Annotated in this window: 56 protein-coding genes (1 of these 56 only partly in view); 11 read left to right on the top strand and 45 right to left on the bottom strand. The window is 41.2% G+C overall.

Features of this window, described 5'->3' with window-relative positions; genetic code table 11:
* Positions 1-26 precede the first annotated feature (26 nt).
* Positions 27-1,778 (top strand): helix-turn-helix transcriptional regulator, encoded by a 1,752-nt coding sequence (locus I6J02_RS18575; RefSeq protein ID WP_201679268.1) that lies wholly within the window; start codon positions 27-29, stop codon positions 1,776-1,778.
* 57 nt (positions 1,779-1,835) lie between these two features.
* On the opposite strand, the gene I6J02_RS18570 is transcribed toward I6J02_RS18575, so the two are convergent.
* Both I6J02_RS18570 and I6J02_RS18565 read right to left on the bottom strand, forming a co-directional pair.
* Entirely contained in the window at positions 1,836-2,936 is a 1,101-nt protein-coding gene (locus tag I6J02_RS18570) for an NADH:flavin oxidoreductase (protein WP_201679267.1), read from the bottom strand.
* A 20-nt stretch (positions 2,937-2,956) separates the two neighbouring features.
* Positions 2,957-3,259, bottom strand: a complete 303-nt coding sequence (locus I6J02_RS18565; RefSeq protein ID WP_201679266.1) for an ArsR/SmtB family transcription factor — start codon at positions 3,257-3,259, stop codon at positions 2,957-2,959.
* Positions 3,260-3,983: 724 nt separating this feature from the next.
* Between I6J02_RS18565 and I6J02_RS18560 the strand changes: the two genes are divergently transcribed.
* The gene (locus I6J02_RS18560; RefSeq protein WP_201679265.1) at positions 3,984-4,832 is read left to right on the top strand and encodes an EamA family transporter; all 849 of its coding nucleotides are present in this window, start codon (positions 3,984-3,986) and stop codon (positions 4,830-4,832) included.
* A 111-nt stretch (positions 4,833-4,943) separates the two neighbouring features.
* Here the strand turns inward: I6J02_RS18560 and I6J02_RS18555 are convergent, their stop codons facing one another.
* On the bottom strand, positions 4,944-5,234 hold the full coding sequence (locus I6J02_RS18555; protein ID WP_201679264.1) for a putative quinol monooxygenase: 291 nt from the start codon (positions 5,232-5,234) through the stop codon (positions 4,944-4,946).
* A gap of 16 nt (positions 5,235-5,250) precedes the next feature.
* Positions 5,251-5,865 (bottom strand): NAD(P)H-dependent oxidoreductase, encoded by a 615-nt coding sequence (locus I6J02_RS18550; protein WP_201679263.1) that lies wholly within the window; start codon positions 5,863-5,865, stop codon positions 5,251-5,253.
* Between the two features lie 97 nt (positions 5,866-5,962).
* Here I6J02_RS18550 and I6J02_RS18545 point away from each other — a divergent pair, with 97 nt between their 5' ends.
* From I6J02_RS18545 to I6J02_RS18525, 5 genes are all read left to right on the top strand, one after another.
* Positions 5,963-6,883, top strand: a complete 921-nt coding sequence (locus tag I6J02_RS18545; RefSeq protein WP_201679262.1) for a LysR family transcriptional regulator — start codon at positions 5,963-5,965, stop codon at positions 6,881-6,883.
* A 165-nt stretch (positions 6,884-7,048) separates the two neighbouring features.
* On the top strand, positions 7,049-7,657 hold the full coding sequence (locus tag I6J02_RS18540) for a hypothetical protein (protein WP_201679261.1): 609 nt from the start codon (positions 7,049-7,051) through the stop codon (positions 7,655-7,657).
* An 8-nt stretch (positions 7,658-7,665) separates the two neighbouring features.
* Positions 7,666-9,537, top strand: coding sequence for a DKNYY domain-containing protein (locus tag I6J02_RS18535; RefSeq protein ID WP_201679260.1), 1,872 nt, complete (start codon positions 7,666-7,668; stop codon positions 9,535-9,537).
* An 18-nt stretch (positions 9,538-9,555) separates the two neighbouring features.
* Entirely contained in the window at positions 9,556-10,455 is a 900-nt protein-coding gene (locus I6J02_RS18530) for a hypothetical protein (protein ID WP_201679259.1), read from the top strand.
* Between the two features lie 12 nt (positions 10,456-10,467).
* On the top strand, positions 10,468-11,454 hold the full coding sequence (locus tag I6J02_RS18525) for a hypothetical protein (protein ID WP_201679258.1): 987 nt from the start codon (positions 10,468-10,470) through the stop codon (positions 11,452-11,454).
* 97 nt (positions 11,455-11,551) lie between these two features.
* Here I6J02_RS18525 and I6J02_RS18520 read toward each other — a convergent pair whose 3' ends face one another.
* On the bottom strand, positions 11,552-13,324 hold the full coding sequence (locus I6J02_RS18520) for an alpha-L-fucosidase (protein ID WP_201679257.1): 1,773 nt from the start codon (positions 13,322-13,324) through the stop codon (positions 11,552-11,554).
* Between the two features lie 24 nt (positions 13,325-13,348).
* Positions 13,349-14,692 carry an alpha-L-fucosidase gene (locus I6J02_RS18515; RefSeq protein WP_201679256.1) on the bottom strand — a complete coding sequence of 448 codons (1,344 nt, stop codon included), beginning with the start codon at positions 14,690-14,692 and terminating at the stop codon, positions 13,349-13,351.
* Between the two features lie 328 nt (positions 14,693-15,020).
* On the opposite strand from I6J02_RS18515, the gene I6J02_RS18510 reads away from it, so the two are divergent.
* The gene (locus I6J02_RS18510; protein WP_201679255.1) at positions 15,021-15,899 is read left to right on the top strand and encodes an AraC family transcriptional regulator; all 879 of its coding nucleotides are present in this window, start codon (positions 15,021-15,023) and stop codon (positions 15,897-15,899) included.
* 291 nt (positions 15,900-16,190) lie between these two features.
* Here the strand turns inward: I6J02_RS18510 and I6J02_RS18505 are convergent, their stop codons facing one another.
* From I6J02_RS18505 to I6J02_RS18490, 4 genes are read right to left on the bottom strand one after another with little or no spacing between them, the layout of a single operon-like run.
* Complete coding sequence (locus tag I6J02_RS18505; protein ID WP_003013192.1) at positions 16,191-17,351, bottom strand: DNA cytosine methyltransferase; 1,161 nt, start codon at positions 17,349-17,351, stop codon at positions 16,191-16,193.
* Entirely contained in the window at positions 17,338-18,417 is a 1,080-nt protein-coding gene (locus I6J02_RS18500) for a PD-(D/E)XK nuclease family protein (protein ID WP_003013188.1), read from the bottom strand. Before I6J02_RS18500 ends, I6J02_RS18505 begins: the two co-directional genes overlap by 14 nt.
* Positions 18,414-24,455, bottom strand: a complete 6,042-nt coding sequence (locus tag I6J02_RS18495; RefSeq protein WP_201679254.1) for a DEAD/DEAH box helicase — start codon at positions 24,453-24,455, stop codon at positions 18,414-18,416. Before I6J02_RS18495 ends, I6J02_RS18500 begins: the two co-directional genes overlap by 4 nt.
* Entirely contained in the window at positions 24,452-27,280 is a 2,829-nt protein-coding gene (locus I6J02_RS18490) for a hypothetical protein (protein ID WP_201679253.1), read from the bottom strand. Before I6J02_RS18490 ends, I6J02_RS18495 begins: the two co-directional genes overlap by 4 nt.
* A gap of 337 nt (positions 27,281-27,617) precedes the next feature.
* Between I6J02_RS18490 and I6J02_RS18485 the strand changes: the two genes are divergently transcribed.
* Entirely contained in the window at positions 27,618-28,121 is a 504-nt protein-coding gene (locus tag I6J02_RS18485; RefSeq protein ID WP_003005483.1) for a hypothetical protein, read from the top strand.
* A gap of 84 nt (positions 28,122-28,205) precedes the next feature.
* Here the strand turns inward: I6J02_RS18485 and I6J02_RS18480 are convergent, their stop codons facing one another.
* The 28 genes from I6J02_RS18480 to I6J02_RS18345 all read right to left on the bottom strand — a co-directional run bounded on the left by I6J02_RS18480 (position 28,206) and on the right by I6J02_RS18345 (position 51,081).
* Entirely contained in the window at positions 28,206-28,826 is a 621-nt protein-coding gene (locus I6J02_RS18480) for a hypothetical protein (RefSeq protein ID WP_003005486.1), read from the bottom strand.
* Positions 28,826-29,611 carry a DUF4099 domain-containing protein gene (locus tag I6J02_RS18475; protein WP_201679252.1) on the bottom strand — a complete coding sequence of 262 codons (786 nt, stop codon included), beginning with the start codon at positions 29,609-29,611 and terminating at the stop codon, positions 28,826-28,828. Before I6J02_RS18475 ends, I6J02_RS18480 begins: the two co-directional genes overlap by 1 nt.
* A 57-nt stretch (positions 29,612-29,668) precedes the next feature.
* Positions 29,669-30,895 carry an ArdC family protein gene (locus I6J02_RS18470; RefSeq protein WP_157600423.1) on the bottom strand — a complete coding sequence of 409 codons (1,227 nt, stop codon included), beginning with the start codon at positions 30,893-30,895 and terminating at the stop codon, positions 29,669-29,671.
* Positions 30,885-31,043 (bottom strand): hypothetical protein, encoded by a 159-nt coding sequence (locus I6J02_RS18465; RefSeq protein ID WP_003005492.1) that lies wholly within the window; start codon positions 31,041-31,043, stop codon positions 30,885-30,887. Before I6J02_RS18465 ends, I6J02_RS18470 begins: the two co-directional genes overlap by 11 nt.
* 1 nt (position 31,044) lies before the next feature.
* A complete protein-coding gene (locus I6J02_RS18460) occupies positions 31,045-31,482 on the bottom strand; it encodes a M23 family metallopeptidase (protein ID WP_201679251.1) in 438 nt (145 codons plus the stop codon).
* Between the two features lie 117 nt (positions 31,483-31,599).
* Entirely contained in the window at positions 31,600-33,636 is a 2,037-nt protein-coding gene (locus tag I6J02_RS18455; RefSeq protein ID WP_003005498.1) for a type IV secretion system DNA-binding domain-containing protein, read from the bottom strand.
* 34 nt (positions 33,637-33,670) lie between these two features.
* Positions 33,671-34,519 carry a conjugative transposon protein TraN gene (gene traN, locus I6J02_RS18450; RefSeq protein ID WP_003005502.1) on the bottom strand — a complete coding sequence of 283 codons (849 nt, stop codon included), beginning with the start codon at positions 34,517-34,519 and terminating at the stop codon, positions 33,671-33,673.
* A 19-nt stretch (positions 34,520-34,538) separates the two neighbouring features.
* Positions 34,539-35,702: a conjugative transposon protein TraM gene (gene traM, locus I6J02_RS18445; RefSeq protein ID WP_003005505.1), complete on the bottom strand. Its 1,164-nt coding sequence runs from the start codon at positions 35,700-35,702 to the stop codon at positions 34,539-34,541.
* Positions 35,703-35,717: 15 nt separating this feature from the next.
* Positions 35,718-36,158 carry a hypothetical protein gene (locus I6J02_RS18440; RefSeq protein WP_003005509.1) on the bottom strand — a complete coding sequence of 147 codons (441 nt, stop codon included), beginning with the start codon at positions 36,156-36,158 and terminating at the stop codon, positions 35,718-35,720.
* On the bottom strand, positions 36,136-36,756 hold the full coding sequence (gene traK / locus I6J02_RS18435) for a conjugative transposon protein TraK (RefSeq protein ID WP_003005512.1): 621 nt from the start codon (positions 36,754-36,756) through the stop codon (positions 36,136-36,138). Before traK ends, I6J02_RS18440 begins: the two co-directional genes overlap by 23 nt.
* Positions 36,757-36,778: 22 nt before the next feature.
* Complete coding sequence (locus tag I6J02_RS18430) at positions 36,779-37,921, bottom strand: plasmid transfer protein (RefSeq protein WP_236582162.1); 1,143 nt, start codon at positions 37,919-37,921, stop codon at positions 36,779-36,781.
* 18 nt (positions 37,922-37,939) lie between these two features.
* Positions 37,940-38,725, bottom strand: coding sequence for a hypothetical protein (locus I6J02_RS18425; RefSeq protein ID WP_003005518.1), 786 nt, complete (start codon positions 38,723-38,725; stop codon positions 37,940-37,942).
* 86 nt (positions 38,726-38,811) lie between these two features.
* A complete protein-coding gene (locus I6J02_RS18420) occupies positions 38,812-39,486 on the bottom strand; it encodes a hypothetical protein (protein ID WP_003005520.1) in 675 nt (224 codons plus the stop codon).
* On the bottom strand, positions 39,483-40,142 hold the full coding sequence (locus I6J02_RS18415) for a hypothetical protein (RefSeq protein WP_003005523.1): 660 nt from the start codon (positions 40,140-40,142) through the stop codon (positions 39,483-39,485). Before I6J02_RS18415 ends, I6J02_RS18420 begins: the two co-directional genes overlap by 4 nt.
* The gene (locus I6J02_RS18410; protein ID WP_201679250.1) at positions 40,139-40,801 is read right to left on the bottom strand and encodes a hypothetical protein; all 663 of its coding nucleotides are present in this window, start codon (positions 40,799-40,801) and stop codon (positions 40,139-40,141) included. The genes I6J02_RS18415 and I6J02_RS18410 overlap by 4 nt, the downstream gene beginning before the upstream one ends.
* Complete coding sequence (locus tag I6J02_RS18405; RefSeq protein WP_003005528.1) at positions 40,798-43,287, bottom strand: TraG family conjugative transposon ATPase; 2,490 nt, start codon at positions 43,285-43,287, stop codon at positions 40,798-40,800. The genes I6J02_RS18410 and I6J02_RS18405 overlap by 4 nt, the downstream gene beginning before the upstream one ends.
* Entirely contained in the window at positions 43,259-43,630 is a 372-nt protein-coding gene (locus tag I6J02_RS18400) for a hypothetical protein (RefSeq protein ID WP_003005530.1), read from the bottom strand. The genes I6J02_RS18405 and I6J02_RS18400 overlap by 29 nt, the downstream gene beginning before the upstream one ends.
* On the bottom strand, positions 43,627-43,935 hold the full coding sequence (locus tag I6J02_RS18395; protein WP_003005532.1) for a DUF4134 domain-containing protein: 309 nt from the start codon (positions 43,933-43,935) through the stop codon (positions 43,627-43,629). The genes I6J02_RS18400 and I6J02_RS18395 overlap by 4 nt, the downstream gene beginning before the upstream one ends.
* Before the next feature lie 40 nt (positions 43,936-43,975).
* Positions 43,976-44,281 (bottom strand): DUF4134 domain-containing protein, encoded by a 306-nt coding sequence (locus I6J02_RS18390; protein ID WP_003005534.1) that lies wholly within the window; start codon positions 44,279-44,281, stop codon positions 43,976-43,978.
* 8 nt (positions 44,282-44,289) lie between these two features.
* On the bottom strand, positions 44,290-44,610 hold the full coding sequence (locus tag I6J02_RS18385) for a hypothetical protein (RefSeq protein WP_003005536.1): 321 nt from the start codon (positions 44,608-44,610) through the stop codon (positions 44,290-44,292).
* A complete protein-coding gene (locus tag I6J02_RS18380) occupies positions 44,607-44,954 on the bottom strand; it encodes a hypothetical protein (protein ID WP_003005538.1) in 348 nt (115 codons plus the stop codon). The genes I6J02_RS18385 and I6J02_RS18380 overlap by 4 nt, the downstream gene beginning before the upstream one ends.
* Entirely contained in the window at positions 44,951-45,586 is a 636-nt protein-coding gene (locus tag I6J02_RS18375) for a ParA family protein (RefSeq protein ID WP_201679249.1), read from the bottom strand. Before I6J02_RS18375 ends, I6J02_RS18380 begins: the two co-directional genes overlap by 4 nt.
* Positions 45,587-45,624: 38 nt before the next feature.
* On the bottom strand, positions 45,625-46,872 hold the full coding sequence (locus tag I6J02_RS18370) for a relaxase/mobilization nuclease domain-containing protein (RefSeq protein WP_003005542.1): 1,248 nt from the start codon (positions 46,870-46,872) through the stop codon (positions 45,625-45,627).
* Positions 46,869-47,279 carry a hypothetical protein gene (locus I6J02_RS18365; RefSeq protein ID WP_003005543.1) on the bottom strand — a complete coding sequence of 137 codons (411 nt, stop codon included), beginning with the start codon at positions 47,277-47,279 and terminating at the stop codon, positions 46,869-46,871. Before I6J02_RS18365 ends, I6J02_RS18370 begins: the two co-directional genes overlap by 4 nt.
* On the bottom strand, positions 47,276-48,325 hold the full coding sequence (locus tag I6J02_RS18360; protein WP_003005544.1) for a DNA cytosine methyltransferase: 1,050 nt from the start codon (positions 48,323-48,325) through the stop codon (positions 47,276-47,278). Before I6J02_RS18360 ends, I6J02_RS18365 begins: the two co-directional genes overlap by 4 nt.
* 643 nt (positions 48,326-48,968) lie before the next feature.
* Positions 48,969-49,922, bottom strand: a complete 954-nt coding sequence (locus tag I6J02_RS18355; protein WP_039989854.1) for a toprim domain-containing protein — start codon at positions 49,920-49,922, stop codon at positions 48,969-48,971.
* Positions 49,923-49,941: 19 nt separating this feature from the next.
* A complete protein-coding gene (locus I6J02_RS18350) occupies positions 49,942-50,775 on the bottom strand; it encodes a hypothetical protein (protein ID WP_003005550.1) in 834 nt (277 codons plus the stop codon).
* A 30-nt stretch (positions 50,776-50,805) separates the two neighbouring features.
* A complete protein-coding gene (locus I6J02_RS18345; RefSeq protein ID WP_003005553.1) occupies positions 50,806-51,081 on the bottom strand; it encodes a hypothetical protein in 276 nt (91 codons plus the stop codon).
* Positions 51,082-51,109: 28 nt separating this feature from the next.
* Here I6J02_RS18345 and I6J02_RS18340 point away from each other — a divergent pair, with 28 nt between their 5' ends.
* Positions 51,110-51,406, top strand: a complete 297-nt coding sequence (locus I6J02_RS18340; RefSeq protein ID WP_147284256.1) for a hypothetical protein — start codon at positions 51,110-51,112, stop codon at positions 51,404-51,406.
* A 408-nt stretch (positions 51,407-51,814) separates the two neighbouring features.
* On the opposite strand, the gene I6J02_RS21860 is transcribed toward I6J02_RS18340, so the two are convergent.
* Entirely contained in the window at positions 51,815-51,970 is a 156-nt protein-coding gene (locus tag I6J02_RS21860) for a helix-turn-helix domain-containing protein (RefSeq protein WP_232279665.1), read from the bottom strand.
* 209 nt (positions 51,971-52,179) lie between these two features.
* On the opposite strand from I6J02_RS21860, the gene I6J02_RS18330 reads away from it, so the two are divergent.
* The gene (locus I6J02_RS18330; protein WP_003005560.1) at positions 52,180-52,398 is read left to right on the top strand and encodes a hypothetical protein; all 219 of its coding nucleotides are present in this window, start codon (positions 52,180-52,182) and stop codon (positions 52,396-52,398) included.
* Here the strand turns inward: I6J02_RS18330 and I6J02_RS18325 are convergent.
* The 6 genes from I6J02_RS18325 to I6J02_RS18305 form a co-directional block, all read right to left on the bottom strand.
* Positions 52,393-53,535, bottom strand: a complete 1,143-nt coding sequence (locus I6J02_RS18325) for a hypothetical protein (protein WP_147284255.1) — start codon at positions 53,533-53,535, stop codon at positions 52,393-52,395. The two genes, I6J02_RS18330 and I6J02_RS18325, sit on opposite strands and share 6 nt — an antisense overlap.
* A 167-nt stretch (positions 53,536-53,702) precedes the next feature.
* Positions 53,703-54,461, bottom strand: a complete 759-nt coding sequence (locus tag I6J02_RS18320; RefSeq protein ID WP_232279666.1) for a hypothetical protein — start codon at positions 54,459-54,461, stop codon at positions 53,703-53,705.
* 264 nt (positions 54,462-54,725) lie between these two features.
* The gene (locus I6J02_RS18315) at positions 54,726-56,006 is read right to left on the bottom strand and encodes an MFS transporter (protein ID WP_003005565.1); all 1,281 of its coding nucleotides are present in this window, start codon (positions 56,004-56,006) and stop codon (positions 54,726-54,728) included.
* A gap of 17 nt (positions 56,007-56,023) precedes the next feature.
* Positions 56,024-56,347 (bottom strand): DUF6122 family protein, encoded by a 324-nt coding sequence (locus tag I6J02_RS21855; RefSeq protein ID WP_003005568.1) that lies wholly within the window; start codon positions 56,345-56,347, stop codon positions 56,024-56,026.
* An 86-nt stretch (positions 56,348-56,433) separates the two neighbouring features.
* Entirely contained in the window at positions 56,434-57,144 is a 711-nt protein-coding gene (locus I6J02_RS18310; protein ID WP_003005571.1) for a transglutaminase-like domain-containing protein, read from the bottom strand.
* 356 nt (positions 57,145-57,500) lie between these two features.
* Positions 57,501-57,671: the 3' end of an efflux RND transporter periplasmic adaptor subunit gene (locus tag I6J02_RS18305; protein ID WP_115171647.1), read on the bottom strand. It continues 1,026 nt past the right edge of the window; only the last 171 of its 1,197 coding nucleotides appear in the window; the start codon falls outside the window, past its right edge; its stop codon occupies positions 57,501-57,503.

Raw genomic sequence — 57,671 nt, 5'->3', positions numbered from 1 at the left:
AGAAAAAAAGAAAGTCATCGATCCTGATGAAGGCATTAACATTCATTATCATAATTTTAAGTATCAGTTTTTCTACAGTAAAGGCTCAGCAGCCTACGGTTGAATCATTGATAAAAGCCTGGAAAGTAAAGGACAAAACCCAATCCTTCAAAGCTGAAGAAACCTATGCTCAGTTAAAGCAAAAAAGTGGATATCCTGCTCATCAGAAGTTAATGACCAGTTTGTATTCCTATCTCAAATCACATCCGGACGACAGACTGAAAGTGCGTATAGATATGTACGATATATTAGGTAAAAAAGAGTACAACAAACCGATAAATAAAGAAGATTCTGTCCGGTTATATCAGGATATCATGATAGCCCACAAACTGGAAGACGAGCAACTGAAATCAGAACTATATACCCTGTATGCTGAAGTAGGACAAAATAATTATGTATTGTACAACCTTAAAGCCTTGGAACTGCAGAAGAAAATAGGTTTAGCACATTTTAAATTTGTTCACAACAGATATTTCAATGCCAGCTACGGACTGTATAACAATAATGAATATCAGCAAAGTATTGATTATGGTCTTCAGTATAAAGATGTAGCTGTAGAAACCTGGGATCCCAGAGTGTATATTTTTCAACTGGATATTGTGGGAGCCTCATATCTAAAACTGGCCAGATATGACAGCTGTATTTATTATTACAGGCAGATACTGGACACGCTGCAAAAGAAACCTGATACATCTCCTTACATCCAGAAGTTATGGCTTGGGATCGCAAACGGCAATATTGGCCATGCACTAATCCTGAAAGGAGAGGAGAAGGAAGGTTTACCTTTGGTACAGCAATGGCTGAACAGCAGTACGGAGTTTAATTCCTACAATAATATATCCAAGGCTTTAAATGTATTGGCAGGAGTAGACTGGCAGCACAATAGATATACGGATGCCTTGCAAAAATGGAAATTAAGTTATATAGCCGCTGAAAAAGTAGGGAACTATATAGATGAATTTAAAATTGAGGCACTGGAAGGTATAGTAAGGAGCTACCGGACATTAAATAACCCGGATAGCGCATATAAATATGGCGATCTGTCTGATAAATTAAGTAAGGAACGTTTACTGGCCATAAATTCAAAAAAGCTATCTGTCATGAAAACGCAAATGGCTTTTGACGATATGCAGGTCAACTTACAAGACATGAGTAACTACCTGAAACAGGAAAGGACAATTCGCAATTTCTCATTAATCGCCATTGTATTACTGACTATCATCAGTCTGTTGATTTACAGCAGGCAAAAGCTTACGGCTCAGCTCTTACTTTCCAAACAGGAAACAGCTAAAAAAGAAATAGCCGATGCTCAGGCTCAGTTAACGGAGTTTGCCAAATATATCCGGCAAAAGCAACAACTGGTGCATCGATTACAGTTGATCATCAGACAAAACAATTATTCGAATGTAGAAGAGGAAGAAAGTATTAATAAGGATCTTTCCAATTATGTGTTGGTTACAGATGAGGAATGGGTGAAATTTAAGCAAGCATTTAGTAAAGCGTATCCGCTGTTTTTTATTCGGCTCAAAGAGATCATTGAACGTATCACGCCAGCTGAAGAACGATTGGCAAGTCTTATTTTCCTGCAACTGAGTAATAAGCAGATCGCAAACACATTAGGAATCAGTACAGATAGTGTAGCCAGAAGTAAGAGAAGGTTGAAATCTAGAATCAACCTTCCCTCAGATACCCGATTTGAAGATTACATCAGTACGCTGAATGAATCATCTGCTGTATAAGGATTATCGAACTGCGAAAGCAGGATAAATTTTCCTTTCGTTTAATCCGTAATTAGCTTAAATCAGTTGTGCAAGAGCTTCTTTTGAAAAGCCTTTCAGTTTATCAACTTGATTCTGCCCGATTTTCTGTACCCATTGCGGATCTGCTAACAAAGCACGTCCTACAGCCACAAGATCAAAATCTCCTCTGTCGTATCTGCGTAATAATTCATCTAAAGGACTTGGCTGGGAACTTTCACCGGCAAATGCCGCCAGAAACTCACCATCAAGACCTACAGAGCCTACTGTAATAGTAGGTTTTCCTGTTATTTTCTTTGCCCATCCTGCAAAATTAAGATCAGATCCATCAAATTCGGGTTCCCAGAAACGGCGTTGTGAACAATGAAAGATATCAACCCCTGCTTCGGAAAGCGGTAAAAGCCACTGTTCCATTTCCTGTGGAGTCTGTGCAAGTTTATACTGGTAGTCCGCTGGTTTCCACTGTGACAACCTGATAATGACTGCAAAATCTTCACCCACTCTGCGTCTTACCTCTTTGATGACATCGATCGCAAATCTGGAACGTTCTGCCAAAGTCTCTCCGCCATATCTATCTGTACGGTTATTGGTGGCTTTCCAGAAAAACTGATCTATAAGATACCCATGCGCGCCATGCAATTCCACACAGTCGAATCCCAGTCTTTGCGCTTCTGCTGCAGCATCTCCGTATGCCTGAATAGCAGAAGCAATGTCTTCGGTGGTCATGGCTCTGCCATTGGCAAGACCCGGACTGTTGTACGAAGATGGTCCTTCAAAAGGAGAAGATGGTCTCCATCCGGAATGATGGTCGGGCATAATACCCATATGCCAGATCTGAGGCCCCATACTTCCTCCGGCCTGGTGAACTTCATTAATGACTTTTTGCCAGCCTTCTAGTGCTTCCTGTCCGTAAAAATGAGGGACATCTGGATCGTTGGAAGAAGATACACGGTTGATCACCGTACCTTCGGATAGTATCAAACCTACGTCAGCAGCTGCACGTCTGCTATAATAAGAAGCGACATCGGAAGTGGGAATACCTTGCGGAGAAAAGGATCGTGTCATAGGAGCCATCACAAATCTGTTTTTTAGCTGCAAGGATTTGAGTTGAAAGGGCTGAAATAAATTATTATTGCTCATAAAATTCCTGTATTTTGTTGTTATAGTTCGTCTTTAAAATAATCACTTATTAACTGTAAAATTTCTTCATTCCGTTTGTAATAGGTCCATTGTCCTATTTTGACGGATTTTACCAGATTGGCTTTCTGCATTATGGTAAGGTATTCGGATACAGTAGATTGTGTCAGTCTGGATTTTTTTTGTATCTGCCCCACACAGACCCCGACTTCACGAAGATCGGCATGTTCCTGCACGGGAAAGTGTTGTTCCGGCTCCTTTAGCCATTGTAAGATTTGAAAACGCCCCTTATTAGAGAGCGCTTTAAATATTTCTATAAAATCCATAAAACAAATATATCGGGAAATCCCGATATACACATGTAATTTGCAAAACATGATGAATAACTGACACTGCATGTATATCCTGTGACAATTAATATGGGAACTATAGCATCTGGAATATCTTTTATAATTTCACTTTATACATTATCCGCATTTTGTCCGTCATAAACCGGCATGACTTTTTAATGTAAATGCTACTTTTGATTATGAAAACCGGTAAGAATTCAAATCGGATAGTTTTACTTATTATACTGCTGGCTTTGATGCTGATGCTTGGCGTATGGCTTTACTTTGAATGTCGGATAAGGCAAATATGATTTTTGAGAATTCTGAAGTCTGTTGCTAAAGCAGAAGAAACAGGAGAGTGGTATAAGGCAATTCCTGGCTACAGATAGGGTATATAAAAATGAAAAAGGAGCCGAAGCTCCATTTATCACACATTAAGTAAAGTTTCCTTTAGCTCTCGCCAAAGCTAATTAAATATATTTGGTTAAACAAGAGAATAATACTGAAATTACTTAAATTATTTTAGGGTAAAATTAATACAATCAATTACTTATACCTCTTCTTTAAAAGTTTTGTTCTCTGATTATGTAACAATTTCTGCAATCAATTTAAAGCAATTTTAAAAAGGAGCTTTTACATTTTTATTAATTTAATTCCGTTATCCATCATTTTTAAATTTAACATTTCCTGCTAATGAAAGTTTAGCTTAGATTTGAGCCTGATGAAAAATAAAAATATTGCTGTACCGGCAGCTCTGGCATCTATGATCTGTGTACAGGGTGGGGCATCTATCGCAAAAAAACTGTTTCCCGTTCTTGGTCCCGGTGGCACAAGTACCTTACGAATAGGTTTGTCGGCCCTGTTACTGTTTATTATCAACAGACCACGATTGTCTGCATTGAATAAACAACAGTGGTTATACTGTTTTGGATATGGTGCCTGTATCGGCAGTATGAATCTTATCTTCTATTATGCAATTCAGCGTATTCCTCTTGGATTAGGAGTAACGGTAGAATTTATCGGGCCGCTTTTACTGGCTCTTTTTCTGTCACGCAAACTTTTGGATCTGGTTTGGGCTTTATTCGCATGTGCCGGCATATTGCTTATCGTACCCTGGCAAAGCAATAATATTGACATAATCGGACTGGGGCTCGCTTTTCTGGCAGGTATATTCTGGGCCGGATATATTGTGATGGGAGGTAAAATTTCTCAGGTAGTCGATAACAGAGTTGCTGTCACTGTAGGAATGGGTATAGCTGCTATACTGATTCTGCCGTTTGGTATTTTAAGCGGAAGTCTGGCACATTTAAGTTTCCATTATTTGCTCTTGGGATTTGGGGTAGCTATATTTTCCAGTGCATTGCCTTTTACACTGGATATGATAGCATTAAAACGTCTCCCTCCGAAAACATTCAGTATCCTGACAAGTCTGCAGCCCGCATTCGGAGCACTGTCCGGCTTGCTCTTTTTGAAAGAATATCTGAGCCTTTTACAGTGGATATCTATTCTTTGCGTAGTTATTGCAAGTATGGGAACCACTTTGACCAACAGATATAAAGATACGTTGTAACCCACATTAAGGTTCCTGATAAAAAAGACATCCTATCCAAACCCGGATAGGATGTCTTCAGACTTGCAAATTTTCGTTGTACGGGTATTACGTATATAAAAAGGCTTTTTATTAACCCAGCTTTTTCATCTTGATAATCAAAGGACCTTCCTGAAGTTTTTCAGGTACAATAGCTACAAAGTCTAGAATATAGGGTTGCTGATTGTGTATATCCAATCCCTGCTGATCCTGCCATATTTCATAGAAAACAAACCGATTCGGATCTTCCATATCTTCATGCAGATCATATTTTTGACAAGCCTTTTCCTCCAGTGTTTTGCTGACCATATTCTTCAGTGTCTCCAACACCTCATCTCTATATTCGCTTTTTGCTTTAATGACTGCTGTTAAGTATATATTCATAGCTGATATTTTTTATTTAGCATGCTACAGAGTTCAGTTCCTCTGCAAATACATTTTTCAAATGTAAGCGATATTGTTCCATATCCCGCTCAACCTGTGCATTTTTTTCTACATCATGAAAATGGAAGCTTTCCATTTTTTCTAAAGAGACAAAAGCATTCATACGATGAAAACCAAACAGTGCCCCCTCATCCACACTGTGTTGCTGGAAGAATTCTCCCGGCAATGTGAAAGCTGTAGCCGGAGCATTCCAACTGGTTGTCAGCATATATTTACGTCCTGCCAGCTGACCTCCCGTACCGTAATTAATTGCCGGATTATCGGATGAGCGTCCATCACTATGGTATATTCCTTTATTGTGACCCACCGTAAACACTTCATCTATATACTGCTTGAATTTATGTGGCAACTGGAACCACCAGATCGGGGTGTGGTAGATAATGTAGTCTGCCCACACAAATTTACGGACTTCTTCCTCTGGGTCATATCCCTTATCTACGTTTGTCAACTGAACCTCAACATCTTCCATTTCATTGAAGAAATCAAATGTGGTAGCCGCTATAGTAGTATTGAAACGCCCTCCGGAATGTCCGAAATGCTGTCCTCCATTAATGATAAGTATCTTTTTCATATATATTGTTTTGATATGTTACAAAAATACGGCGGTCCATACTATTATAAAAATAACATAATTTATATATTTGTATCATAATTATAATACTTAGGAAATGGTAAATCTGGAATGGTACCGCACGTTTAAGGCGATTTATAAAACAGGAACCCTGACAGGTGCTGCTGAGGCACTTTTTATCTCTCAGCCGGGTGTAAGTCTTCATCTGAGTTCGCTGGAATCTTATGTAGGATATAAATTATTTGACCGCACCGGTCGGAAAATGGTACCTACAGAACGAGGCAAAGTGTTGTATAATGCGGTCGTCGATGCACTGACAAAACTGGAAGAAGTGGAGAAAAACTTTCAGAAAAGTACGGAACAGCATACGCCCACGATAAGCATAGGGATGTGCTTTGAGACCTTTCAGATCACTCTCGAACAGTATGTTTCTTCGTTACCCTTTAATCTTATTATCTGCTTTGGAGAATATCCGGAAATGCTGGATCAGCTGGACAAGGGAATCGTTGATCTGATTATCACCCCTCAAAAAGGAAATTCCTCACAACTGGAATTGGAACCGTTTTCCTGTGAACAGATCGTACTGGTTGGCGGAAGCGATGTGGATAAAGCTGCTTTTGAGGCCATCCGAAAGACAGATGATATCCATCAGACCGAAAACTGGCTGAAAGAACAAAAGTGGTATGGCACGACAGGAGATATGGAGCATTTACTACGATTCTGGAAACTTAATTTTGATCAGCAACCCAACTTCCGGCCTAATTATATTGTACCCAATCTTAATTCCATAGTACGTTGTCTGAGTGGAGGAACAGGGCTTGCCGTGATTCCGGACTTTCTATGCCGTCAGGAAATAGAAAACGGACAGATACAATTGATATGGGAAGGAGTGAAGCCTTTGAAAAATACGCTTTACTTTGGCACCCGCAAACAGAATTCACATCAAAAGGAAATCAATCGTATCAAAGACCTTTTCCGAAAGGTGATGGGAAGAGCTCTAGAACAGGAAACCACTTAAAATAGCCCCGCTATCAGGAATATTCTGTGTTTTATCTCAAATCAAATAATAAATAGAACATCACTAATATCTCAGCAAATTCAACGAATATCATTCCGGGCTCAATTTTTGACAAGAACACTGTTATATTTAAGTTGTCAATCCTTTAAACATGGCATGATTGGAATGAACGAATTCAGAGAAAAGGAAATAAAGAATATCATCAGATTGCGACAGGTAGTAATGACAGTATTGCTGCTGGTTAATTTTTCGGTTATATTCTTTTTTGGCTACAATTTTCATGTCGTTTATACAGAAAGAAAGTTATACCATATTGACTTTCTGAGTTATGTACTACCTACTATACTTTATCTGCAGGTAATATTGGCTATACCATTTGGTATACTTCTTTATCTGACCTACAGACGGACCGCAATTTTCATTACTATACTAAGACAATTGGATGAGGATAATTTGCAGCTGTATCACCGGTATGTGCAAGTTATAGGAAGATTTTGGGCCGGTATTGCACCTTATGTTTTCCAGACGCGCCATATTATTATTCCGACACTCATATCCCAAAAGAATATCCCTTATACAGATATTATGGATGTTTCATTTTCGAGATCAAGACCCTATAAATCACCTACTGTGTATAATATGAAGATCAGAACTTTTGAGAATAAAAAACACAGCGTGACTTTCTATCAGTATGCTCAGGCACAATTTGCCATTCAGACATTTATGGAAAAACAACCCGGAATACCTGTGGTAAATAGTATAGATATCAGATAAACAACGGAATGAGCAAGGAACAACTTACAGTGACACTTAAGGGAAATATCTTTGATAAAAAAGGAATCTGGCTTTACACTTTATTTTCCCTGCTGATCATGCTTCCTTTTGGCTACTTCTTTTACGCCAAAGGCTATGATCTTTTGTTTCAGCTATTTGGATTCATGATTACAGGCCCTGTGAGTATCGTACTGATTGTACTGTTGTTTGCCATTGTGTATTTTGCTGCTATAAGTTTGTTTAATCTTCTGTTGAAACCCGTAGTGACCCTCTCTATCGTAAACAAAAGTCTGGAGATCAAAAGCAGGAATCAATTCTACAGTATTCCGTTGGATTCTATTCATATTGTTAAGGCTGTGATCAGAAATAAGCGCTGGGACAGACTGAGTATAATTACAGAAAAAACCATTCATATCAATACAGGAAATGTATTTATGGGTATTGTAAATAAAGATCTGGATGCTTTCTGGTCCCGGTTGAGTACTATACTGGAAAAAGAATACCAGTATAGTACTCATAAAAATGTGGGCCAGGTGAAAAATGTATATTATGAGCAACTTTTTGTGTACCAAAAAGGAATGCAGATTGAAACGGTCACACGTCCGCTTAAGATCAAAACGGTTCTCTTTATATTATTAGGTTTCTTTCTAATATTGGCTGGCATTGTTTATTACCTGATTAACAGGAATAATGATGACGATCCGGATAATCAGGTTGCCCGAAATGGGGTGTATCTTCCGGGTAACGGCAGTCCGTATCTAAGCTATAATAACGAGGTGTATTTCTTAAGAATGGGAGATGGTTATTTTAAGGTAAAAGAGGCCAGCCTTAGCAGTTTTAAACAACTTACTTACAAGAATGAGTATGGAAGCAAAATGGGTATTGATGCAACTCATGTATATTCTGGTAATAATAAGATATCCGGGATTGACCATACAGCAACAAAATATGTGGGACAGAACTTTGTGAAGGATGGTAAATCTGTCTTTTATAAGACAAGAAGAATACCGGGTGCCGATGCAGCCAGTTTTGAAAGCCTCCCTCATCCGCGAATCAATACACCAATATTCAGTTATGCGAAAGATAAACACAATGTGTATTATCAGGATTACATATTACCTGAGGCGGATGTAAACAGCATTTCATCCATAACTGGAACAGTGGAATATGTAAAAGACAGCAAACATGCTTACTATCATCAATATCTCTTACAGGGCATGAATGGACGCAGCTTTACTGCAGAAGAATTAGATTATGCGCTTACATATGGGACTGATGGCCGAAACCATGTAGTAAACGGAATTATTTTTCCTGCTAAAGTACAGGACAGGCTATGGGGATCAGTAACTCCGGATCTGAATCAAATGGTCTTGCTACAGAAGCGTGCTTCGGGAAGATTACACCTGCTCTTTTCTGATCTCAGATCGCTTTACTATTTCGATTCAGATAAGCAGGCTTACATACATGCAAAAGAGATAAAAGGACTCCGACCATTTGTAAATGGCATATTTAAGGATGATAAGGTTATATATTTTACAGCTTATCAAAATATAAGAAGCCGTAAATACGGACATTTAGGAGAGGTAACTTATATATACAGGTCGAAAATTCCTCAACAGGATTTTGTAAAATACAAAGAGGACGAACACCTTATTGTATACAGACAAGGCAATCAGTTTTACGCCACTGTAATTGATTTGCCCAATATTCACCCCATTTATTCTTCCCTATATCTTGTGGAAAATATCAATCATCTGGAACGCGAACTGGCAGCCCGAAATTATGATAATGTAGCCAATCTGCTGAAACTGGCAGAGGGGGAGGAATGTGCTGTGATCAGAACAAAAGAACAGATTTTTTTTGATAAAGAGACAGATTAATTAATACGATCTAAATATATGAAATACAATATTATTAAAAGGAATTACTGGAAGTACATAAGCTCTATAGGATTAATATTTACAGGTATAATTACAGAAAGTGCCTTTGCACAAACAACTATTGATACTCTGGTAATTAAGGCTGGAAATATAGAACGTGCCTATATGGATAAAATCAGTATTATCGGCATTACAGCACAAAAACCGGTAGTACTTAAAGATGGCTCTTACAGGCTGGAGAGTAAAAATCAAACAGCTGATATTACACTGTCGAACGGGCTTATCTCTGGTGCTGTATCAGAGACAGATGGTAATACGAGAAATGAGTATACTATTACCAATTCTTTAATTATGACCTATACTTCATTTACCGGGGTCATCCCGACAGTAGAAACATACAGAAAGGAAAAGAACCTGTTTTTTAAGCAATATGAAAACAGTATACTGAGAACGGAGGGCTGGGTGTCTCTGGACAAGAACAAGCACTATGGAAGAGGTGTCAGCAAGACCTATCACCGTAATGGTAACATACAGCAGATTTCGGATGAGGTCTCGGAGACCTACACGGAATATTATGAGAATGGCAACAAACAAAGAGTATCAGCAATAGACAGATATGAAGCATATGATGAAAACGGCAGACTGACCAATAAGCAGTATCAGAAGAATAATGTGAGATACAGCGATGATTATACGGCAGGTAAGCTCTATATGCGTACCTATGAAAACAGCGAAAAGGATGAAGTAAAAGAATACTATGAAAATGCTATACTTCAAAAGAAAGAGGTGATCAAAACGGTCAACGGTATTCAACGGTTACTTACTTATAACAAAGCTGGAAGATTAATCAGCAATGAGCGTTACTTACCCGTGGAAGAAGCAATTATATACGATGAGAAAAAGCCCTCCGGACAATAAATCGTTCTTATTATGAAGCAATTATTAGCAATTATGTTATTCATCTTTATAATTACTTCCTGCAAGGAAGGCCACAAAAAAAGTGTTACCAATCCGCCCGGAAAGCAGGAGACTACAGATACCAGTATTAAAACAGAAAATGAAGTCAACCCGTTGAAGGAAATAGAGAAAAGTGGAAGCTCATTCTACGATTGGTATTTCAATAATAATTTCCAGTATATTGATGTTGTTAAGGATAAAAATGGAAAATCTTCTTTGGATACAGCCACTTATTTTAAAGCGCTCAGGTTGCTTGGTACTGTTTCGGAAAAATTTATCAGGGAAGAAAAGAAAAGGCTAAACGGGTGCTATTTATTTTTAAGTACGGTTAATTTTGAGGATTATGAAAATGCCGATGCGTATACCTATGATACCTATTGCGGAGATCTCTATTATATGTACTGGATCAAAAGTCAGGAACCACCCGATGAATATACTGTTCTCAATGTAAAACAGCTATCCGAAAACAAAGGAACAATGGATATTTACCTGAATTATGGTGGTCAGGGTGAGCCTTTATGCAGAATAGATGTAGAAAGGGAAGGGGCTGGCTGGAAAATAGTACACATTGATTTTTTCAACAAAACCAATCCCGATAGAGAAAAGCAAAAATTTTACGGATACAAATGGCAGAACGGGAGAGTAGCCCTGAATATAGGAGAAAGTTCTCTGGCATTTGAATACCATGGGCAGTGTGTATATTTCTACCCGGTGCGTAAGATCAGCGATACCGAATTTGAAATGATCTGGGAAAGAGATGTAGATTGCAAATTTGATAACGGTACAGCTGAAACTTTCGGGCTGAAAGAAGTTCCTCAGATAGGCAAAGCCTTCGCCAGATTCAGCTTAAAGAATAATATCCTGTATGCGACCTATTATTACAAATCCTGGGTGAAAGCATACTCCGAAAAAGTACAGGATGGGGTCTTTACAGAAACTTATTTTAAAATGGCGGAGTAAGTACATGAGGGATAAATCCAAAAAATCCCCACATAACTATGAGGATTTTTTTGTGTCGACCTTGATTCGAATCAGAGAATGAAATACAGAAAGCTTTTTAAAAGCTGACCGGCTCCAGTTTAAACCCTGTCAGACTTGCTTTTCCGAAGTTGCCCTCAATAAGTGATACAGAGATTTCATAATCGCCCGGCTTGTCAAAATGCATCCACCCAAATGGGTACCATTGATAAACATTTGAAGAATTCTGTTGATTCTGAACAATCTGTTCCGTATTTTCTGTCCTCCAGACATACCTGCCTTCACCTGTATAATTTAAATACACCTGGTAATATCCAGGTTTGATAACATTTACTTTCCAGGTAGCCTTACTATCAGCTGACCAGTCTTTAATTCTGTCTACATGCTTCCATTCTCCAAATTTTTCCATCCAGTGCTCATCTGTTTTCTCTGCGCCTGCTACTTCCGCAAATAGAGCATCCAGTGTAGTTTGCTGTTGCGGATCAATTGATAACATAGAGGATCCCTTAGCCGGGCTATCCAATTCCAGTTCAATTACAGACACAAGCTTTTCCGGAGACGCTACCGGAATGTCAATTTCAATAAATCCGGGTTGTACGGTATATTGGAGAGAATTTGTAATCTGGCCTTTAAGAAGCTTTACTGCGTTTATTTTGTTGTTCAGATGAGGTACAAACAACTTGCCGGTAGATGGCCAGTTATAAACCAGTAGAGAAAGTGTATTTCCTCGTGTTATGGCATCGCCCCAGGAGATTGCATGATCCCAGGGAGATCGCCCTCCCTGATATACAATCTGCGGATAATTTTTGATCCAGTTTCCGGATGAAACAAGCGCTTCTCTTGGTTGTGGCAGGACTTCTCCTTTAGGCCCAAGTCCGATATTCAGCATATAATTACCGCCTCTTGCAACAGTTGAAAGGGTATTGATCAAAATTTGTTTGGGAGTTTTCCAGTTATTATCATACCAGGCATATCCCCACGAATCATTTGTTACATCTACAGACTCCCAGAGACCATCAACATTTTTCTTTGGAACCTCCATGTCACCCAAAGTACTATAGTCACCTAGTCCGTGTCCTACACGTCCTGACACTAATGCTTTAGGCTGATTATGATGAACCACTTCTACCAGCTTATCGACATATTTCTTTTCGATTCCGCCAGGAGTATCAAACCATACCAATGCTAACGCTCCATATTCAGTTGTAATCTGTTGAATATCGGGAAGGCATCGCTTATTAAAATAATCATCAAAAGTAGCCGCTTGACCATTTTCATATTTATCCGGTCCACCATTTCCGCCGGGGGTTGTCCAATCCTGATATTGAGAATAATAGAAGCCAAACCCTAACCCAGCTTTTTGACATGCTAACGAGAGTTCTTTCATAATATCTCTCTTATACGGAGTCGCATCTACGATATTAAACTTTGTTGATCTGGCATGAAACATTGCAAATCCATCGTGATGTTTACTGGTAATGATAATGTATTTCATACCTGCGGCCTTAGCCAATGAGGCAATGCTATCTGCATTGAAGGACGTGGGATTAAACTCCTTCACACGTGATTTATATTGTTCAGGTGTCAGATTGGCCATATTCTCATTCATCATCCATTCCCCAATTCCGTAATAAGTCTTACCATCCCATTTGTTTCCAAGATGAGAATAGTAACCGAAATGAATGAACATTGCATATCGACCTTCCTTAAAAATTTTGCCACGTTCTGCATTTATTTCTTTGTTATGGGCCTGACCTTTCCACATTTCATTCATTTTAGGCTGCTGCCCGAAAAGTAAGGTTATGTGAAGGGAGAAATACAGTGTTAATAAACGGATATAATTGATTTTCATAATAAAACGTTTGTGATGAGCATATTATTTCAGTAATGCCAGATTTTCCGTTTCGGCATCCAACTCCACAACGACAACATAGATTGTTTTGCTTTGTAACTTTTCAGGAAGCTTTAGCGTATACGTATCTCTTCCTTTTTCTGTTTCTATATTATTTCCGTCTATAGTACGTACATTTAAAATTTTTCTTCCGGGAATATTTGGCAGCTCAAGACTTTTTAATTCCGTATTCAGAATATGCAAAAATATTTTATTGCCTTTTCTGGTTGAAGCATATTCATCATTTGGATAATAGGGACCGCCCTTTGTTTCATAAACCGCTTCCTGATTAGTTCTGATCCAGTTTCCAATTTCTGTAAGGCGAAGAATCTGCCTTGCTTCAATCCTTCCGTCAGGCATCGGACCTATATTTAATAAAAGATTACCATTGCCTCCAATAGTCTTCGATAGGATACGCAAACTCTCATTTAAGGTTTTCATTTTATCGTTAGGTTTCCAGGACCATTGATTGCAGATCGTAAAACAACTTTCCCAGGGAACTTCCATGTTCATTCTTCCAACTACTTGTTCAGGTGTGTCAAAATCACCTATCATATCATTGAAATTGATCTCCTTATTTTCCGTTCCTGCAATTTCTTTTCCAAGCCTGTTGTTGACAATAAGATTTGGTTTAAGCGCTTTGAGATACGTATAAAGTTCTGTTCCCATGGCGTTTGTCCAGGGAGACTCCCAACCTCCGTCAAACCAGAGCATGTAGGGATCATAGGCTGTAATCAATTCTTTGAGCTGATTTTTCATATAGGTGAAATATTTGCTCATATCGGCCTTAGGGTCAATTGTCTGGTTATGTGCAGAATGAATCGGGTATTCCGGATGCCACCAATCTAAAATACTGTAATAGATACAAAATTTGATTCCTTGCTTTTTGCAGGCTTCATTTAATGCCCCGACAATATCTTTCCTAAAAGGTGTGTTTTGTATATTGTAATCAGTGAATTTAGTAGGCCAAAGACAGAATCCATCATGATGTCGGGCTGTAATTGTAAGGTATTTCATTCCGGCATTTTTGGCTAGCCGGACGATCGAATCCGCATTGAAAAGTACCGGATCAAATTCTTTATACAAACTATCGTAATCCGCTTTAGAAACCTCTTTGTCTCTGGACCAACCGATCTCTGTCCCTCGTAGACTAACCGGCCCCCAGTGTATAAACATACCCAGGCTCATGTCCATGTATTCATTTATAGTTTTTGTAACTACAGGATTTCTTTTGTATACATTTTTATTCTCCTGCGCCTCGATTTGAGTATGCAGTTCCCCGAAATTCAATAGCAATAGAAGAACAGCCCAAATTTTGTTAATCTTCATAGTGATTTTTTTATTGTAAACGCATTTTTATTAAGGTGTTTAAGTTATCAGATATACACCTGTGTAATTTGACACTCGCATTTACATAGTTTATAATTCGTTACTAACAAAGTTATTACTGGAATCACCCCATAACAAGTCGTCTATTGACCAAATTGACATGTATATTAGCCAGCTGATATGCTAAGTATAGTATCTCATATTTTTCAACTGCCTGAAACATGTACTATCTGAAACATGTACTATATTGATCGGATTTGCCTATACATGCTGTTTTTTTGATAATTAAGTTGATTTTTATATTTTAGATAGACTAATCAATGATGGAATGAAACCCGTATTCTCTAAGATCCTCGACACCAGAATCAATGACATGTATGGAATAAAGGTAGTCGATGAACCTTATTTTTCTACCGATTTCCATTTTCATGAAGAGTGCCAGCTGGTGTATCTTGTGGAAAGTGAGGGACGTGTAATGATTGGAGATAGTATCGATGATTTCGGTCGTGATGAATTGATATTTATAGGATCCAATCTTCCGCATGTATGGCACAACAATAATGAATACTTTAATTCTGATATTACGGGATTGAGAGCGAAATCAGCTTCTCTCTTTTTACATCCCGACAAAATTCTTGAAATATTCAAAGAACCATCGAGTATACAAAAGCTTAAGCAGTTTTTTCAGAGAGGAAAACGTGGCGTAAAGTTCGGTAGTGAAACAAAAAAGGAGGTGAAAGTACTTCTTTTGAAAATGGTACAGGTCAATGATGAATTCAAAAGAATGATGTTGTTGCTGGAAATTCTCAACCTTATATGTCATTGTTCTGATTTTCAATTACTTTCCAGTCCCGGATATGCAAATAGCTTTCAGCTTAAGGATAATGATCGGATAGATAAGATTTTACGTTATGTATTCGATAATTTTTCTAATGAAATTTCGTTGGATCAAGCTGCAGAGCTAATCAATATGAATAAACAGGCTTTTTGCAGATATTTTAAAAAAAGAACACAGAAAACCTTTGTCACATTCATTAATGAGGTAAGAGTTGGTCATGCTTGTAAATTAATGAAAACAAATGACTTAAGAGTAGGTGAATTAGCCTATTCCTGCGGTTTCAAATCGCTTACCAATTTCACGAAATCTTTCAAATCTATTAAGGGTATCACACCAAAGGAATATAAAAAACTATTAACAGACCAATAGAAAGCTGAGTAAAAATCTATACTATCAAAACCTGTATAAACCAAAAAATCCCCATATTGCTATGAGGATTTCTGTGCGCCCACCTGGGCTCGAACCAGGGACCAAAAGATTATGAGTCTGATGGTCATATAACTTGGAAATGGTTGAAAAATGCCATTTCTGCTTTACAGAAGCAATATATGAACAAATTTTGAAATCACAAAATTTTGCTCCGTTACGTATTTGTTACGGTTTTCTTCTCGTTTATGCTTTTCTAACATTATAGTTGTCACATGCACAAAGAGTTTCAAGTTAGATATTTCTAAAACTTTGATCGATCACTTTCATTTTGATTATGTTCTTATAAATAAACTCCAATACCGCATCCGCAACAGCCTCTGCGAGCGGAACAGGGACACCGTTTCCTATCATCTTGAATTTCTTTGTCAAGGGTAATTCCTCCGGTAAAACGTATTCATCAGGCACTCCTTGTATCCTCAATGCTTCACGTACAGACAAACGTCTGTGCTCGTAAGGGTGTAAATGAACTTCATTATTACCGTAACAAGTTGTAGGGCTATATTTGAAACGGTGAAGACGCTTAAAGGAGGGCCTATTTGTTTCACCTTCGTTAATTGCACATAATTTCTCTTCGCTCACGTGCAAATTGAAAAATTCATTTGCGTTAGGAGTCAAATTTATCTGGTTTTGTGGCACAAGACATTTTTCAACACACAGCTCAATTGGCACATCTTTAGATTTAATCACGGGCGCACCAAATTCAACTTGTTTGCCCCAATTATATTTGGTTAAAGCATTTTGATATTTTTCATTTATTGGAAAAGGGAACCATTTACCAAAAGAACCTTGTTCAACAATTTTTCCATCAAGAAATTCTTTTCTAATTCCAACAAAAAAAATTCTTTCTCGGTGTTGAGGAACACCAAAATCCAATGAGTTTAACTTCGCATGGTCGACGTAATATTCGTTCTCGATTCTTTTCAACAGCGCTTGCAAAAATTCCTTTGTTTCTTTCCTTTTTGTTAAACCTGTTACATTTTCCATCACGAAAAAGGTAGGTTTCAATTCCAAAATCTTATCAAAAAAAACAATCGTAAGTTTACCTCTCTCTCCCTCAAAACCTTTTCGCGAACCATTCATACTAAAGTCTTGGCAAGGTGGACCACCAATTATTCCAAAATGTTCTGGTTTTCCATTAGGAAATGCTTCTTTGATTATTTCGTTTGATTTTACGTCAGTAATTGATTTCGTATTAAAAATTTCTGCTTTAATTCCATTTCCTCGAGATTTTCTCCATGAAGTAATTCCAGCTGCATGAAGTTTTGCAAACACTTTATCGAACTCATTCGTCCAAACAATTTCAAAACCAGCTTTCTCAAAGCCCATATCCATAAATCCTCCCCCGGAATAAAAGGAGAGAACGGGAATTTTATGTTCGTTAAATTTGTTCATAAATCATTGTCGTGTCGGTAACAGAATAGACAAAATCTGTTGATTCTTTTCTCAAATTGTAAATACTTATTTTTTTCTTTATTTTATCGCTTAATTCGTCAAATTTTTCAGAATTAAAGTTTTTTATGGTTAATTGTTTTGTTCCATTTTGTAAAAACACACTAACATTTCCATTTTGGAATTTCTTTACGTCTTTAATTTCGCCGAAAACATCATTGAATGAAAAATCAGTTTCAAGTTTTCTGACAAAAAAAGAACAGGCTGGCCTATATAAACAATACTTGCAGTTTACTTCTGTTAGAGTAACTGAAAATGATTTTGTACTTATACAGTTATTCGTTGCCTTTAAAAGTTTTTTTGCTTCGTCATAGATTATTTTACATTCTTCTTCGGAAAACGCAACCATAAACTGTTGATTTGCTAAATCAACTAAGCTTAAACTCGTTGGAAACCTATTCGTTTTTTCAAAATACAAATAGGCATAAATTTTAAGTTGCTCTTTGTATTCTTCTTTTACATCAGAATATAACTCTCCCTCATCATCTAAACAATCTTGTGTAATCGCTCCGGTTTTAAAGTCTATAATTTCTATATTATCGTTATTCTCAATTATTAAATCAACTTTCCCTCCAATCAATTTATCCTCAGATTCAAACCATCTTTCAGAATAAAAATTTACGACACCTAAATTCGTTTGTTGTTTAGGTTTGTTTCTTAAATGTTTTTTTAATTGGATTTTTTTTAGACCGAAATTTCTTAACTTCTTTTGGAGTGGAACGAAAAATCCAAAACCATTTTCCTGCAAATCATCTTCAACAATTTTCAATTGCTTATCAAACTCCGTATTAAAATCATCTTCATTTTTTACAATTCCTTTTGTAATCAATTCAAGTATTTTGTGCAATATTGTACCGAAATAGGCATTAGGCGAAAGCGGAAGTAAAGGCTTCTTATCAAATGCTTCTGCCAATAAAGATTTGTAAGCACAATTTTTCATTGAATAAAACTGGCTTGGCGAAATACGTTTGATTTCTTTAAAATTTATATCTCCAATTTTGTTCATCATCTGATTACTAATCTTTCGTAACACCAACCGGGTCTGCGATGCAAGTTGAATGTATCAATTATGCTAATGCAGCCACCACTTTGAGCAACATATTCGTCAATCTCTGCTTTGGTTTCTGCTAACCAATTTGCTTCCCTGATATTTCTCAAATCCCAAAATGGGTGAACAATCATTATGATGTGTTTCTGATTTTTTCCAAATTTGATAGTTGGCAAACCTTTTATTTCTGCTGTATGTGAGAAGCCAAAACTTTGAGCAAAACCATTTCTCAACTCTTTTGCAAAAGCAAGCCAATCTTGTAATTCGACAAAGTTGAAATTTCCATCAGCACCACAAACGAAAGTTGAATCATTCATCACACGGAGCATTGATAAACCTAATCGCCAATCAAGCAAACTGTGATAATTCATATTCCTATATACTTTCAAGCAATCGTAACAAGCATCATCACATTTTGTCTGATGTATTTGTGAATGAATTTTTCCTAAATAACTATTCATATTACTTGGTTCCATTGCTTCCGAAAGAATGTTTTGAAAATCGTTGTATAAAAATCTCACAAAGCCCGAACCATTTGGCAATTCATCAGTCAAAATAATTTCTGCAATTCTTCTGTTTGTACCGTCTTCAAGCACTTTCATTGAAATGTCAGCAATTTCAATTTCGGTTGGGTCAACATCAAGTCTGTCAGCCAAAATCCGTTGAAGCAAAAAAGCGGCTGAATAATATCCTGAGCGAACACCGTTGCTTTGTGCTTTAACGTGTGGCAAATCTGTTTCACTAAAAAACATATTCAAGTCAAGTTCCAAAGGAATAATCGAAGGTGCTATTCTGAATATTTCTGTATTTTTATTGCTTGCTAACGCAATTTGCTCGTCTGTACTTGTTGCGTTTTGTTGAACAAACATGGAATAACCATTGCTGTCATTTGTCGGTACGGCTAAATCATTCAAGAGCCATTGATTATTAAACCAAAATCCGTTTTGATTGAAAGGAAATTTGTTGTTTGTGTTGTAAAGTTTTCCCGTGAAAAACTTATCGGAATTTGTATTTACTCTCCAAGTAACATCGTTATCTGAAATGGAAATTGAGGCATTATTTATTTTTTCCGTATTTGCTGAACCGATTTTTTCTGCAAAAATTGGTGGCCGTGAAAGCAAAAATTCTGAATCATCTTTGGTGTCGCTTCCTACTGAAAGATTTGTTCTGTATCCTCTTGGTGATTTCAGCATAAAAGGTCGTTGATATTTATTGGGGTTGTCTTCACCACAATTTGGACAAACATCAAATTGGTTTTGGTTTTCCAATTCTACTTTTCGCTCTTCCGAATATGTTTCAAAAAATCCGCAAGACCTACAACGAACAAACCAACGGTTTAATGAAAACGGAAGCAAGTTGTTGGTTTCAACATTTGTTACAATTTGATTTCCGTTTCTACGTGTATTGATAAAATCACTTGTAAAACCAATAACCTGATGAATTGCCTTGTCTTTTGTTTTCTGTGCACCCGGTGCAAATTCATAAATAGCCATTGCTTGCGCTCGGTCTATTGAAAGTGGCTCAAGTTTTCTGTTTATACCGTGATACAAGTTTTTAACTGTAGTTGGCATCCCGAACATTGGTAAAATCCCGCCTTCGGCAAACTTTTCAGAAATATCGTTTGTTGCAATTTCTTCGTTATTTCTTATACTTTGAGCTTTCCCAATCAATCCATTTGGGGTTGTTGTGTCTACAACCCAATTGATAAATTCTTCTCTTTTCTCTTTTAGTTGTTCTGTTAGCAAAGCATCAACCGTTGATCCAATCGCCACTTTGTTATTGTTTATCCAATCTATAATTTCTGTTTTGTATGTGTCCCAACTATCAGTAGAGCCAAACTCTCCGTGAACACTTGATTTTTCATCAGAACTAACATCAATATCTTTTTCAACGTATGCTCTCCTTAAAATTTCTTTCGCAAGCAAACGTTTAAAAATCCGCTCTTGTCCCATTGTCAAGAAAGGTGTTGGCGGTGCATCACCTGTGATTTTTTGAGGGTTTGCAAAATAAAATTCATCGTGGCTTCTACCTCTGCAAAAAGTCAAAATCACGGAATAGGCTTGCCCTCTACGACCTGCACGACCAACTCTTTGTTGATAATTGAAACGTTGAGGCGGCATATTTCCCAACATCACGGCTTGTAATGCTCCAATATCAACCCCAACTTCAAGTGTTGTCGTTACGCTCAACAAATCAATTGCTTTTACTTGTCTATTGCCTTCATCTGGCAAAATGATATTTCTAAAATGCCGTTGTCTTTCAAATTGGTCGTCTGTCTGTCCGGTAAGTTCTTCACAATGCAAACGGATTGGCGGACGTTGTTGTTTAATTGCATTGTAAGAAAGGTAATTTTCTTTCCAAATATCATCACAAATTTTGCTATGTGGCGTTTGTAACGCTGTCACAGAATGAGTGCAAATGCCTCCACTAAAATGCAAATGTGGCCTATTTCCTCTTGTACTTGTCCATACTTTATCGGTTGCTTGTGCAATTTTTATGAAAAGGTTTTCAATTTGAATTCCTGTGTCGCCTCTCAATACACTACTTGTTGAAAGTGTATTGAAGACAGCTGTTCCTATTTCATTTTCTTGTTTTGAAAACCTATTTGCAACGGCACGAATGTACTTTTTTACTTGTCCCGGAAAATCATTGTATTGTGTGAAATTGAAAGGACTTGCATCTTCAACTTTGTTATGTTTGTACTTGTCCCCTAAAATCCTAATGGTAGAATTTACAATTTGGAAAAACTCATCTTTTGCTAAAGCAACCGCTCTCGCTTGGTCTGCTACAACTTCTAATTCCGGATTTATACACACATAACCCAATGCAGAAGATTCAAACGAATAGAACAGTGAACCAAAGAACATCGATGCGAGTCCGTCAAAAGAACCTTCTTTCAAATCGTTTATGTATGATTGATCTGCTCCGTTTGCCCATTGAAAATCTGTAAAATCAATAAGGTCAAACCAAGGGACAAAATTATTATTCAGCACTCTTGTTTGTAAAGAAATGTCGTTTCCTCCTGGATTTATCCCCAACTCAACAAAACGCTTTACAAGCGGTGCGAGATTTATTGAATTAGTAATATCAACTAAACTTCTTACATTGAGAGTAAGTAAACGAACTTCGTTCAATTTCGCCTCTGCTTCTTGTTTTTCTCGCAACTTATTTGTGTTACTCCCATTATAACTTGAATTGTCAACCAAGTATTCTATCTCATCAAAAGTTGTTTGCGATTGCTGTTTCAGTTCTTCCTGTTTGGCAGTATCTCCATTATCAAAAGCACACAAAATTTGGAAGCGTAACATTAAACTTGAATGCAGTTCATTCACTAAAATTTCACGCATTAAATCAGTAAAGTGATTGCGTTCAATTCCGTTTGCAACTTGTGCCGCATCTTCACGACTATCAGAAAACACAACTAATTTTCTTTCCTCTTCGTTGCTTGGAAGTTGATACATCAACTCTTTTGCAAACATTTGAGTTGTTTTGGCGAAACCGGTTCTGAAACCACGAATAGTAGAAGTTTTGCTTTTGTTCCAATCTTGCCTTCTTTTTTGGTGATTTACACCACAACCCGGACAAACGCTTGGCAATGCTTTGTGTGTTTCTATCGTGGAAATATTTCCATTTGCGTCTGGGAAAGCAATATCACGATTTGAATTGTTTGTAATGATGAAATAATATCCTTTAATCCATTGTTCAGGTTTTTCGTCTGCTTTGTTGTGAGAATTGTCAATATCGCCCGAAATGCAGTTGAGCGATGCAGGAATCCATTTTGCTTCAAAATCACCTTGATTAAACCCATTTAAAGTAGGTTGTCGCCAATAATTTTGAGGAATTCCCGGCTCGGCATCGTGTTGAATAAATTCTTGATTTCCACAGGCCCAAAAAACGGCATATTCTTGGTAGCCTCTTTTCTCAACCAATTTTGCAGGTGTTTTTTCCGGAATGCCTTCAATATTGGGGCTGATTGGAAGTAATTCAAAAGAATTATTTCCTGATTCATTTCTTGTTACTAATCGACTTCCTCCAAACAACGTTGTTCCGCAATTATCGCAATAGAGTAGCTCCAAAATACGATTTCCGTTTTCTGAATTTATTCGTGTATTAGAATAAAGTTTTCCAACTGTACGTTCTCCATCAGAATATATTTCATCAACGTCATCGGGTTTTACAGAAGCCCAAATGCCTTCAATGTTTCTAAAGAAATAGTGAAATCTGAAACGAGGCAACTTTCTGTCATCAAGAATTTTATCTACAATAATTTTGAATTCTGGTTCGTCTAACATTGCTCTTGCAATCAATAAACCACGCAAAGCGTTTTCTAAATCTTCTTTGTTAGTTGTGTTTTCAAAAATTGTTTCAGCAAAATATTTTCCGTTTAAATCATCGCCATTTGCTTGTATTGAGCAAACAGCTTTGTAATCCTGACAAGGCGAAAACAAACGTTCTTTCAATTGAAAGTTTGGATTAGTAATTACCGATAGTAATTTTGAAATTCCATCTCCGTCTTGTGATAAATTGAAAGTTGTTGCAAGTTGCGTTGCTGTTGCTTCGCAAGTTGAAATAAAATTTTCGTCAGCTATATTTCCTTTTACTTCTGAAAACTTTTTCGCAATTTCTTTGAAAGGATTTACTGGAAGTTTTCTTCCGTTTTCGGGAAACGCTGTAATTTTATTATTTTTTCCTTCAATGATTTTGAACGGTTTTTCTGTTCCAAAAAAGTCTTTCAGAAATTGTTTACTTTCTTTTCCTTCTTTTGTTTCTTCTTTTGCTTCCAACGAAGCACTGGAAGCAAGAATGCGTAATTGTGGGTGATTAGGATTTAAACCTAATCGATTAAGAACAAGTTTGAGCAAATACGCAACTTCTGTTCCTTGCGTTCCTCTGTATAAATGCAACTCGTCAATGATTAAGTGAAAAATGTTGTTTTCACTTTCTTCTAACCATTGTTTTGTTTCGTCAAAGATTCCTTTGTCAATATCACGCATTAACATTATGCTCAACATTGAATAGTTGGTAATCATAATGTCGGGCGGTGCGACTTGCATATCAAATCGGCTTCTCATTTCTGCACCATCTAAACGTTGGAAAAATGATTTCAAATCCTTGGCCTCGCTTCCTATTTTTCCCGTTTTTTGAATGTATTCTGCTACACGGTTTGAATCTGTTTCTATCTGTTGTAACTGTTCTTTAAGTTGATTTACTTTCCTTGTGTTTATTGCAAAAGCCCCGTCATCTTTTACTTTTTTCATTTCTCCGGCAACAGGCGAACTCCCGTTATATCTTCCAAAATAAATTGCGTTGCCATCAGTATTTTCACTTAACCAATTTCTTGTGTCGTCTGAATCCAATGCTTTTCGCAAACGACTCATTTGGTCTTCTACCAAAGCGTTCATTGGGTAGAGTATCAATGCTCTTACTCCAGCTTTTCTTGTTTCGTGGTTGCGTTGCCTTACCGCATTGCTTAAAGTGAAGTTCGAAGTGTTGACAATTTCCCTTGCAGAAAGTCCACCATTATCACACCACCAATTATTTATACTTGTGGATTTTGGGTTTGGGGCTTGCCAATTGGAAAGTTCTTTTGAAAGCTGGGCGAATAGTGGCAGTAAGAATGATTCCGTTTTTCCCGAACCTGTACCGGAAGTAATAATGCAATTATTTCCAAGCAAGGTTTGTTTCAACATTTCTGCTTGATGCAAATGTAAAGGGAAATCCCCAACAAGTCCCGTATTTACAAGCCCTTTAAATAGTTTGACTTCTGCATCACTCAACGCATTTCCTAAATCTTCAAGTGTTAAATCATTTATCTTTTTTCCACTTGAGACATAATCGGGCAAAGGCTCAATCCAAGGCTTACGATAAAGTACTCTGTCGTAGTTCAATAAGTCATAACGCTCCTTTTCAATGCCTTCAAACTTTGTTCTGAACGCAGTTTTTATATAACGAATAAAATTCTCTTTTATGGTTTCAAACGAACCTATTGGGTCTTTCATAATGTTTTATCTATTGGAGTCTGGCCTAATTTTAATCTGAACAAATTTTGAGTGAAAATCCCAATTACATTTTCATATACTCTGTATTTCTTCCCATCTATCACTTTGAAATCGGGGGCTAATCCACTTAACAACATAATAGCTTCCGACATTAATCTTGGCAAAGGCATTTCGATTGGGATAGCAACTTTTTTACTTGTGCTATCAAACAAAATCACATTTTTATTGCAATGTTTCAATGCAATAAACCGTCCCCAATTCATATCAATTTGATAGCTCTTATTGTCTTTCCAAAGTTTGAATTGATGAGTATATTCATTCAATTTGTATTTTATCAACGAAAATGATTTGTCGAAAATTGGTGTCTCGCTCTTTTCAAAAATTAAGGTTTCAGGATTGAAAATATACCTCGCCCAATCATAGTCATTTTCGTTGGTCTGCTGTAATGTCCTTTCGTAGTCTACAATATTTGCTGAAAAATCTTGAAGTGCAACTTGCGGGAAGTAATCATTTGAAAACTTCACCCTCAATTCATCTGCAAAAGCTTTCAAGCAATTCTCTCCATAATTATCTGTTGATGTTTGTTCAAATGCCCTAACTGTGACTACATCAGGTAAAAGCAATCGTTCGTTTGAAACAAATTGCCTTGTTATTTCAACTTGTAAATTGTGTTTAGGTGCAGTATTTACGATTGTTTCAACCAAGGCAGAATCTCTTGCACCTATTAGCAAAACTTTTCTCCCTCGTGTTGTCGGAATGAAAATAAACTGGGGCGGGCTTAAAATGACATTTTTAGTCTCATAATCATAATCAAGTATTCCGATGAAATCATAATAATTCAGCGAGGCTCTTTTAAGTCTTGTGAGATTAAAATTTGAGTTTAATTGTTGCTCCGGAAACTCCTTTGAATAATAAAACTCAAATGCTTTGAAAAATTCTTCGGTCGAAAGTTTAGCTTTTATAGAGAGAAAATTACAAAGTTTATTTCCGGTATGATTATTAAGTGTGGCACTTGAAATATTAGCTGCAACCTCCTTTTTAGTGGAAATGAACATTGAACTTAAATGGCAGAAATATCTTTGACTTGACTTATCAGGATTAACAATATTACTACCTATACAGTATTGCCCCAAATTAGTTGTAATGTTTCTACCAAAGGAATCTCTTTTCGGTAATTTAGAATCATCAACTTGAATTGCCGTGTTGTCTGACGAAACCAAGTTGTATGCAAGTTCATTTCCAGAAAAGTTCTCGTTTTCTACCTTTATATAGAAATCGGTATCTATTAAAGTTTTTTCGGGTAATAACCAGCGATTATTTAGTGACTGCTTCTTTGAAAGGAAAATTTTCTCATGTGTTTCTTTGTATTGCAAATAAACTTTTTCGTTACCGTCCGCATTCACAATTTCAACTTCTGGCAAATAATCATTTACATACGTTCTGAAATTCACTTTTAGTCCACCAATTAATTCAATCCGTTTTTCTGTGTACAATGTAAGAAGTGGAATTTCAGAAAGTCCTTGTGTAGGATTGCGAAACCAAAACAATGAATAGTTTTCCGGCAAGCCTTCAAAATCTTCTTGTTTGAAATCTCCGTTGACAAATGTACTTCCCCATTCTTTGATTATTTCTTGCTTTTCGTTTTTGCACATCAAATACATTCGTTCTGTTTTTGAGAGAACGCTTGTCTCAATCCAATAATCATTGCTCAACTGAAATGTCCCGGCACTTATGAATAACCTCACATCACGGTTAGAAAACTTCGCGATCCATTTGTTGAAATTGTCCTTAAGTTCAAGGTTTTCTTTGAATTCAACAGGTAACGTTTTTGACCATCCATTGATTTCATACAAATTCTCGTGTTCTCCAAATTTTAAATCTTCGGGATAGTCATTTGAAGAATACATTCTGTACGAAAACTTAATCTCTTCGTCATTGGTATTTACTTTAAATTGAAGAAATAAAGGTGCAACAGTGTAATTTCTTCTCTGTCGTAGTGTTGTTCCTTCTTCTATTTCTTCGTGGGTTTCACCTGTCCATTTTTTATATTGTCGTTGTATAGTTTGAATGATAGAGTTTGATAACTCATCTTCCTTTTTCAAATGATCCAACGTGCTTTTTGGAATTAAATCCGTTCTACTATTCTTTATTTTATATTTTAGAAATCCGTCTTCGTAAAAAGTATTGGGAACCAAACCAAGAGATTCAAATAATTTAGGTAGGCGATTTAGAAACTTGGGAGGCAAAACACACTGTGAAAATACTTTTCCTACATAAACCCAGTTCGCATTTGTAAATGGAATAACATTGAACAAACCCAAATCACCGTTATTTTTTACATTTGCCCAATGTTCAAGATGTTCCCATAGTAAATTAATTTGATTACTACCAAAATCAACTGTTCCAATTTTTTGATTTATTTTGTTGATTTCTAAGAAATAATTCAGTCTACTGTAATAATTATTTGTTCTTTGACCCTGATCGTGATTAATCTCAATTAAAGGGAGTACGAGAAAAACCAAGTAAGTGATATAGGGAGGGTATTTTATTTCATATTTTACTTCATTGATTACAACGCTTTGTAAGTTTCTTTTCTCGTAAGCATTTCTTGCTTTTGCAATTACGTTTCCATTTCCACCAGAAAATCCAAACCTTACTTTATTTACGAAATCGTTCCAAATTTCTTCGTCAGATGACTGTTCGAAACAATGTCGAGCTAAACCAATAATATCGTTCTTGGTGAGGTATAAGTAGACATCCTTCCCTGCATTGCTGGGATTGAAAAAATATTCTGACACAATATCGTTCCATTCAAAGTACCTCATAGATTTCCTTTAAATTCATACTTCAAACTCCCGGTGTATATGGTGTCCGTTGTTAGAAAGCAACCATGATAAATATGTATTATCAGGAGTGAAGATAGGCCTAAAACGTGTTGATTTGATGAACCAACACATTATATACGCATAATTTTGCCTCTAAAGCTACGCAATAATGCGCAACAATAAAATTACATTTTGCAAAGTGCCAAAATATTTTTGAAGCCTATTGAGTTTCTCAACAAACACAAGAGCTTAAGACTACAGCTTTCAAAAAATATACTACTTGATTTTGTATTTAACACGCTTTTAACTATTCTTGAAAAGTCAATAGAAAATAAAAATGCCAACACCAACTGATCAACTTTATCAAAAATTCAGAGACAATTTAAATCATTCGCATCAGGAAGTAATTATAAAGTTTTTCCTATCCTTTTCGCGATTTGAATTTCTCCTAAAATTCAACGATTTCATCACCGCTGAGGGCCTCGTTAATTGGAATGATTTCACGAAGAATTGTAAAACAAGATACGTTACTTGGCAAAATAAAGGCTTAAAGCAAGAACTTGAGAATGCCATCCAATATATTCAATCCAATCCACCTAAAAAGCTTATTAAAAACGATGGTCAATATATTTGGCAAGATATAATAAGAACGAATACTGATCGTCTTGAGATTTTAACTTTAAACATCCGTACCATAAGAAATAATCTTTTTCACGGTAATAAATCTTTGAATGCAGACAATGGACGAGATAAAGAGTTATTAGAAAGCTCATTACTAATTCTTGATGATCTCATCTGCTTTTTAAACGGTGAGCTGGATTTTGTTGAAGAGTCAATTTAAAACCCGTATACAGCTTATTAGGTCATAAATGACAAAAACCCCTGACCCAATAAAGGATCAGGGGTTTGGGTAGGCTGGTTCAGATTAACCCACGTTTGTAAAGGATTGATAGAACGTTTCAAATGGTGGTTTTGGTTTATGGGTTCTGATACCTGCACGGATACCCGATAACTTTTCAAAACGGTTCAATGAAAAAATACTGACTGGAATACGATACTTCTTTTTGTTGCAGTAAAACTCTCCGTGGTCATCAACAAGACTAAACCTTGCGTTCTTACCAAGTTGCCACGTCGCTACTTTACAATCGGCTACACGGCCACTTATTCCCCCATCAAATACCGTATGTGTTTTAGCGTTTGGGAAAAGGGATTTCAACCACGTAAACTGTTCTTTTGTTGGCAACAAACCCAATGAAACAAATGCGCTCAAACAAGGTGAATTAACCCAATTAGGGTAATAATGGCAAAAGCACAATATATCGCTTGCAGAATGACCGATAAAAAGATTGGTGACAGATATAGGCAAGCTGTCCGTCACCAACCACATACCTTTACAGACCGGAATACGGACACCATTTTCACTCCAATGCTCTTGGGCTATAATCTGATTTTCCAATGTATAAGGAAACAGAATTTTATCCTCGACAACGTGGATATAAGGTGCAAAGAAGTTCCGTACTTCGGGCTTTAATTGGAGAAATACCACTACCTCGCAACGGTACGTCCGTAACCTCTACTTTCTTGCTTATCACGAAGATTTTGCACAAGGTCTTGAACGGTTTTCTCGTTACCGTGTTTTTGTTTTTTATCGGCCATCATCATGTCGGTCAATGCGCGGTTATATCCCTCGCTATATCCCTCGCTCTGCGGTTCAACCCTACCTTTTAGGTTATTGATACCTCGGAAAACTAAGTAAGATATACCGCCATCCAAAAGCACCGATAGGATAAGTCGTTTTCGGTCTGAACGGATACCCTTATTGTCTGTTGCCGAATGTTGGATTTTGGTTCCGTCTTTGAGTTCCACTACTTCACCGTTACGGAAAACCTCCTGTTGCTGTTCCGAAAGTTCTTCGCCATTTACTCGGATGGGGGCCTGCACTTCGTCGGGTTCATAAGCCACAAACTCCCTTGTCAAGTCGTCATATTCAATGATGACTTTCTTCTTTTTGTTTCCGTCAATCTCCTGTTCCTTGCTTACCACGTGTTTTTCTCCTGCGATCAGGGCTTTTTCCTCGTCATCACTCAACAATGGATGCCATTGCGGTTCACGATATATAGGATGTATGTTTAGCTGTACTGTGCCATCTGTATTTCGGCTAAGGAATAACTTTGCATCCAATTGACGGATGGCAAACCCATCGATGTTCAGACCTGCCATGCTCAACATATCGGTTCTTCTCCCTGCAAGCAGGGCATCGATATTCTCCGGACTGATGCTGAACCCTCCGTCTTTGTAAAGCCCCAATTTTTCAAGTTCGTTTAGGGGCATTTCGTTTTCGTTGATAGGATATTTCATGATGTAATTGTTTGTTAAGTTTTATAATTTTTATCTTCTGATGCCATAGGCGGCAACAGCCTCAATTTCGGCTTGTACCGGGCGGTGCAGGTCTTCACTTGGCTTGATACTGTTAGGGTTCTGCTTGGCGTGTAGCAGGGAACCATACAGCCCGTCAGTTCTCGATAGCGAAAACGTGTTTCCAGTCGATAGGTCTTCCACACGCATACGTCCACGTTTCAAATGCCCTTGCACTTTGTACATAGTATTGTTATAGGCGATTTCATCACCTATCGAAAGGGTGGCTTCTTTTACCTTTTGTGGTTTTGCCTCGGTCTGGGCTTCGACCTGAACATTGGCAGCGGCCTTGATTTCCCTTTTTTGCTCAAAAGCCAATAGATAATTAAGAATTTTTTCCGCATCGGCGGCGGCAGCGTGTATTTCAAAAGGTGTATCACGCAATATCTGTATCCAACTGTCCACGTAGGCAATGTGCTGGCCGGGATCATGGCCAATGTTGAGTTCCTGACCGATAAGCATCGAAGCGATTTCGGCACGAAGTTCTTCGCGGGCATAGCCCTCTGTTCCAAAACTGTCAACCATGCTTCTGTCCAGACGGTCTTTATGGCCCGTCCAGTGACCGAGCTCATGGAGCACGGTGGCATAATACTTATCCGGTGCATCGAATTGTTCACGCAAAGGCATGGTGATACTGTCGAGTGCCGAACTGTAATACGCTCGGTTACCTGTTTTGTGGGTTATATCTGCTCCCGAAGCCTGAATGATGTTTTCTGCTCTTTGGATAGAATCCCATTGGAATTGCTTTGCTTCGGATTTCACCAAAGGTTCGATACCATTGATCTGTTCCGCATTGAATACCCAAGCAGTGGTGATAATTGCCCTGTCAAGACCTACCTTAGCTTTTACGGGCTTACCCTGTTCGTCCAAAATTGGTTTGCCCTCTTCGTCTCTTTTGGAAACAAGTTCATGGGTCTTGACAAACTGGATCAGGGTTGCTTTTTCTCCCTTTCTTACGTTCCAGCCTTTTGCAGATGCTTGGTTGAACGTCATCCAACGCGGGTCTTCACGATCGGCCGATAATAGTGATAAGCTGTTGATACCCTTATATCGGTTTCCGGTGATTGCATTGTACGGTAATTCAAAAGCTGGGCTATTGCTATTCCACGGCTTCTGCCACGGTGCTGTACCTTGTTCGAGTTTCTTGATGATATTCTCCGCAACTATTTCATGCAGGGATTTAGAATTTTTACTGCTCATCTTCATCCACCTCCGGGGATTCGTCATCTGGCCATTCGTCTGCGTATTCCACGCCATAAATGGCGGCTTCCGCTGGGGTCAGACCAATGTCTTCACCACTGGCCAGGACACTTAGTTTTTGTTGCAGTGATCTTAAATGATAGTCCATATTATTCCATGTTTAAGGATTGGTCTAATTGTTCTCTTAACCTGCGTAGGAATTTCAAGGGGTCAAGGAATTTACCGTTGAATTTCACCGAAAAATGCAGGTGTTCTCCTGTCACCCTGCCCGTGCTTCCGGTGATAGCGATAGGTTGCCCCGCTATTACCGTATCACCCGATGAAACGAGTATATGGGAAAGGTGTCCGTAAATGGTTTCTACTTCGCCGTGTACTATCAGTATGTACTTGCCGAGTGCTTTATGTCTTCCTGTTGCTTTGACATAACCATTAAGTACATTAAATACAGGATCGGAACGCGCGGCAAAGTCAACACCGCTGTGGTGTGAAGCCTTACCGCTGATCGGGTGGATACGGTATCCGAATGGCGATGTGACCTTTAGCTTGTCTAATGGTGGACTGTAATCTATGTCTTGTCCACAAAGCATAAAGGGAACAAGCACCAACCAACCGAAAAAAAATCTAATCCGCAGATATGCAGAACGTCGAGTGTTGTTCATAATGTTGTGATTTGTAGGAATTAACTCCCTTAAAAAGTCGATTGACTATTTTCTTTTGTTGTATTCCGTCGTCTCGGTTGGTACGGGAATTTGAACATTGTCTTGGATAGGAATAAACTGTTCAACTATTTCCTCAACTTCTCTGTTGATGCGGAAAAAATTGTCCAATAGGATTTCTTCTTTTCGATTACCGAAGTCGTAATAGGTCGGCAGTTCCCGATAATTCGCTTCTTCCTTTTTGAGGGCATCCATGTCCAGATTGACACGGCAGTTAACCGCCGAAGTCTGGTATTTGCCCGTATAGGTGTCTACCGTATCACGGGCAAGGATGCCAACAATTTCACCAGCTTTTAGCGATGCTATCTTTCCGGCAGGAATCAGCGGTTCGAGTTTTTCATTCAAGGATAGCGAGGTTCTCGTACGGTCGATGCTTAGGCTTTCACCCGTCTGTTTCACCTTACCAAAAAGGCGCTCCAACCACTCCAAAGTTTCTTTGCTCCTGACCGAACCGGACAGTACATTGCCCATGATGGACGTGATAACCTCCGCTGTTTCCTTGCCGTATTGTTGGCGCAGCATAGGCAACTCCTGAAGCCCCAAAACGACCCCAGAAAAATTGGATCTGCTCTGTGCCACCAATAGGTCTACACGGTGAATATACAGGCTGGGGGCCTCATCCACCACTAAACCGATGGGTAAATTGCCTTTCGTATTGATAAGTTTCGTAACCCGATTAAGTACCACCGACAGGCAAGCGGAGTTAATGCTCTGGGTACGGGGGTCATTGGCGAGCACCAAAACACCGGGGTGCTTGGGGTTACTGACTTGAAGCTCAAAATCATCCGCACCGAAAACCCAAAACGTTTCTTTGGTGGCCATTCGGCTGATAAAGATTTTGAGCGTTCCGACTTGTCCTTCAAGTTGGTCAAATGCCTTTGCTTTGTAGGCGGACATGAATGGCGATAAAAGGGAACTAAGCTCCCCGTTGCTGAACAGCACCGTAAAAATCTGTTCATACGACAGGTTAAGAAAGGCAAGTACATGGGGCAGGCTGGAATAACGGCCATCTTCGTACCTACTGAAAAAGAAGATACAGGCGGCAAGGAAATTGATGGCGGACTGCGTGAAAAATTGGTCACTACCACCGCTTTTGTCTCCCTTTTTCAAGGCTTCGACAAGCGCTTCGGCTGTTTCCGAAGCATCGGCAAGCGTGTTTAGGTAAGCCCGTTTCATCGGGTTTACCCGCCTGCTCTTTGCGGGATCGTTGAGATTGATAACATGGAATTTGTAATCCCTGCATCGACCGTCCTGCTTGGCAAGCAGATAATGGTAATAAGCAACCTTGCCAAGATCGGGGTATTTCAGATCGTATAGGCACATCGTGAACGAATTGGCCAGCATTTGGCGTATGATCGGCATGATGATCCCGAACGATTTTCCACTTCCCGGAACCCCGCAAATGAGACACCCCCTAAAAATGTTTTCAAGCGGTATATACCCTTTACGGACTTTCCCTTTGTAATAGAACAAGGTCGGGATGTTGATCGAGTACGGTGTTATCACGGGTTCGGTTGGTTGCATAAAGGATTCTTCCTCAATGTTCCAGCGATCCTTTCCCAAGTTGGAGCTGATGATCTTGGATACGTTGTCTATTGCAACGTGTACCAAAATGGCTCCGGCAAAAGCGCTTGTGACATAGGCAAGGTCATACCAATTGACCGACCGCCATATCGGGGCTGCTTCATGTCCCTGCAACCATAAGCCCGAAAAAAGAATGAGCATCCCCAATGCCAAAGGGTAAACGATCTGGGTCTTGGGATTGAGGTCTTTTTTCTTTCGGCTTAATGTTCCGATGGAGACCAGACAGATCAGCACAAGTGTAAAGAGCTTGCTGTTTATCAGTTCGGCATAAAATGGTACTCTCGAAAGCCTCTCTGCAAAGAGTAGCAAACTGTTATTTGCTACCCCTGCCAAAAGAAATTTATCTACATAGAAAAACAGAAAGACTTCGAGGACAACGGATAGGTATATGCCAAATTGCAGGGAGCGGTAAAGCCCCTGCTGCTCTTTGGTTTCTTCCATAAGTATTTGTTATTAGAGGTTAGATAAAGCCGACCTAAAAGGTGTCGGCTTTCAGAATATCGCCGTATTTTATTTTTAGGTTGACCGTGCGGCCGGAAATCTGTTTTTCGGTAAGCGTTACCCGAAGTACCTTACTGCCGGGAAAAGTTGCCTTTTTCAGCACGAACACGTTACGGTGCCTTTTCTTAAATTCGGTAAGGGGCTGGTATTGCCATAGGGTTTTGATTTCAACGGTCTGCACGTTGGTTGCTTTGGTGATCTTCTTGTCCTCAATGAAAAACCGGAGTTCGTCTACATTGTAAGAAAGGTTTGATGTATTGGTAAACGATACGTCAAGAAAGATATAATCGCCCAATGTGCTAATGCTGTTAAGCGCAATACCTACACCGTAATCCCTCGTACTCCGTACAGGCCGATGGGCGTTTTTTGTAAGCAGACCAAGTGCAAGGTTTTTCATCTGGCTACGGCTCAACCCGATCTCCGAAATTTCCAAAGGACGGGTGTGCTCCGGTTTGATTTCGAGCATGGCCGGAATACCCGTATCGTTCATCCACAATGGGGCCGTCAGACGGTATTGCGCCACAAAGTTATCGCCGACAATGGTAATTGTTCCAAGTTCAAAATCGAGGTGTTCTGTCTGTGTGGTATCCTCGTGCAATTTGATACGTAGTACATTTTCAAGGGGCAGGTCGCCCGATACATGATGCGAAGCGATGTCAACGTATTGGATGGGTTCGGGTGAAAGGATATGCACCGTATGGCCACGGTGCAGGCTTAATTCGGGAAGTGTTCCCAACCGGGTTTCCGTAGCTTGTTGACTGTGGGCGGAATATGCTACAAAACATAAAAGGAAAAGGATTAGAAAATGATGTTTCTTTTTCATGATGGAATCTTAAATGGTTTTACTGTTTGTAATTCTGTTGGCTTTGGCGGAGTGCCTGTGGATCGATGAGGTACACCATCGTGTTGTATTTCAGTTTCGCCCTGTTCTTCCGTATATGCTTTGATACGGCGGTCGTTGTGGATTGGAACATCCGCTGGATGGCGCTCATGACCAATTGGCTGTTGTTTTCCGCTTGTTGTTGCAGGGTAACTCCCTGCGTGGTGTTACCGCCGAGCTCCCGGCTAAACTCCCTGAATGCCGAAGCGGGCACGTACAGTCCGGGTGAGCCGTCATTATCATAGATTTCCAGTCGGACAGGCAGTATGTTGTTGCCGTACATAATGGAAGTGATGGTAAGCAGTACCCGTTGCCCTGAAAAACCGGAAATTTTTGCAAATACGTGGGTACCTTTCTTGACCACGTGCGGGCCGACCAATAGGTCATCCATGAGCCGAATGCGCAAACGGGAATCGGCATACCCTGTCATGTTTTCATCGACAATAGCCTGAATGAAAGTATTGTCATTTTCAGGGCGGATGGTGTTGAACGTTCCCTGACCTGTACCGTATTTGGAAACGGACAGACGGGGCTGGTTTTCGAGTTCTTTTTTCGCTTCCTCCATGCGTTCACGTTCCATGCGGGCTGCCTGTTCGTCGGGATCGTTTGCCCTTGCCATGCTGTCCGCATAGGCCATCTGCTTACGGAAAAGTTCCATCGGATCGGTCTTGTCCGGCGTCTCCCTGATCGGTTCGGGTTTTCGCTGTAATGAGGAAAGGGCCTGTTGCAATGCTCGGTCTTGGTCGTCATTTTCCGAATCTCCGCTAACGGAAACAGGTCGCTGGTTTTTGAGCGCCCGCTCGATGGAATCAAGTTTTCGCTTTTCTTCTTCGTTGTACAGTTCATCAAAACGGAATTGTTCGGCTCTTTCTTCCTGTAACTGGCCTATTGCCGTATAACCGTCACCTCGACGGTACTGCTCACGGTAGGCGGCAAGTTTGTCGGATAGCGCGCGGTTCTTCACGTCCTCCGATACATCGGCAATCTGGCCCTGCAAAGGATCGCCCTCTTGCTGTGGTGCTTCTTCCTTTGCAAAACCTGTTTGATAGACATAGAAGAACAGGCATAGAAATGGCAACGCTATGAGGGGTAGCACATAACGCGGCTGTCTGAAATTGATTTTCATGTTTGTTGGATTGTATTAGGGTGAATTTTGGGGTTTGTTTGTTTCGGCCAATCTTTTTTCGAGGATTTGCATCCTGTCGATGGCTCTCTCCATTAGCAGGCTGTCGGAGCTGTCCAAATTTTCTTTTTCCATCAGACTGTCGAGGATCGTACGGATTTCCAGCAGTTCCTTTAGAGCTGAAACGGTCGTGACAATACCGCCCATTCCATCCATTAAGGGTTGTTGTACGGAAAGCTGTACGTTGTCTTTTTGTGGTGTTTCTTTTGGGAGAAAAAGAAAGCATCCAACGGAAACGAGAATGCTTACCACCATTGCAAAAAATACCGTACGTGGTCGGGCTTCAAGGAACCGTTTGGAACGTACGATGCCACCATCGATATACTTGCCAAACTCCCTGTAAAATGCTGTCCACACCGTTGTGTCGGGCGAGCGGTTAGAAGTTATTTTTTTGAACATAGCTGATGTCTTTGTTTTCGAGCGTTTTCCATCGGGTTATCAATATACCGTGACCATTGTTCTCCGTACGCACGTCAAGGTCTCGCAAATAGCCCTCCGTGACCAATGTGCGTACTACCGTCGAGCTACGCCGATCTATGGTCTGTTTACCATAGTAGCGGAAGTACTTTTTCACCGGATCGACATGGATGGAATCGGTCTGGATGGTGAGAACGGAACTGGACGACAGCACGGAATTGAAAAATCCCTTTTCCCGCAGGTTGTTGTACTGCAATGCACCGGATTCATCGATCAGGTACATGGCTTTTCGCATCTGGTATTCGATGAATTTATCGTCCGGTGCGAGCGTAAAAAATAGTGAATGGAAAAGGTTGATATGTGTACGGTACTCGATGGGTCTGTTTACTTCAACATCGGTCTGGCTTGCAGACATGGGAACGTTGTTAGCGTCAAGTATATACACGGATTTACGTGCATTGCCTACCTGTTTGTAGGCAAAAAAAGATACTGTCATCACCATGAGCACGGCGGCAATCAGACTTGCCCCGGCAATAAAGGTGGCAAGCCTGATCTTGGCTTCAATATTTTTTATTATCATAGCATTGCGTGTTTAAAAGGGGTTAAAACTTGGCGATTATCTTTCTTGCGGCACGGCCCATATTGGATGCTCCACGCCCCATTGTGCTTGCGGCCGAAGTGATACCACTTGTCGATACAATCCATGTGCTGATACTCGGTACGGTGAGCATGGTCAGTCCTCCGATCAGGAATGTCACGATGACGATACCGAAACTTAAAATCCCGTTGCCCGCAAACCAGCCCATTTTCTCCAATGTGTCGCCCGTGCTTTCAAGGAGTTGTTGATACCTTGTAATCTCGGCTTCCATTGCATACTGTTGGAATAGACTGGCTACGTGCATGACCAGATAGGCAATGCCCGAATACAGGTTAACGGCGATAAACCGGGCTATCCACGTACCAAAGGAGTCCCTAAAGGCAGGCAGGATACTTACGGCAACACTAAACGGGCCTAAAATGATGAGGATGGTCGAATAGAGAATCTGGATAATGAAGATGATATAAACGCAGATGCGCAATACCCAGACGGCCAACGTTTCTAAGGTATAGGTCGCCAGTAGCTGTAACCCCACTTGCATACGGTTTTTAAGTTCAACGATTGGGTTCCATACCGAAGCAAAACCCTCCTTTACCGTTGAGGTGACCGCATCCCACGCCTGACCGTACCACGTATCCGCTTCTTTTTCGGCGATCTCGGTTTCGGCCTGTATGGTGGTCAGTTGATCGGCAACGTCAACCATGAGTTTTGCACGTTGCAGGCGTAGGTTGTTAACTTCGATCTGCCCGCTGTCAAACAGGCTTTCCGTTTTGGTGGCAACAATGTCCGTGGGATATGCAAGTATGCGGGTGAACGTTCCCCACCAGATGATGACCATTACAAGCCCGAACGGGCGTAACAAAGGCATGATTTCCATTTTTTTGTCGCCCGCCATCATTTCGTATGATTTGATGGCAAAGAATATGAGCATGAAAATGGCGGCAAGGGCCTGTGCATCGGTGATGAATGTATCGAAGTGCGTCCATATCGTGTTTTTCATGCCTTTGAGAAAGTGCATAACACCCTCCTCATAGACACCGTTCCCCTGTAAAAAATTGAACGTATCTTTAAACGAGTCCGGCACATTTACAGGATTTCCCTGCAATAAAAAACGGGGCATTAGCCCCGTCATGTTGATAAAGTCCATAAAGTAATCTGATTTTGGTTATTGGTTTCTTTTTAGGATGTCCTCTGCAATTTGTACATCGGAACGACCGCCAGAAAACTCCGGCAGATCGGGGTTCTCACTTTGCAGACGGTCACGGCTTTTGCTCAATAAAAGGAATTTGGCGGCATAGTTCTTTTTTGCTTCCCATGCGGACAGAAGTTTCCGGTGTTCCCCAAGCAAACGGTGGTAAGCCATGATACGGCTACCACGGTCGAGCGTGGTCGTTCGGGCAGCTTCCAACCGTTCTTTGAGTTCCGCACGTTCTTCGTTGTACCATTCCAATAGACCTTTGTTCCTCAAATAATCCCCGACGTCCGGTGAAAGTCCGGCGAGCGGATCGGTGTCCGTGTCGCCCGTTAGGTTTCCAAACTCCCTGCGGTAATAAAGTAACCATAAGGGGTCGGCATCCGTGACCAGACCGGAATAATTGAGGGCTTCGGTCACCGCTACATTGCGGATGGTGTCCGTATGCTTTTTATAGGCTTCGTCCGTTTGTTGCATGGCCAGTACCATACCCATGCGCAAGGTCTGTGGCCCTGTACCGCTCAACGGTCGGCGGTCGGTCTTGTTGTAGTTTGGATGCCACGCCCAGGTGAGCCAATATTGATAGTTTAGACCGAGAAAACCACTTGTTGGCGTAAACTTCTTTCGATCCCATTGCTTATGAACCATGCGTTCCTGTTGATTTACGATATGTTTATCGGTCTGTCGCTTCACGTTCTGCGCCATTGTTCCCGTGGAAAATAGGAACAGCAGTAGCCAAATGATATTTATCTTTTTCATCGAAATAATTGTTTTTAAATGGTGATGAAGCTATCGGATTTATTCATTCCATTAGATGGTTTGAATAAATCATGATGGTTTCATGTTCAGTCCTTTAGTAGATAATAGTTCCGTATGATCTCGTCCGCTTTGCGTTTGTCCATGTTGATAAAGTTTCGGTATGGGTTCGCCATTTTCACTACGCCGTTGATCTTGGCATAGTACATTGACCTCTCCATACTGAACACCAATGCGCGTATGACTTTCAGTTCGAGAATGATCTTCCGCATGAGGTGGTCTCTTTTTTCGTAGTCCATCAGCACGTTTTTTCCCTCCTGTAGAACGAAGTCGGAGACTTCGGCGGCAAGGTTTATGCCCCTGTCTTTGAGCTGGCGGCTGGCGGCCTCGGCAAAGAGCAGCAGCCACGGTTCGCCTTTGGCAGTTTCAAGCATCTTCGTGCTGTGGGTGGCGATGTCCTGAACAAGCCTCGAAATATGGAGCGCGGAGCGGCCGGACTTCAATGCCCGATCCACTTCGGCGAGTGATCGGTGGATCATGTTCTGCACCAACACCACGGAAGATAGGTTGACGTTAATATCGTCGATGCGTCCACGGATGTTGCCGAGCATATTGTTGTGGGTCTGTTCGGAAGCGAGCCTTACCGCACCGTTTTCGTTTACAATGGCAAGATGCTTGGCATCGTAGATTATCGTCACATAACTTTGGGCGAAAGTCATCTTTGAAAGACAGATAAACAGCAGGATTATGAGTTGCTTCTTCATGGTTTAAATTCCTCCAATTGCCTTAAAATATTATCGACTATACGCCTGTCCTCATTGATATAACCGGAAAACGGATTGAGGGAATCGAGCAGCTTTTTTCGTGTCGAATAGTATAGGGTAGCCGCAAGCCCCCGTGATGCTCCTGCGATCTTCCTAAGCTCCTGCAGGACGTGTCCGTAAAGTATTCTCCTGTCGCTCGCTTTCATCTGGTTGAGGTCGTTAATACTGATAAAAAGTCCGGTCAGGTAACGTGCAAGCTGCACGGCTTTTTCTGCCATATCTTTTTCTGCATCGATGGCAAGCAAAAGAAATTCGGGGTGTGTGGACACAATGCCTACAATCCTTTTTTGTTGGTTTATGATCTCGGTGACTATTGGCGCGGATTCAAGCCCCATACTAAGCCCCTGCAATGCCATACCGAGGGTCTGGAAACGGCTGTGCAACTGCCGATAACGGGTTTTGAGTTTTGACGTTTCTTCTTTGTTTACTTCCTCGTTAGCCGAGGTAATGGCTTGTCGGTTTCTTGCGGTGATCTGGCGGTCGTATTCATCTTTGCTGTGTTCGACCAATTGGTGGATCAGTTCCACATTGAGCTGTGCATTTGCTCTGGTCAAGGTGATGACCAAAAGCAGTAGAGTTAGGATAATGTATCTCATCGTTTGAGCAATCTTGAATTACGGATAATGTCATCGGCAATCTGTTTGTCGATATTGATAAAACCTGCGTATGGATTAAGGGAATTAAGGATACCGCGTTGTTTTGCCCAATACATACTTCTGTGCATCCCAAAGGCTACGCCTCGCAGGATGGTCAATTCCGTACGTATCCGGTTTAACAGTTTTGCCCTTTCCCCCGAATCCATTAGGTTGTCCTTTCCGCCTTTCAGTACAAAGGCGCTGACTTCGGCAGATAGATTGGTCGCCCTTGTCTTAAATTCCCGTGCGCCCGCTTCGGCAAATAATAGGAGTGCCGGATTTCCCCTTGCGATGTTCATTGCTTTTTCCACGTCGTTAACGATGTCAAGGGAAATATTGGCAATGTCCTTTACGGTGAGCAGGGAACGGACAACGCCGGAAACTTCACTTAATCCTTTGTAAATCTTATCCTGCAAATCGTTCACGATCAGGAGCTGGCCCGTTACGGCCATCTGGCCGCGCTGGATGAGCGTAAGATTACTATTCACATTGTTGAGCTGGCTGTTCATCACACCTGCATGGACACCCGTCGCGGCTGCCACGGCGGGGTCGATGTAAATCTGTCCTCTTGCATAAAAAACGGCAAAGGACAGGATCGTTATTGCAATAAATCGTTTCATGTAAAATCAGGTTTAAAATATTCTCTTTGTGTTTCAACGGGCGCGTTGTTCTCGTTCACCCTTTGCACAAAATCGCCCAATGCAAGACCGCTCTTTTCCATGTCGGAGACAAACGCCGTTAGGGCGGCCGGGTAGCTGCCATGATGTTTGGCGTAAATCTCCACGGCACTTTTTTCGGGTTTTTCGGTCGTGAATGCCAAGTGGTGGTAAATGCTAACCTCCACACCGTACACTTCGCCCGTATTTCCCCGACGGATATAGAACTCGTTGAAACGGGCACGTCCGTCCTTGTTGTCCAGACGGTTGATCGTGAAAATCTTTTTTTGCTCCGCTTCGTTGATGGACAGCAATTCGGCAACCTTTCTAAAGTCGGCTTCGTTCTGTTGCAGCAGGATGATGGTGTCCGAATTGTTTATGATGCTGTCCTTGATGATGGGGTTGCCGATGATGTCGTTGATCTCCTGTGTCACCTCGATGATTTCCCCCCAGAATTTCCGTACGGTCTTGTTCAGGTATAAAAGGAAATTTGCCATCATGGGCGACGAAATGGCCCGCCATGCTTCCTCCAAGATCAGCGTTTTCCGGCGGTTCTTCCGGTGGCGCATCTTCTGCACGAACAGATCCATGATTATGAGCGTGACAATGGGCAGCAACGTCTTGTTATTCTGTATATTGTCAATTTCATAGACTATGAATTGCTCGTTGAACAGGGATTGGTCGGCTTCCTCGTTCAATATGGCTTCATATTCGCCTCCTCGGTAAAACTTCTTTAGCACGAACCGAAATTCCTCCACGTCAAAAGCAATGCTTTCCTCATTCCTTATATCGGGGATTTTCCGAACAGCAAATTCATAAAAGGAATTAAAGTCCAGTTTGTCTACTCGGTCTTCGATGGCCTTATCGAAATGATGGGCGTAATAGGCTGAAATGACATTGGAAATTACGTCTCGCTCTACTGTGGTCACCGTACCCTCGGAACCTTTCCAGAGCAGGCAGATCAACGTTATCAAGAAATCCTTTTTCTCGATGTTGTATTCTTCCTCGCTGATCGCAAAGGGGTTCATCGTGATGGGCTTTTCTTCCGAATAGGTGATGTACTTGCCCCCATAGGTACTGCAAAGACCGGAATAGGAATGCCCCACATCCACGATCACCACGTCCGTGTTGTATTGCAGGTACTGCTGACAGATCGCATTTATGGCATAACTTTTACCCGTACCACTGCTCCCCAAAACGAAGCGATTGCGATTTTTTATGCGCCCAGTGCGCATAACCAAATCCGATGGGTCTATCGCCACGGGCACCCCTTGACGGTCGGTAAACCTTAGCAGAAATTCCGATGGTTCGTCGGTCGGCAGCCGTTCCTTGAAAAAGAAACAAAGGGCGGCATCGGCGGTAGTCAGGAACCAATCGTATTTTTTCAGTTCCACGCCATTGCCCGGCAGGGCACACCGGAACAGCTCCAATTGGTTGTAGGCATTGCGTGAGGGAATGATCCCCTGTTGGAACAATGCGGCTTCAATAAAATTGGCCGTCTTGTCGATCCTGTCCGTATCGGCACATACGATCATGGAGTAATGGGCGTGTACCAATAGTTGATTGTCACGGGCCACGTCTACAAGCAATCGATCAATGTCTTCCACGCACATGAGGTTGGCCGGATCGGGTACACTCGAATGCCTTTTACGCTTTACTTCAAGTTTACCCAACGTGATCTGTTGGCTGGGTATCTCCAATAGCTGGTTATATATAATGGTGCGATAACCGGGAACATTGTGCAGGAAAAAAAGGTTGTCTACCGGAAAATCACGCATACCGTTTGTTTCGGTTCGGGCGGTGAACGATCCGACCTTTTCGGGCAGGTCAACCGAATCGGTGTTGACCATACTGATACAGCGGACGGCCCGGTCACCTATTTGCAACTCACGGTCTCCGCAGCGGAGATTGTCCAATGTGATGTGGGGTTGCTCAAACTCCATGCAGAGCACCCTGTTTACAAAGCGGTTTATTTCGGCTTCCGTAAGATATGAGGGATTAAGGGCAGCACCCGAAAGCAGGTCAAAGACTTTAGCCATGTTCTGCCCGAAAGTGACAAGCACTTTTTTGTCATAGGTATAGAATGCCCCTTTTTTGACCTGACGGGTCACCGTTAGGTAGGTTCTGATCTCGGTGTATTCCCGACCCTCAAAATGTTCCTGGTATTTCTGTTCCAAAAATTCGGATGCGGGTTTGGGGCGGTATTTCCGTTTGATAAATACGTCGTGTTTTTGGATGATATGCCCCTCGCCAAGTATCTTGATGACGTTCAGCAAGACTTGTTGGAAAACGGTATAGGCTTCGGGATCGGCGCCATACTGTAAGACGGGATTGGTCAATCGCATAACGACTGAAAAATCACCACGGTCGCCGTACAGTACCGACATTCCCTGATAATGGTCAATACCCACATAGGGCATTTCAAAGGTTGTCTTTCTCTCTGTTTTCATCGGTTTGTCTGTTTTTAATGGCTGATGAGAGCTCACCCGATAAATCGGGTTCGGTTTCATAGCTGATCGATAAATGGGCAGGATGGATAAATGCGCCACGGTGGCGGGTTTTGTCATGGAGACCGTCACCTTGTTTCATGAATGTGTAGGCAAGTCCTGCACCCATCAGGGCAAGGGTTGCGAAGCCACCGAGAAAGAGATTGGTAATTGCACCGATAAGTCCGCCGATGGCCAGACCGCCGATAAGGGAACCTATGCCCCAATAGATAAACTTTCCCTTGAAACCTCGGTAGATAAGGGGCTTTTGAAGCCCCTTATAGATCGGATAACGCCCGTGTGTCATACGCCGAAAAACGCTTTAATGACCACCGACACGAGTACCAAGAATAGACAGGAACCGCCCCACGACATCAGTTCCTTATTGATGTCCTGATCTCCGCTGTTCCACTTGATGTACACCCGTATTCCCCCAATGAGCCCGACCACCGCACCGATGGCGAGAATGAGCGTCGAAATTGGATCGACATAGCTGGTAAGCGAAGATGTGGCGGCATCGATACCTACTGTACCGCCTTGTGCGAATGTTGATTGGACCGCTGACAATGAAAGTGCGGCCACGGCAAACAGTTTTTTAGTGTTTACTGTCATAGAGATAATGGATAAAAAGTGAATGAAAAATGATTGGCTATTAGTTTACCCCGAACAGGGCTTTTAGTGCGGCGCCGACGAGCGACAGGAACAGGCAGGAAAAGAACCACCCCATGACCTGCGCATCGATGTGATGCTTGCCGGATTGCCAGTTGCTGTACACCCGTAGTCCTCCGAGCAGTCCGCATACAGCACCGATGACAAAGGCAAGGTCAGAGAAGTTGTAATACCAAGTATTGACTTCCCTGCGCACTTCCCTAAACTCGGCAAGACCGGGCTGGGCGGTGGCGTACAGGGCAAAAAAAATGACAGTAAGGAATACTGTCAAAAAACGGATGGATTGCATAATTGGATTTAGTAGGGGATGGCTTTGGTGTACTCGATTACGTTGTTTTGTGCGAGCGAAACAAGTTCCTTTATGGTTATGCCCCCCGTGGATTGCAGGGGGCCTGACGAGATAACGGATTTTCCGTCTTTTACCATCGGTTCTATTGCTACTTTGGATGGTTCGGAAACAACCCTTTCGGGCGGTGAATCTTCATCGAATACCAATTCGTTTCCTCCATCGCCCGTAGTCGGAGCACGGCGATGGATAAACAGGTCATACAGTACGTTTAGGGCATAGTAGATGCCATAGACGGCGATAACGCCGAGCAGGAATTGTGTCCAGTTCATAGATCAAGGGTTTTAATGTGTTCTTTGATGTATCGGGAAATTTCGGGGTGGGTTTTTAGAAACAGGTGCAGGCTGTAGGCGATGATCTTGTTCATATCGATGCCTTTGGCAACTTTCAGTTGTTTGAGCAGGAAAAGGGTTTTGTCGTCCAAGCGGATCAATAATCTTTCCCGTCCGGTCAGTTCATGGTTTAGGATACTGTCAAATAAGTGTTCCAACGTTTCCGCTTTTTTCTTTGGCGTATCCTTTGGGGGCTGTTCCGTGGGGATTTCTTTAGTCTGCGGCTGTCTGTCTTTCCGCATGGAATCCCGAAGCTCATCGGCAAGGCTTTTTATTCCGCTCATGATGGTTCCTCCTTAGCAATGTATTGTTCATAGATTAGGCCTAAGAGCGGTAGCACAACGGGATACAGGATGATCGGTGTCTGGAACGTATTTATCCGCTGGAAATCTATGCGATCCGGCAGACCGGGGGCGACCGTGCCAAAGCCTCGCAGTACCTTTTCGACTTCCGTCCGGGTTTCGTATTTGACGGTGTTCTTGATACGGTTCGGTACAAAAATGAGGGGCGCTCTCTTGTTGATCTTGCCGATGACCATTGCAAACAGCAATGTCGAATCCACGGAAAATTCGTCAAAGGCAAACGGACAGAGCACCGCATCGGCGGCGGCGAATATGGGTATCAACCCGTCGTCGTCCATCTTGCCCGGCAGGTCTATCAGTACGATTTCATTCCGTGCTTTTCCCAATTTCCGTTGCATTGCCGGAAAATGGCTGAGGTCGGCTGGAACGATTTCGTACAGCGGTTCATTTTCCAGAATCTTTGCTTTCTCGGCTTTAGCGGAAAGTGATTGCTGATAGTCCATATCGAGCACCGTAACCCGCCGTTCTTGTTGCTGGGTCAGGTAGTTGGCGAGCAGCAGGGTGAGCGTGCTTTTTCCCGCTCCGCCTTTTTGGTTTCCTATAAGTATGAGCATAGTGCATTGGGTTTAATGGTGTTGTTAATAAGGGGGCGTCAACGGGTATTCGTCCGGGCTTTGCGCTTACGTCTACGGTTGCGCCCGTGGATCGCCTCGTCGTCGATGTCGTCGGAAATATCGATCTGGATATTCGGTATCCATTGCTCGGCTGTTCCATGTACATAATCGGCAACTATGGTGGTTTCTTCGGATGTCGATTTCCGTTCTTTTTCGTTCGGTTCTGCGAAGTCGTCTTTGGCTGATTGCACATAACCGTTTTCGGTGATTGTTTCTTCGGGCCGGAATACACACCCCTTTAGAGTAGGGTTCGTTATATCCGCTTTAGGCGATATTTTGGGTCTATCTTCCGATGGTGCGATAAATTCAGCCAATGGCATAAGGTCTTTGCCCTTGTAGACCATCTTCCTCGAATGGTCTATCACGGTGTAGCCGTATGGCGGTTTCCCGTCCTTACCGTGGAATATGATCTGTACCCCAAATTTGTCCGATAGCATTTGTGCCATTGCCGACGTATAGCCCGATGGTGCGGACGGCCTATTGCCGGGAAGTGGAGCCGGAGTGTGAACCACCGCCGGATCGTATTGGCTTTGATACTTAGCAAAGACAGCTCGGAGCTGTGCCAACCGATTGATGTCTTTGCTGAAAGTACCAATTTTGGTGTCCACTTGTTCCAAAGAAACCGTGCCTTGTCTTTTGCCGTAACGGCTGATCTGATATTTCCCATCTGACAGTTTGAGGGAATAACCCTGCGCTTCAAGCACCATCATGAATTGCGTCCGTGTGGAGAAACTATAATCCAGAGCCTTTTCGATGTCCTTATTGGCTTGTTGCTTTTCGTCCACGCCAACGACACGGTTTAACACTTCGTAGGCACGGATTTTCTCAAAACTGTCGTTTATCTTTTTGCCGTCCCGGCCTACCCGTGTGGAGACGATATGAATGTGATTGTTTGCCGTATCCTTATGGAATACCAAGAGATAGGGTTGTTCACCGTAGCCCATACCGCTCAACCATTGCTCTGCGATGGTGGTTAGTTCTTCTTTGCTATGCGAACGCCCTTTGCAGGAAATGACCGCGTGGAGCTGTGGGTATTTCGTGCGGCTACTGGCTGCGGATTGGGCTTCCAGATAATTGACGTAATCTCTTGGACGGAGATTTTGCAGGGCTTGCAAAGCACCGAAATTTGCCACTTTCATCAGTTCGCCTTTATCCTTATCCACTTTGTTCGTGTTGTAACGCACTCCTTTGAATGTGGTGGACGGGTCGAGTATCTTAACGATCATGTCTGCCCCCTTATAAGCCTAATGAGCTGCCGAATGGATTGTTCCAACCTCCGTTGCAATCTGATATATTCGGTAAGCAATGGCGCAAGGTCACGGATCAAGTTGGAATGTAACATTCCCTGTTGTTGCAGGGTATTGGCGTGCTTTGCCAATTGATTGATGTTGTTGCCGGATCGGCCGATCTCTGTACCGATACCGTCCAGTAGTTTCATGATTTCGGCGGTATTGACCAGCATCTTTTTGGAATGTTGGAGTACTCGGATACGCACGATGTCTGCACGGCTTAGACCAAGTGCTTTTTCAAGATCAAGAAACTGCGTGCGTTCTGCTTCGCTCAACCGGAGTTCAAAACGTCGGGATCGTTGTTCATGGGATGCGGACTTTCTCTTTTTTATTCTGTTCTTCATGGTGCTTTTTGGTTCAGGGTGACGGACTGTATCGCCCTAAAGATTTCAAGGGCGACCTGCGGAACGATGGCATTTCCGTAGGCTTTTATGCTTTCGGCACGCCATGTCGGAAAGGTAACTCCGTCCAGTCTTTCGGAAAGCCCATCATCTCGGCCACAAAACGGGGATTCAGTTGGCCATCCCGTCCATAGGGGAATTTCGTGCCATCGATCTGCTCCGCTGTCGGTAGTACTTTTAGCAAACGCTTCTGTATTTCTTGGGGCATCCTCTCGGCTAAGTCCTCTGCCGGGCTCCATAGGGAGATCAGGGCATGGTACACCAGAAAATCCGTCAAGGAGACCTGACCGCCGTTGCCCCTCTCGTTCTTCCTGTCCTTTAGCCGTCGCCTGTCCTCTGCCTGCTCGATTGTCGTTTTTATGTTGCTTATCTCGGTGGCGGTTGGCGTGGGCAACAAACCAAACCCGATCCCGTTGGTGTGGAGCGCCAACGGCAGCAGCCGGAATACACAGAACGATTGGCGTGCCGTCTTCAAGTGTCGGTAGTACATATCCTGCTGACCCGATTTCTGAAATGATGCTTCCGATAACTCGTCGTTGGAGTCGGATGATGGTGCTTGTTGCAGGTTGTTCACCGTCCTGACAAAAAAGCTCAATCGCTTTGATCTCCATTTGAGAAAGACTATCGGGTTCGAGAATGGTGAAGAGTCCAGTAACGTTTTCAAGAACGATCCACTCCGGCCGTGCTTCCTTAATAATTCGGATAGTCTCCGGGAAGAGGTAACGGTCATCTTTCGCCCCCTTTCGCCGTCCGGCCTGACTGAACGGCTGGCAGGGAAACCCTCCGCTGATGATGTCGATGTGTCCTCGAAAGTGAGTTGCCCGAAAATCGTAGATGTCTTCATAGTGTGCTGTATTTGGCCAATAGTGTTTGAGAACAGTTCGGCAGAACGGGTCTTTCTCGCAGGAGAAAACGTTTTGCCAACCCATCCATGAAGCGGCGATGTCAAAACCGCCGATGCCCGAAAAAAGGCTACCGTGTCTTAGCATGGTAATGGTTTTAAAGGTTTATGGATGTTTCGCCGTTGTCGGCGGATGTGGTGCGCTTGGCAGGAGAAAAAGGGAGTTGCGACCTTTTTCCTACCCTGGTGCGGACCTGCTCCATCGGAGTTGGTCTGTTCCGGGGCAAGTTGGTTTTTGTGGGTACGGCATCGAGGTACGAGAGCCGTACGTACAAAAACACAACTTGCACAATACGAAACAAAAAAGAGGGGTTATACCGCAACGGGCAAAAAAGTGGATTGGGTGTGTTTTTGGCACATAGGTTTGGGGATAGCAATTGATGATCTATATATCTGATCGGCTGTATCGCTATAAATACAGCTATCTATACGGATAGCTGTATGTCGGTATCAGTATCTATGTGAATAACTGTATATGTGCCTATATGGATAAACCGATACGTACCTATACATATATCCGTATCGCTACCTGTTTGGATATACATATATCGGGATACATGAATATCTGTATGTACTGCTATCTGCATAGGTGGCTATCGAAATATCGGTATATAGGTCTATCCGTATAACTGTATATTCGGATAGTTACATAGATAGCTGTCGGTATATCCATTTATGTGTATATGTGATTATCAATATATCGGAATAACCGTTTTCAGCCCCTCCGAAAATCACCGTTTGGGGCCTGCCCGTTGGTGCTGGATTTCATGCTCGTTTATGGCATCTCTTAACATATCGTTGTAATCCTTGTACCCTTGATATACACCGGATCGGTCTTTAGCCTGTGGCACGGCTTCGATCAACCTTTGGGTACAGTTACGGCCGGGATCGTCATTGTCGAAATACACGTCCACGATGGGTATGCCCTTAACCCGTTCGATGGCATTCTTTAATTGGACAATGGAATTTAGGACAATGGCGGTGGGTGTAGGGTCTGGGCGGTTTACTTTGAGCCAGCTTAGGTAGTCCATATATCCCTCAAATAGAACGGCATGGCTTGGATTGCCGGGTATAACAGAAATTCCCTTTTTACCGATACTGCTCTTGAAGCCTTTGGCATTGCTAAATTCCCAATTCCCCAAATCGTTCTTCCAGCCAATGGCGTAGAAAATGCTTTTATTTTCGTTGTCAAGACGGTTTCTGTAATAGATTTCATGCAGGTGTCCATTTGCAACGTCCAATATCCCACGTGCTTCAAGGTATTTGGTCAGGACAAAGTTTCTGCCGATGGGTTGCGTTCGGACAAGTTCAAAGGTGTAGCCTTTTTGTTCCTGTTCCGTAGGAGATCGGACGGGTTTATAGGCTGGTATCATGGACACCTGCATATCGCAGGTGTCCTTTATTTTGTTGAGTACTTCGACAAAGGAAAGCTGTGGCCAATAGGCAAGGCCGAGCTGTACGATACTACCGCCCTGTATGCCTGTCGAGTTCGGGCCACCTCGGTCGATCCATTTGCCACCCTCATCCCAAACCGTGAGGGATGGCGTATCTTGCTTGGTCTCCCTTAACATACTGTGGTAGAAAAGTTCCTTGCCGGATTTTCGTGCCGGATGGTGACCGAGCCGAGCCAGGAAGTCCGAAATTGGGATTTCTCGGAGATCGTCCACGTTTACATATTTTGACATAAGCAGGTGGATTGGATAATTAAAGGGATATAACTTCGGTGTGCGGTAGTTTTTCCGTGAATGCTTCCGTTGCCGATTGGTAGCCGTTCCTCGTTTCATCGATATAAAGCAGTACCTTTTCAAAATGGCTTGCACGTTTCAGAGCCGCAGACAAAAAATCGGGATGATTTAATATCAGTACCGATGCGTAGTGCAGATGCTTGTCATTCCGTCTTTTCAGATAGTCCACATATTCGGGGAATATGGCAAGCACGGTTTCACTCGCCGAAATAAAGGTCATTCCTTTTGTACCGATACAGCCCGTATAATTTTGGGCGCGCACTTCCCAACCTCCATTTTCGTTCATCCAACCTGCGGCACAAAAATCCTTGCGGTTGCCTTTTTGGTCAATGACATAATAATAGACTTCTCGGATGTTCAGATCGGCAAGTTCCCAAAGACCGCTTTCCATCAGAAAATCGGTAACCTCATTGTTGTATCCCAAAGGGCGGGTACGGGCGACATGGTAATCGGGTATCTTGGTCGCTTTGCGCTTGCGTAGGGGTCTATCTTTTTTAGCTGATTGGAGTTGTATTTCCCGAAGTTTTTCTTCGATCCGTTCGGGGGAAAGATGGGGCCAATAGGTACGGGCAAAATCCATAAGGTTTCCACCTTTGCCAAGTGAGCTGTCAAACCAGCTTTTAAATTGTTGATTGACCGTTAGGACTACTTTGTTATTGGTTCGCTTTCCGAATACGCTGGCGTATTGAAATTCATCGCCATTGATCGATACGGGTTCATGCCCCAATGCTTTGAGCAGGGTTACGAGGGTCAACGGTTCATTGGATGGTGTGTTGCTTTTGTAAGATGTCATAAGAAATTTTTTTGATGTGATGGATAGGTTTTACAGGTAGCGCATGGCTTCGCGGGATTTGCTTACGGCTTCGATCTCCATGCGGTCGATCCGCCATGCTGCGGAGTGGTCGCCGTCCTTGCGCGGGGTAATCAGTCCCAGACCGATCCAATGCTCTACATTTTTTCGTCCATACCGTTTGAATGCTTCTGATTTTTTGAGGTATGGCCGGATATGGCCAGTTTTGGACAGGGCCAGTTTTGCGCCCATTTCGGCAGCATAAGAAAGCAATGTCTGCAATTGCAGCGGTGTCAATAGTATATTCATAGCTTCTTGGGGATTTAATGGTTTACTAATGAAGGGAATTGGGTCTTCCCGTGTTGGAACCGGCAACGGGCAACGAACCCGAAATGATCCGCTCTTGCCGATTTATAGTAAGTTGTCGGAGCTACTCACGTCAGTCCGTACGGACCGGGCTATTGCCTGCCAATGCGCTTTCAGCATATTGGTATCGCCAAGCATTGGCTTACCTCACTTTCGCAAAATTTCCCATTCCTCACGGGATAATGCTTCACTCCTCAATGTCAAAGACCGTCCATGCTCCGCTATCGCAGCAGATGCGCTTACCTGTCCGTTACAGGCAGGTAGGTGATCCGATTGCTCGAAGCCGCAACGGCTTCGAGTTCTGATCTGTCAAGAAAGATTTGGGAAGTGTCGGTAGGTTGTTGGGCGGAGATTAGCCCCTCACGGAGCCATCTATCCACATTGCTCCGACCGTACAGGCGGTAAGCATCGGCTTTGGTCAACTGATCTGGAACGGGGCGTTCTTCTTTGATTGCGTTTGCTGTTCCTTGTTCGGCTGCATTTTTTAGCAGCGTTGCCAATTCCATGTACCTCATACTTCCAGATGGGGTTATTCTCCCATTCGGGTACAAAGCACGAAAACGGCATAAGGCAAAAACAGTGAAAAGGGGTGAAAGAAACGTTTCACCCCCAAGTCAAAATGTAGGCGTAATTAAAAATAAAGTGTGTTTTTTTGAAAAATTAAAGGGAGTGGATTTTAGCGGAGAGATTCCGAATCCATCAAAAAGGAGAGGGTAATATCGAGCCCTTTGGCTATGGCATGTAGGGTACTCAAACCGGGGTCGGTCTGGCCTAATTCGATGTAGGAAAGTTGTCGGTAGTCAATGCCGGAAAGTTCGGCTAACTTTTCCATCGTTAGCTTTCTTTCCGACCTTAGGTCTCTAACCCGTTGGCCAAGAGCTTTAATTATATCGTCATTTCGTATGTGCTTCACATAACGAAATTGCGACATAATTACCTGCCATGTTATGAAGTATATTTCATATTTAAGATTTGGTGTATTAAATTTGTGGGGATAAGAATATTTATGATTAATTTTCACTTTATAATTCAGATCAACAGATGACATCCTCTGACATATCCCTTACGGCATTGAACATAGATACCGATTTCGTTAAGCAAGCTAAAGGTATGGGCTTGGAAACGCTCGGAGACATTATGGATATGAAATTGCCCGATTTACGAAAGAAAAAAGGCTTCAACTATATCTGGTATGCTACTTTATTGGAGATATTGGAAAGACAGGGGCTTCTTGACGAGTTTGAACGCAGGCAGTTATGAATCTTGATGATTGGAAACGCTATAATGCTTGTTCAGCCAATTGACCATACCGATCAGATGGCCTTTCATTTTCTTTGCGGTAGAAAATTCCACATCGGTTGATTTCTTTTGTAAACTTTCGGCAGAAATGAACGGTGTTCTTGGAGTGCTGAAATGCCGGGCATAATAGGCAAAGGTTTTGCCTACCTCTTCTTTGGGCAATAATCCTTTCTCCATGAATAACCTTATAAAAAGTCCAAATTGAGCCACGGGTAGATTAACCTGCATCCGGTCTGTTTGTTCACTAAGTTTACTATCTTGTATTTCCAATCTTCGTAATTCAATTCGCTGTTGGATATATTGTTTCTTCTCTGCAAGGAGTGTCCTTATTTGTTCTCTAATGGATTCATCTTCTGTCATCCATCTTGATGTACACCGTGCCGGTAGGCTGCTGATTCTGTCTTCCAATCCAATTAGTATTTCTAATTGTTCATGTAAACTTGGTGTGTCCACCATTAGACGGTTGCAACATTTTGCGCAATAGTTGAAAAAAGCCGGGGTATTGAAATCGTACTGATACAATAGGTTTTCCATCTCAACTGTGGTAAAGGGCTGTAACTTTTTCAGTTCTTCCAAAATCATTGATGCGTACTCCGCATCCGATCGGTTCATTCCCTTTCGTTCGATTAATAACTTTAGTTTATTTAATACCAATTCTCCCAATACAGGATCAACATCTGATTTGGAAACCAGACTGTGTAAATCACGTAACCTTCTCCTTAGTTCCATACGGATACTTGGAATGGAATAGGCCGTCAAGGGTAGACCAGATAAAATATGCCTGTCGAACCTCTCGCAGGCTTCCAAAAGCGATTCCAGTGTGGTCAGCGTTTGGCGGTAAAGCTGGTGTACTTGGGTGGAAAATGGATATTCATTCCACGATCCTGTCATACCAACCATATAATTATGTATGGTGTTACTAACAATTGTCAACTGCAATAGAATTGCTTTTTTTTCGGATTTAGAACTACCGACCAAACTTAAAAAATAGGGTCTAAATCGCTGTGTGCTTTCCTTTAGGTCATCAAAATAGCGAGTGAATCCTAAATGATGCTCGGCAGTCTTGATTAGTACATTTGGATGTAAGTTCTTTTCCAATACATAAAGCCAACTTATAAAATTTCCCCTCATAATTAATACTTCTTAATGCGTCCATGATATTGAATAGCGTTGAAATCAAATTAATTTTGCACATACGAGAAACAAAAATCAGAAACATTAAAAAGTCAAAAAGTCCCGAAATGGTCTTATAGGACACTTTTGCTTTATAGCATCTTGTCAATATCTATTCTCTTATGAGGTTTAGGTCGCTTATCGGCTTTGGATGGAGTAAATATTGTTTTGATGGTTTGAGGACTTAGTTCTTTACCATTCTTGTCTACAAATGAATTTACAAGGATAGCAACAAAGTCATTTACATTGCCGTCTATGACGGGTTTACCATTGGTAAACAACTCTCTGTTTAATTGATAGAAAATATCCACAAACTGATTGATGTTGCAATTTATTTTTAGTTTGCTGAATGGAAGCATATCTTTCTTTTTTTGCATTTGCTCAATGGAAAATTCGTTTGTCAGGCGGTTGATGTGCTGTATTTGATCTATTTCCTTTTGACATTGATCCGAATAATCGGGCAATTTGGGATTAATAAAGTCAATACTGGCTTGTTCGTAATCAAATTTTTCTTTGGTGAGAAACATAATTTTTTCAGTATAGTCCTGCAATTCGATCAATCTGTTTTTGGTTTCTTTAAATGAAAAGTATCGTGTTTCACATTCAGCATTTACATATTGCATTGGTAATTTAGCCGCCGTATGTCTATAGCCTGTCTGTTCTATTTCTTTCCGCTTACTTTCAATGATGGTGTAGCATTTTATCATTCTACCTCGGTTGGTAGAGTTGACAAACAGTTCTTCGTTTTCGGCTATAAGTTTTTCAAATTTATTAAGCCACTTGATGGGGTCCGCTACAAAAACGCAATGGTGTGAAAAGAAATCGGGTAGCTTTGCATAAGGAAGTTTCATAATTTTATTTATCAATTCCTCACAATAAACTTTGTTATCGACAACGTTTTCCTGCAAAATATCAAACATGATATTATCCGATTGATCTCTCGGTATCGTTGTTTGTTCTGGAAATTGAACCGTTGATTTTATCTGATATTTGTTTTGCATAAGTTTATTTTTTACTATTACCCAGTCATATCTATGTCTTCCATCTTCAAGGAGATATTTGTTTTTGGGCTTCTTTTTGTACAGTAGTATTCTTATACTCTTTTTTCAACTGTATCAACTTTGTTTTTTGTTTAATCCTTTTTCTATCTCTATTTCGCTTCGAGATTTTGCTGATACCCTAAAAAGAACAACAGCTATCATAGCTAAGATTAGGGTAAGGATACCCCCATATAAAAACTCTTTATCGGGAAATTTTGTACCGAAAAAACCAGCTATTGGATAGGCTATTGCCCACCATAAATGAGAAAATGCGAAATGAGCTCCATATACTTTGCCCTGGTCTTGGGGTTGTATGTTTTCGCCTATCAGCGTTTCGGATGGCATATCGGCAAGTGTTTGTCCGATACCTGCCGAAACCCATAAAAACAACAATCCTGTGTACGGAACGAAATTGGCAAGGCTTATGGCTATGCCAATTAAAACAGCACCGCTTATCAGTGATATACTGCGTGTTTTGGTTTTGTCCAAACTGCCCAACAAAAATGCCGTAATAGCTGCGCCCACTCCGAATACCGCCATTATCCATCCATAATGCTTATCGTCCAATTGCAGGGATGTTTTTACCAAGCCAACCGTATTGACCAACACCATTGCACCTGCAATGGCTGATATAAATTCGATGCTCAATGCGAAACGCACAATCTTATTTCCGAACAATAGGCGGATGCCTTTTAATACTTCTCCCCACGTCTTTTTCGGCACTGTATTATCTGCGATATCAACTCCTTTCTGTAAGGCTGCTTTAGGGATGGTGATAATGAATAGTATTGCAATTAAAAGGGTTGTGCCGTTGACGAAGAATATTTGTTTCGCCCCTAACCATACCGCTACAATGCCCGCCAATGCAGGACCAAATACACTCAACAACTGAAAGGTTGCCATTGACAGGCCGTTGGCTTCCCTGTATATTTCTTTATCCACTATCTGTGGGATGATAGCCCGGTATGTTGGTGTAAAGAATGCGGCAAATATATTGAGCGCAAATATCAATCCGTACACCTGCCATTCAGCATTGACAAAAGGAAGCATACACACGATTGCCATTCTTGCAAACTGTGTTATCAGCAATATTTGTTTCCGTTGAAACCTTTCCGATACAACGCCTGCAAAGGGTGAAAATATAATATACGCCGTAACCCGTAATGTAAGTGCCGATGCCAATATAGCGACCGCATTATCGGGGTTAATTTCATACGTAAGCAATGCTAACCCCAACCATGTAAAAGCATCACCAAAAAGGCTTGCGATTTGCGCAAAATAAAGCCTTGCGAAAGTCTCATTTCGCAAGGTCTTAAAAGGCTCTGTAACTATTTTTATTGAGGATATTATTTTCATATATTATAATATTGTTTTTACCATAGGCAATCCTGAAAATCGGTTGCCATGTGTAGTAATAGTCCAAGTGCAATAATTCGGATTATTTTAGTGCCAAACAGGAATGCTAAAGCATATACAGCTATTGCGTAATACGAATGCAGAAAATGAAAACCAATACTGCATCTGTTTGGGTCGAATATCGGTTTTGCAATCAAGTGGTCAACGTCAACAATCATTGTCAGTAGTAGAATTATCCAGACGGTTTTCCATCCCCTTTTGTAAAACACAAAGGCAACCAACCCCGGAAAGAGGAAGTGTAATGAATAGTGGACGATATTTTTTATAATAAATATTGACATTGGATATTCAAATTAAAACAGGCAGTAACTAATGTATTTTACATTTTCCGCCGTCTATCATTTTAAAAATTTAGGGTCTTTGAACCTTATTGCTTTCTTATTTTATCAATCTGTTTGTTTAGTAAGTGTCGTACAAGGTTTTTGAAGAAAAAATTCTTAATGGTATTACCCTGTTTTGGATACTGAAAATAGAATTTATCAGGAGATTCGAATACGCCCAAGTCTTCCAATATGTATTCTTGTTTGATAATGGATTTCTTCAATAACGGGTTGACTTTTAGATTTTCGAAATCTATATCCTCTTGGCTCGCCTTTAAACCCAAGAACAGGTTTTCGCATTCTGGTTCATTATATACTTTAGTTAATCCGTCCAAATAATCCTTGTCTAACATTATCCCCTCTAAAATGTACCAATCACTTTCAACATATATTTCCACCAAGCTATGTCTGAATTTGTTTGGCAGAACTTTATACCAGATGTCTTTCGGCACACTCGCCATTAGCGATTTGCTGACAATAAATCCATGTACACGAGTTGGTACGCCGACTGCCCTTAAAAATGACATCAATAGAATTGATTTTGTATTGTTGTCTCCATACCCGTTCAAAATCACTTGGGAGGAACTTGATGTTGAATGGCTTTCATACGCAAACTTTATTTCATCCCTTACATAGTTATATATTGCTTTAATTCTAAAAATTGTATCAAAATCTTTCCAATACCTTTGGTTAACAATACGCTGTATCGATGGGTGATTGTAATCAAGAATTTGTGTTTCTTTCAAATATTTTTTCATTGATTATATTAAATTAAATTCCACGATGGCGGTTTCCCAAAAAGGGAAAGCCTTTATCAACATGACAGGAAGCCAAAGAATTGCCGGGAAAAAATATTTGTAAATAGTTCATATTGTTGTGCTATTAAGGGACATGTTCTTTCGATACCCCTATGTTTGACAACACCGTCGATAGCATGAGCAATACAATAAACACGAGTACTCCAAAAGCAATCAGCAAACACTTTGTCATCGTTGATAAGCGTTTATTATTTGTACCTCCTTTCATTTTTGGAGGAGGTACAAATTTCTTCCTCTTTCTTGTTTTCCTGCTTCTATTTCTTCCTGATTTCATACAGTAGACTTAATGAATGGTCTTATTCTTCCTCTTCGGCGTTTCTAATTGCTGAAAGAATGGTATAAGCATTCTTGGTAACGACTGTAAGCTCATCTTCATTAACCGTTGATGGCAATTCAATAGCTGTGTAGCCTGCTTGCTCAACACCTTTTGAAACCGGAATTAATTGGAACGTATAGCTTTCTTTTGC

Origin of the sequence: Sphingobacterium spiritivorum (genome assembly GCF_016725325.1) — a bacterium.
Taxonomy (GTDB): Bacteria; Bacteroidota; Bacteroidia; order Sphingobacteriales; family Sphingobacteriaceae; genus Sphingobacterium.
The sequence above is the reverse complement of the archived record's forward strand: the minus strand, read 5'-3'. Positions and strand labels throughout refer to the sequence as shown.

Excerpts from the sequence above, each read along its gene's own strand:
- I6J02_RS18345 (WP_003005553.1), bottom strand. The coding sequence starts at position 51,081 with ATGAATATACTATTGACACCGCTGCAATTGCAGACATTGCTTTCTTAT.
- I6J02_RS18415 (WP_003005523.1), bottom strand. The coding sequence starts at position 40,142 with ATGAGATACATTATCCTAACTCTACTGCTTTTGGTCATCACCTTGACC.
- I6J02_RS18540 (WP_201679261.1), top strand. The coding sequence starts at position 7,049 with ATGAACGAATTCAGAGAAAAGGAAATAAAGAATATCATCAGATTGCGA.
- I6J02_RS21860 (WP_232279665.1), bottom strand. The coding sequence starts at position 51,970 with ATGGAAAAGTTAGCCGAACTTTCCGGCATTGACTACCGACAACTTTCC.
- I6J02_RS18570 (WP_201679267.1), bottom strand. The coding sequence starts at position 2,936 with ATGAGCAATAATAATTTATTTCAGCCCTTTCAACTCAAATCCTTGCAG.
- I6J02_RS18410 (WP_201679250.1), bottom strand. The coding sequence starts at position 40,801 with ATGAAACGATTTATTGCAATAACGATCCTGTCCTTTGCCGTTTTTTAT.
- I6J02_RS18385 (WP_003005536.1), bottom strand. The coding sequence starts at position 44,610 with ATGAACTGGACACAATTCCTGCTCGGCGTTATCGCCGTCTATGGCATC.
- I6J02_RS18340 (WP_147284256.1), top strand. The coding sequence starts at position 51,110 with ATGAAGGGAATTGGGTCTTCCCGTGTTGGAACCGGCAACGGGCAACGA.
- I6J02_RS18475 (WP_201679252.1), bottom strand. The coding sequence starts at position 29,611 with ATGCCCCTAAACGAACTTGAAAAATTGGGGCTTTACAAAGACGGAGGG.
- I6J02_RS18365 (WP_003005543.1), bottom strand. The coding sequence starts at position 47,279 with ATGAAGAACAGAATAAAAAAGAGAAAGTCCGCATCCCATGAACAACGA.
- I6J02_RS18370 (WP_003005542.1), bottom strand. The coding sequence starts at position 46,872 with ATGATCGTTAAGATACTCGACCCGTCCACCACATTCAAAGGAGTGCGT.
- I6J02_RS18380 (WP_003005538.1), bottom strand. The coding sequence starts at position 44,954 with ATGAGCGGAATAAAAAGCCTTGCCGATGAGCTTCGGGATTCCATGCGG.
- traM (WP_003005505.1), bottom strand. The coding sequence starts at position 35,702 with ATGAAAATCAATTTCAGACAGCCGCGTTATGTGCTACCCCTCATAGCG.
- I6J02_RS18510 (WP_201679255.1), top strand. The coding sequence starts at position 15,021 with ATGAAACCCGTATTCTCTAAGATCCTCGACACCAGAATCAATGACATG.
- I6J02_RS18535 (WP_201679260.1), top strand. The coding sequence starts at position 7,666 with ATGAGCAAGGAACAACTTACAGTGACACTTAAGGGAAATATCTTTGAT.
- I6J02_RS21855 (WP_003005568.1), bottom strand. The coding sequence starts at position 56,347 with ATGTCAATATTTATTATAAAAAATATCGTCCACTATTCATTACACTTC.
- I6J02_RS18505 (WP_003013192.1), bottom strand. The coding sequence starts at position 17,351 with ATGAACAAATTTAACGAACATAAAATTCCCGTTCTCTCCTTTTATTCC.
- I6J02_RS18400 (WP_003005530.1), bottom strand. The coding sequence starts at position 43,630 with ATGACACACGGGCGTTATCCGATCTATAAGGGGCTTCAAAAGCCCCTT.
- traN (WP_003005502.1), bottom strand. The coding sequence starts at position 34,519 with ATGAAAAAGAAACATCATTTTCTAATCCTTTTCCTTTTATGTTTTGTA.
- I6J02_RS18360 (WP_003005544.1), bottom strand. The coding sequence starts at position 48,325 with ATGCTAAGACACGGTAGCCTTTTTTCGGGCATCGGCGGTTTTGACATC.
- I6J02_RS18310 (WP_003005571.1), bottom strand. The coding sequence starts at position 57,144 with ATGAAAAAATATTTGAAAGAAACACAAATTCTTGATTACAATCACCCA.
- I6J02_RS18470 (WP_157600423.1), bottom strand. The coding sequence starts at position 30,895 with ATGAGCAGTAAAAATTCTAAATCCCTGCATGAAATAGTTGCGGAGAAT.
- I6J02_RS18395 (WP_003005532.1), bottom strand. The coding sequence starts at position 43,935 with ATGACAGTAAACACTAAAAAACTGTTTGCCGTGGCCGCACTTTCATTG.
- I6J02_RS18565 (WP_201679266.1), bottom strand. The coding sequence starts at position 3,259 with ATGGATTTTATAGAAATATTTAAAGCGCTCTCTAATAAGGGGCGTTTT.
- I6J02_RS18405 (WP_003005528.1), bottom strand. The coding sequence starts at position 43,287 with ATGAAAACAGAGAGAAAGACAACCTTTGAAATGCCCTATGTGGGTATT.
- I6J02_RS18390 (WP_003005534.1), bottom strand. The coding sequence starts at position 44,281 with ATGCAATCCATCCGTTTTTTGACAGTATTCCTTACTGTCATTTTTTTT.
- I6J02_RS18500 (WP_003013188.1), bottom strand. The coding sequence starts at position 18,417 with ATGATGAACAAAATTGGAGATATAAATTTTAAAGAAATCAAACGTATT.
- I6J02_RS18560 (WP_201679265.1), top strand. The coding sequence starts at position 3,984 with ATGAAAAATAAAAATATTGCTGTACCGGCAGCTCTGGCATCTATGATC.
- I6J02_RS18495 (WP_201679254.1), bottom strand. The coding sequence starts at position 24,455 with ATGAAAGACCCAATAGGTTCGTTTGAAACCATAAAAGAGAATTTTATT.
- I6J02_RS18440 (WP_003005509.1), bottom strand. The coding sequence starts at position 36,158 with ATGTTCAAAAAAATAACTTCTAACCGCTCGCCCGACACAACGGTGTGG.
- I6J02_RS18320 (WP_232279666.1), bottom strand. The coding sequence starts at position 54,461 with ATGAAACTTCCTTATGCAAAGCTACCCGATTTCTTTTCACACCATTGC.
- I6J02_RS18515 (WP_201679256.1), bottom strand. The coding sequence starts at position 14,692 with ATGAAGATTAACAAAATTTGGGCTGTTCTTCTATTGCTATTGAATTTC.
- I6J02_RS18420 (WP_003005520.1), bottom strand. The coding sequence starts at position 39,486 with ATGAAGAAGCAACTCATAATCCTGCTGTTTATCTGTCTTTCAAAGATG.
- I6J02_RS18315 (WP_003005565.1), bottom strand. The coding sequence starts at position 56,006 with ATGAAAATAATATCCTCAATAAAAATAGTTACAGAGCCTTTTAAGACC.
- traK (WP_003005512.1), bottom strand. The coding sequence starts at position 36,756 with ATGATAATAAAAAATATTGAAGCCAAGATCAGGCTTGCCACCTTTATT.
- I6J02_RS18330 (WP_003005560.1), top strand. The coding sequence starts at position 52,180 with ATGACATCCTCTGACATATCCCTTACGGCATTGAACATAGATACCGAT.
- I6J02_RS18530 (WP_201679259.1), top strand. The coding sequence starts at position 9,556 with ATGAAATACAATATTATTAAAAGGAATTACTGGAAGTACATAAGCTCT.
- I6J02_RS18455 (WP_003005498.1), bottom strand. The coding sequence starts at position 33,636 with ATGGAAGAAACCAAAGAGCAGCAGGGGCTTTACCGCTCCCTGCAATTT.
- I6J02_RS18550 (WP_201679263.1), bottom strand. The coding sequence starts at position 5,865 with ATGAAAAAGATACTTATCATTAATGGAGGACAGCATTTCGGACATTCC.
- I6J02_RS18545 (WP_201679262.1), top strand. The coding sequence starts at position 5,963 with ATGGTAAATCTGGAATGGTACCGCACGTTTAAGGCGATTTATAAAACA.
- I6J02_RS18465 (WP_003005492.1), bottom strand. The coding sequence starts at position 31,043 with ATGGACTATCATTTAAGATCACTGCAACAAAAACTAAGTGTCCTGGCC.
- I6J02_RS18490 (WP_201679253.1), bottom strand. The coding sequence starts at position 27,280 with ATGAGGTACTTTGAATGGAACGATATTGTGTCAGAATATTTTTTCAAT.
- I6J02_RS18350 (WP_003005550.1), bottom strand. The coding sequence starts at position 50,775 with ATGACATCTTACAAAAGCAACACACCATCCAATGAACCGTTGACCCTC.
- I6J02_RS18485 (WP_003005483.1), top strand. The coding sequence starts at position 27,618 with ATGCCAACACCAACTGATCAACTTTATCAAAAATTCAGAGACAATTTA.
- I6J02_RS18520 (WP_201679257.1), bottom strand. The coding sequence starts at position 13,324 with ATGAAAATCAATTATATCCGTTTATTAACACTGTATTTCTCCCTTCAC.
- I6J02_RS18430 (WP_236582162.1), bottom strand. The coding sequence starts at position 37,921 with ATGGACTTTATCAACATGACGGGGCTAATGCCCCGTTTTTTATTGCAG.
- I6J02_RS18555 (WP_201679264.1), bottom strand. The coding sequence starts at position 5,234 with ATGAATATATACTTAACAGCAGTCATTAAAGCAAAAAGCGAATATAGA.
- I6J02_RS18355 (WP_039989854.1), bottom strand. The coding sequence starts at position 49,922 with ATGTCAAAATATGTAAACGTGGACGATCTCCGAGAAATCCCAATTTCG.
- I6J02_RS18375 (WP_201679249.1), bottom strand. The coding sequence starts at position 45,586 with ATGCTCATACTTATAGGAAACCAAAAAGGCGGAGCGGGAAAAAGCACG.
- I6J02_RS18425 (WP_003005518.1), bottom strand. The coding sequence starts at position 38,725 with ATGAAAAAGATAAATATCATTTGGCTACTGCTGTTCCTATTTTCCACG.
- I6J02_RS18525 (WP_201679258.1), top strand. The coding sequence starts at position 10,468 with ATGAAGCAATTATTAGCAATTATGTTATTCATCTTTATAATTACTTCC.
- I6J02_RS18575 (WP_201679268.1), top strand. The coding sequence starts at position 27 with ATGAAGGCATTAACATTCATTATCATAATTTTAAGTATCAGTTTTTCT.
- I6J02_RS18460 (WP_201679251.1), bottom strand. The coding sequence starts at position 31,482 with ATGCTTTGTGGACAAGACATAGATTACAGTCCACCATTAGACAAGCTA.